Source organism: Paenibacillus sp. FSL R10-2782 (assembly GCF_038592985.1).
In the GTDB taxonomy this organism is placed as follows: Bacteria; Bacillota; Bacilli; order Paenibacillales; family Paenibacillaceae; genus Paenibacillus; species Paenibacillus terrae_C.
The window spans coordinates 2,709,721-2,767,391 of sequence record NZ_CP151951.1; the positions used below are offsets into that span (position 1 = coordinate 2,709,721).

At 45.1% G+C, this 57,671-nt stretch carries 38 protein-coding genes (2 of these 38 only partly in view); 33 read left to right on the forward strand and 5 right to left on the reverse strand.

Annotated elements, in window-relative coordinates:
* From NST83_RS12285 to NST83_RS12340, 12 genes are all read left to right on the forward strand, one after another.
* On the forward strand, nt 1–1,437 hold the 3' portion of the coding sequence (locus NST83_RS12285; RefSeq protein WP_342417789.1) for a carbohydrate-binding protein. 459 nt of this gene lie to the left of the window's left edge; 1,437 of the gene's 1,896 nt are visible here — the last part of the coding sequence; its start codon lies beyond the left edge, outside the window; its stop codon occupies nt 1,435–1,437.
* 47 nt (nt 1,438–1,484) lie between these two features.
* Nucleotides 1,485–3,449, forward strand: coding sequence for a family 43 glycosylhydrolase (locus tag NST83_RS12290; protein ID WP_342417939.1), 1,965 nt, complete (start codon nt 1,485–1,487; stop codon nt 3,447–3,449).
* A 1,108-nt stretch (nt 3,450–4,557) separates the two neighbouring features.
* A complete protein-coding gene (locus NST83_RS12295) occupies nt 4,558–6,033 on the forward strand; it encodes a YdiU family protein (RefSeq protein WP_342417790.1) in 1,476 nt (491 codons plus the stop codon).
* A 736-nt stretch (nt 6,034–6,769) separates the two neighbouring features.
* A complete protein-coding gene (locus NST83_RS12300; protein WP_342417791.1) occupies nt 6,770–6,925 on the forward strand; it encodes a hypothetical protein in 156 nt (51 codons plus the stop codon).
* Nucleotides 6,926–7,075: 150 nt separating this feature from the next.
* The gene (locus NST83_RS12305; RefSeq protein WP_342417792.1) at nt 7,076–8,866 is read left to right on the forward strand and encodes a sensor histidine kinase; all 1,791 of its coding nucleotides are present in this window, start codon (nt 7,076–7,078) and stop codon (nt 8,864–8,866) included.
* Nucleotides 8,867–8,892: 26 nt separating this feature from the next.
* Nucleotides 8,893–10,482 carry a response regulator gene (locus tag NST83_RS12310; protein ID WP_342417793.1) on the forward strand — a complete coding sequence of 530 codons (1,590 nt, stop codon included), beginning with the start codon at nt 8,893–8,895 and terminating at the stop codon, nt 10,480–10,482.
* 249 nt (nt 10,483–10,731) lie between these two features.
* Nucleotides 10,732–12,393, forward strand: a complete 1,662-nt coding sequence (locus NST83_RS12315; protein ID WP_342417794.1) for an extracellular solute-binding protein — start codon at nt 10,732–10,734, stop codon at nt 12,391–12,393.
* 99 nt (nt 12,394–12,492) lie between these two features.
* Nucleotides 12,493–13,452 carry an ABC transporter permease subunit gene (locus tag NST83_RS12320; RefSeq protein WP_342417940.1) on the forward strand — a complete coding sequence of 320 codons (960 nt, stop codon included), beginning with the start codon at nt 12,493–12,495 and terminating at the stop codon, nt 13,450–13,452.
* A 16-nt stretch (nt 13,453–13,468) separates the two neighbouring features.
* Nucleotides 13,469–14,368, forward strand: a complete 900-nt coding sequence (locus NST83_RS12325; protein ID WP_212734500.1) for a carbohydrate ABC transporter permease — start codon at nt 13,469–13,471, stop codon at nt 14,366–14,368.
* Nucleotides 14,365–15,933 (forward strand): glycoside hydrolase family 43 protein, encoded by a 1,569-nt coding sequence (locus NST83_RS12330; protein ID WP_342417795.1) that lies wholly within the window; start codon nt 14,365–14,367, stop codon nt 15,931–15,933. The genes NST83_RS12325 and NST83_RS12330 overlap by 4 nt, the downstream gene beginning before the upstream one ends.
* A 474-nt stretch (nt 15,934–16,407) precedes the next feature.
* The gene (locus NST83_RS12335) at nt 16,408–18,408 is read left to right on the forward strand and encodes a methyl-accepting chemotaxis protein (protein ID WP_342417796.1); all 2,001 of its coding nucleotides are present in this window, start codon (nt 16,408–16,410) and stop codon (nt 18,406–18,408) included.
* Nucleotides 18,409–18,539: 131 nt separating this feature from the next.
* The gene (locus NST83_RS12340) at nt 18,540–21,137 is read left to right on the forward strand and encodes a response regulator (protein WP_342417797.1); all 2,598 of its coding nucleotides are present in this window, start codon (nt 18,540–18,542) and stop codon (nt 21,135–21,137) included.
* Nucleotides 21,138–21,142: 5 nt separating this feature from the next.
* On the opposite strand, the gene NST83_RS12345 is transcribed toward NST83_RS12340, so the two are convergent.
* Nucleotides 21,143–21,835 carry a response regulator transcription factor gene (locus NST83_RS12345; RefSeq protein ID WP_342417798.1) on the reverse strand — a complete coding sequence of 231 codons (693 nt, stop codon included), beginning with the start codon at nt 21,833–21,835 and terminating at the stop codon, nt 21,143–21,145.
* 597 nt (nt 21,836–22,432) lie between these two features.
* Here NST83_RS12345 and ectB point away from each other — a divergent pair.
* Nucleotides 22,433–23,695, forward strand: a complete 1,263-nt coding sequence (gene ectB / locus NST83_RS12350) for a diaminobutyrate--2-oxoglutarate transaminase (RefSeq protein ID WP_342417799.1) — start codon at nt 22,433–22,435, stop codon at nt 23,693–23,695.
* Nucleotides 23,696–23,796: 101 nt separating this feature from the next.
* On the opposite strand, the gene NST83_RS12355 is transcribed toward ectB, so the two are convergent.
* The 3 genes from NST83_RS12355 to NST83_RS12365 form a co-directional block, all read right to left on the reverse strand.
* Complete coding sequence (locus NST83_RS12355; protein WP_342417800.1) at nt 23,797–24,315, reverse strand: NAD(P)H-dependent oxidoreductase; 519 nt, start codon at nt 24,313–24,315, stop codon at nt 23,797–23,799.
* A 170-nt stretch (nt 24,316–24,485) separates the two neighbouring features.
* Nucleotides 24,486–25,607: a GGDEF domain-containing protein gene (locus tag NST83_RS12360; RefSeq protein ID WP_342417801.1), complete on the reverse strand. Its 1,122-nt coding sequence runs from the start codon at nt 25,605–25,607 to the stop codon at nt 24,486–24,488.
* A gap of 94 nt (nt 25,608–25,701) precedes the next feature.
* Complete coding sequence (locus tag NST83_RS12365; protein ID WP_342417802.1) at nt 25,702–28,137, reverse strand: glycosyl transferase; 2,436 nt, start codon at nt 28,135–28,137, stop codon at nt 25,702–25,704.
* Nucleotides 28,138–28,360: 223 nt separating this feature from the next.
* Here NST83_RS12365 and NST83_RS12370 point away from each other — a divergent pair, with 223 nt between their 5' ends.
* Together NST83_RS12370 and NST83_RS12375 are read left to right on the forward strand one after the other, a co-directional pair.
* Nucleotides 28,361–29,095 carry an alpha/beta fold hydrolase gene (locus NST83_RS12370; RefSeq protein ID WP_342417803.1) on the forward strand — a complete coding sequence of 245 codons (735 nt, stop codon included), beginning with the start codon at nt 28,361–28,363 and terminating at the stop codon, nt 29,093–29,095.
* An 18-nt stretch (nt 29,096–29,113) separates the two neighbouring features.
* On the forward strand, nt 29,114–29,971 hold the full coding sequence (locus tag NST83_RS12375; RefSeq protein ID WP_342417804.1) for a sugar phosphate isomerase/epimerase: 858 nt from the start codon (nt 29,114–29,116) through the stop codon (nt 29,969–29,971).
* A gap of 76 nt (nt 29,972–30,047) precedes the next feature.
* Here the strand turns inward: NST83_RS12375 and NST83_RS12380 are convergent, their stop codons facing one another.
* Nucleotides 30,048–30,416, reverse strand: a complete 369-nt coding sequence (locus NST83_RS12380; RefSeq protein WP_342417805.1) for a DUF423 domain-containing protein — start codon at nt 30,414–30,416, stop codon at nt 30,048–30,050.
* A 316-nt stretch (nt 30,417–30,732) separates the two neighbouring features.
* Here NST83_RS12380 and NST83_RS12385 point away from each other — a divergent pair, with 316 nt between their 5' ends.
* From NST83_RS12385 to NST83_RS12470, 18 genes are all read left to right on the forward strand, one after another.
* Entirely contained in the window at nt 30,733–33,681 is a 2,949-nt protein-coding gene (locus NST83_RS12385; protein ID WP_342417941.1) for a glycoside hydrolase family 48 protein, read from the forward strand.
* A gap of 134 nt (nt 33,682–33,815) precedes the next feature.
* On the forward strand, nt 33,816–34,319 hold the full coding sequence (locus NST83_RS12390) for a ferritin (RefSeq protein WP_342417806.1): 504 nt from the start codon (nt 33,816–33,818) through the stop codon (nt 34,317–34,319).
* A gap of 190 nt (nt 34,320–34,509) precedes the next feature.
* Nucleotides 34,510–35,430 (forward strand): NAD(P)/FAD-dependent oxidoreductase, encoded by a 921-nt coding sequence (locus NST83_RS12395; RefSeq protein ID WP_342417807.1) that lies wholly within the window; start codon nt 34,510–34,512, stop codon nt 35,428–35,430.
* Nucleotides 35,431–35,563: 133 nt separating this feature from the next.
* Complete coding sequence (locus NST83_RS12400; protein ID WP_342417808.1) at nt 35,564–36,112, forward strand: GNAT family N-acetyltransferase; 549 nt, start codon at nt 35,564–35,566, stop codon at nt 36,110–36,112.
* 57 nt (nt 36,113–36,169) lie between these two features.
* Nucleotides 36,170–37,288 carry an LLM class flavin-dependent oxidoreductase gene (locus tag NST83_RS12405; protein ID WP_342417809.1) on the forward strand — a complete coding sequence of 373 codons (1,119 nt, stop codon included), beginning with the start codon at nt 36,170–36,172 and terminating at the stop codon, nt 37,286–37,288.
* A 235-nt stretch (nt 37,289–37,523) separates the two neighbouring features.
* Nucleotides 37,524–39,533, forward strand: a complete 2,010-nt coding sequence (locus NST83_RS12410; RefSeq protein ID WP_342417810.1) for a S9 family peptidase — start codon at nt 37,524–37,526, stop codon at nt 39,531–39,533.
* Between the two features lie 632 nt (nt 39,534–40,165).
* Nucleotides 40,166–41,389, forward strand: a complete 1,224-nt coding sequence (gene fabD, locus NST83_RS12415) for an ACP S-malonyltransferase (protein WP_342417811.1) — start codon at nt 40,166–40,168, stop codon at nt 41,387–41,389.
* Nucleotides 41,364–47,465, forward strand: a complete 6,102-nt coding sequence (locus NST83_RS12420) for an aminotransferase class III-fold pyridoxal phosphate-dependent enzyme (RefSeq protein ID WP_342417812.1) — start codon at nt 41,364–41,366, stop codon at nt 47,463–47,465. Before fabD ends, NST83_RS12420 begins: the two co-directional genes overlap by 26 nt.
* A 237-nt stretch (nt 47,466–47,702) precedes the next feature.
* Nucleotides 47,703–48,806, forward strand: a complete 1,104-nt coding sequence (locus NST83_RS12425) for a hypothetical protein (RefSeq protein ID WP_342417813.1) — start codon at nt 47,703–47,705, stop codon at nt 48,804–48,806.
* 178 nt (nt 48,807–48,984) lie between these two features.
* Nucleotides 48,985–50,574, forward strand: coding sequence for an acyl--CoA ligase (locus NST83_RS12430; protein WP_342417814.1), 1,590 nt, complete (start codon nt 48,985–48,987; stop codon nt 50,572–50,574).
* A gap of 46 nt (nt 50,575–50,620) precedes the next feature.
* Nucleotides 50,621–51,853 carry an aminopeptidase gene (locus NST83_RS12435; RefSeq protein ID WP_342417815.1) on the forward strand — a complete coding sequence of 411 codons (1,233 nt, stop codon included), beginning with the start codon at nt 50,621–50,623 and terminating at the stop codon, nt 51,851–51,853.
* A gap of 219 nt (nt 51,854–52,072) precedes the next feature.
* Nucleotides 52,073–52,660: a TetR/AcrR family transcriptional regulator gene (locus tag NST83_RS12440; protein ID WP_342417816.1), complete on the forward strand. Its 588-nt coding sequence runs from the start codon at nt 52,073–52,075 to the stop codon at nt 52,658–52,660.
* Between the two features lie 21 nt (nt 52,661–52,681).
* Nucleotides 52,682–53,308: an HXXEE domain-containing protein gene (locus tag NST83_RS12445; protein ID WP_137063144.1), complete on the forward strand. Its 627-nt coding sequence runs from the start codon at nt 52,682–52,684 to the stop codon at nt 53,306–53,308.
* Nucleotides 53,309–53,428: 120 nt separating this feature from the next.
* On the forward strand, nt 53,429–54,223 hold the full coding sequence (locus NST83_RS12450) for a DUF4309 domain-containing protein (protein ID WP_342417817.1): 795 nt from the start codon (nt 53,429–53,431) through the stop codon (nt 54,221–54,223).
* Between the two features lie 162 nt (nt 54,224–54,385).
* On the forward strand, nt 54,386–54,913 hold the full coding sequence (locus NST83_RS12455) for a TetR/AcrR family transcriptional regulator (RefSeq protein WP_342417818.1): 528 nt from the start codon (nt 54,386–54,388) through the stop codon (nt 54,911–54,913).
* Nucleotides 54,914–55,024: 111 nt separating this feature from the next.
* The gene (locus NST83_RS12460) at nt 55,025–55,981 is read left to right on the forward strand and encodes an SDR family NAD(P)-dependent oxidoreductase (RefSeq protein WP_342417819.1); all 957 of its coding nucleotides are present in this window, start codon (nt 55,025–55,027) and stop codon (nt 55,979–55,981) included.
* 173 nt (nt 55,982–56,154) lie between these two features.
* Nucleotides 56,155–56,742 (forward strand): sulfurtransferase TusA family protein, encoded by a 588-nt coding sequence (locus NST83_RS12465; protein WP_342417820.1) that lies wholly within the window; start codon nt 56,155–56,157, stop codon nt 56,740–56,742.
* Nucleotides 56,739–57,671: the 5' portion of an MBL fold metallo-hydrolase gene (locus NST83_RS12470; protein WP_342417821.1), read on the forward strand. It continues 216 nt past the right edge of the window; only the first 933 of its 1,149 coding nucleotides appear in the window; its start codon is at nt 56,739–56,741; its stop codon lies off the right edge, out of view. The genes NST83_RS12465 and NST83_RS12470 overlap by 4 nt, the downstream gene beginning before the upstream one ends.

Here is a 57,671-nt window from a genome sequence, read left to right on the forward strand (position 1 = left end):
GTGCTAACTGCAGACACTCCGATAGGACCTTGGACAGACCCACTTGGAAAGGCTCTAGTTACACACAGTACAACTGGAATGTCTGGAGTTACATGGCTTTTTGACCCGGCAGTATTGGTGGATGATGATGGTACAGGATATCTGTATGTTGGTGGAGGTATACCCAATACTTCGGACCCAGCTTCAATTGCAAATCCTAAAACAGCCAGAGTTTTAAAACTGGGCGCTGATATGACCAGTATTATTGGAAGTGCAGTAACCATTGATGCTCCTTACATGTTTGAAGACTCAGGAATTCATAAGTATAACGGCAAATATTATTACTCTTATTGTATCAATTTCTCCGGTACACACCCGTCAAATTACCCAGCAGGTGAAATAGGCTACATGGTGAGCAGCAGCCCTATGGGACCCTTTACTTATACAGGACATTTCCTAAAAAATCCACAAGCATTTTTCGGAGTTGGTGGAAATAACCATCATTCGGTGTTTAACTTTAATAACCAATGGTATGTAGTGTACCATTCCCAAACTGTCAGCAAGGCTCTATTGGGAGAAGGGAAAGGATATCGTTCTCCTAATATTAACAAGCTTGTCCATAATACGAATGGAACGATACAAGAGGTTCAGGGAAATATGGCAGGCGTGCCTCAGATAGCCAATCTTAATCCATACAATAGGATTGAGGCTGAAACAATCGGGTGGAATGCAGGGATTACAACCGAGGCGAGTCAAGCATCAGGCGGACCGACAAATAATCTTAATGTAACAAACGTACACAATGGAGATTGGATCGCTGTAGGAAATGCCGACTTTGGTAGCGGCGGAGCCAAGACGTTTAAAGCAAACGTAGCATCCAATGCAGGCGGTAAAATAGAAATACGTCTGGACAGTGCAACGGGTCCTCTGGTTGGAACTCTTAATGTCAGTTCTACTGGAGGAACACAGACCTGGAAGGAAGTCGAAACCACTGTAAGCAATGCAACAGGAGTCCACAAGGTTTTCTTAGTGTTTACCGGAACAGGGACTGGTAACTTATTTAATATTGATTACTGGCAGTTTACACCCAACACTACTGGAACAAGGGTTGAAGCTGAGGATATGACCCTCGGCGGTACTTACGCTGGGAAGATCAGTTCTCCTTTCAATGGGGTCGCTTTATACGCCAATGATGATTATAGTGCATACACTCAGTATTTTGCCAACTCTACTCATAGTATTTCAGTAAGGGGTGCTTCGAATAACTCCAGTACCGCCAGAGTAGACTTGCAAATAGGAGGAAGCACAGCTGGTTCCTTTAATTTTACCGGAACTACTCCGACGGTCCAAACCTTGTCTAATATTACCCATGCAACTGGAAATCAAGAGGTCAGACTGATCGTAACCACCGATAACGGGACATGGGATGCCTATGTGGATTATTTAGAATTTAATTAACTAAAACTAAAAGCTTTTGAACCTATCAAAGATTAGGGGCGATTCTAATTACTTTTACAAATCCGTTTATAAATGCTGATTCTCCAGACAACGATGTTATCAGGGTAGGTAATACTTTTTATATGACTAGCACGACCATGCACATGAATCCTGGAGTTCCGATCATGAAATCTTATGATCTCGTCAATTGGGAAATCGTAAATTATGTTTACGATACGTATGCCAACAATGACGCACAAAATCTTAACAACGGGCAGAACGAATATGGAAGAGGCTCGTGGGCAAGCAGCCTTAGATATTATAACGGCATCTACTATGTGTCCTTTGGCTCCAATTCTACCGGCAAAACATACATTTATCAAACCAGCAATATAGAAACTGGTCCATGGACATCATCAGTGCTTGGCAGCTATTATCATGACGCATCGCTGCTGTTTGATAATGGACGTGTATTCTTGGTTTATGGCAGTGATAATATCAGCATTATTGAGCTTACTGCAGATGCAAAGGCTATCAAGCCAGGGGGACTTAATCAGGTGATTATTTCCGCTGCCAGTAATATTGCCGGTTCGAGCTTCATAGTCAAGGCTGAAGGCGCGCACATACAAAAGATCAAGGGAATGTACTATATATTTCTTATATGCTGGCCATCGGGAGGCAATCGCACACAACTAACCTATCGTGCAAGTAGCTTGACAGGACCCTATACAGGTCAGGTGTCATTGAATGATTCAGGCATTGCACAGGGGGGGATTGTTGATACTCCTTCTGGCTCCTGGTATGCTATGCTGTTTAAAGACAGCGGAGCAATTGGACGTATGCCGTATCTTGTTCCGGTTACATGGTCAAATAATTGGCCGGTATTTGGTGTTAACGGTAAGGCTCCTCTTACGATGGATGTTCCTGTTGAAGGTTATCCCGAAAAGAAGGTTTATGCGTCTGATGAGTTTTCATCTTCTCAAGCATCCAGTCAACTTATTGCAAACGGTGGATTTGAAAATGCCACCATAAGCCCGTGGACGAATAATAACACTGCAATTGTTGCAGCAACCACTACAGACTATTACAGCGGCTCAAAAAGCTTGTTTGTCAGCGGCAGACAACAAACAGCTGCTGGTCCAAAACAAGTAATAACCGGAAAAGTAACAGCCGGCGGAATGTATCATTTTTCTGCAAAGGTTAAATACACTGAAGGTCCTGCCACTAAGCAATTTAATTTCGGTATTCAGAATGGTCCAAGTTACACAGGTATATCGATTCTTGGGTCCACCACGCTAACCAAGGGCCAATGGGGCACGATTCAAGGAACATATACACTTCCGGCAGGTGCCGACCTCTCACAAACTTTTATTTTCATTGAGACTCCCTACAGTTCAACCCCAGACCCAACAAATGATTTGATGAATTTCTATGTGGACGATGTTTCGTTTACAGGAACCGCGTCTTCAGAAGCGACTCTTAAAAAGGAGTGGCAATGGAACCACAATCCTGACAATACTCATTGGTCCCTTACACAGCGTCCTGGATTTATGAGAATGACTACAGGGAAAGTGAGTAAAAGTATTCTGGATGCCAGAAATACGCTTACCCAAAGGACATTTGGACCGAAAAGTACAGGAATCATTGCAATGGAAACAAGCGGGATGAAGGACGGAGACTATTCCGGTATTGCAGCTTTTCAGGCTAATTATGGATTTGTAGGCATAAAGATGAACGGGACCTCTAAATCCATTGTTATGGTGAATGCCAGCTCTGGAGCAATGACTGAAGTGGCAAGTGTCCCTTTCACCCAGAACAGAGTATATCTTAAGCTTATCTGTGATTTTACAAACCAGACGGATAAAGCATATTTCTACTACAGTCTTGACGACAAAAATTGGACGGCTATAGGCAACACACTTCAGATGTCATATACAATCCCTCACTTTATGGGATACCGTTTTGCTTTGTTCAATTATGCTACTAAATCAACGGGTGGCTTTGTTGATTTTGATTATTTAAACTTGCAGTGACAAACAAGAGGTTTTGAAGCTGTGGATTTAACTCCCTGGATCTGTCAGATGTTAAATCAAGGAAAGCGAGGACCAATAGACATCTAAGTTCGTTTCTTGCGCTCCTTCAAGGTTCTTCGGTTCGAAAATCTAACCATGCTAGGCCACATGAATTGAAAAGCTCAGAGAAAATTACGGACTTCTCCATTGAGATAACAGGGGAAAATGAATGGACTAAACCGACTCCATAATTGGAGTCGGTTTTTACTTGTTGACTGGATAACAACAATTGAAGCTATCTTCTGGCATACCCATTTTCAATACATCTAAGCCAAATGTTAAAAGCTACTAGCTAAAATCTGACTTGTATAAAAGTTAATACGAGAGGAGTGAAGCTTTGATTGACATGTCATTAATAAGCTTCAGGATTTTAAGTAAAGATCATTCTTGAGGAAATTAGTTGTTATAGCTATTATAGATAAAGCTAATAATTTTTAGAGGAAGAATTACTATGGTGAAGTTGTCCCTACAAGAGAAGTTTGCATTTAAGTTTATCTTTAATGAAAAGAATGTGTATCACAGATGATACGGAAGGTTCTTGTCTTTCGGAATTGCCCAAACAGGCTATATTTGGAGGATATCTGGTAGCCCGAGCTGCAGCAATTAATGATAAACTTGTGGCTTGTGTTGTTAATAGGGGCTCATACGCTCCCTCAAAACACTGTCCTTCTTGCCACACTTTACCAATGCATTTTCTGCTTTGACTTATAAAAGTTATTACAATGATAACGGACTGGTTTACAGAAGTATTAATTTTCGTAGGTTGCAATTTTCCGAATTGTCCACGAACTAGTATTTATCAAGCAAGTGAGCGGGATTTTAAAGTTGTAATGGTAGAAGATGCCGTTTCTAGAGTTTATCGCAAAGGATTAGATGAAATAATGAACATTGGTGTAACCGTGTATGCAAAAAATTAGTTCATGCAACAAATTAGTTCATGCAAAAATTAGAGGGCAGTCCCCGTAATAGCAACTTACGTAAAGAACAGTAGCCTGATATCAACGGCAAGTCCAACAATGCAATAGTTTGTTTGTATTTGTCAAATACGATAAAAGAAAAAGGAGATATTATGACGGATAAAAAACAAATAGAAGATACAGGGTGGAACTTCGACAACAGTTATGCTCGTCTGCCGGAAATATTGTATACAAGGCTCAAGCCAACTCCTGTACGCTTACCGAAACTGGTCATACTTAATGATCCGTTAGCAAACTCTCTTGGACTGAACGGGGCAACGCTGCGAAGCAATAATAGCGCTGCGGTTCTTGCAGGTAACGAGGTTCCCAAAGGTGCTGTGCCTCTTGCTCAAGCGTATGCAGGCCATCAATTCGGGCATTTAAACATGTTAGGAGATGGCCGGGCAGTGCTGCTTGGCGAACAGATCACTCCCCTGGGCGAACGGGTGGATATTCAGCTTAAGGGCTCAGGCAGAACGCCATACTCCCGCCGGGGCGATGGCCGGGCGGGACTTGGGCCGATGCTGCGAGAATATATCATCAGTGAGGCTATGCATGCGCTTGGCATTGCTACCACTCGCAGCTTGGCGGTGGTAACAACCGGTGAGTCATTAATCCGGGAAACCGAGCAGCCGGGTGCCGTTCTGACCCGTGTGGCGGCCAGTCATCTGCGCGTCGGAACCTTTCAATACATCGCAGCATTGGGCAATGCCCAGGATCTCCGAGCCCTGGCAGATTACACATTGCAAAGACATTATCCAGAGGCTTACGGTGGAGAGAACCGCTATCTTTTCCTGCTACAAGAAGTGATCAAACGTCAGGCAGAGCTGATTGCCCAATGGCAGCTCGTCGGCTTTATTCACGGGGTGATGAACACCGACAATATGTCCCTTAGCGGAGAAACGATTGATTATGGTCCCTGCGCCTACCTAGATATCTATGATCCTGAGACGGTATTCAGTTCCATTGACGTTCAGGGCCGTTATGCCTATGGAAATCAGCCCAGTATTGCCGCTTGGAATCTGGCGAGATTTGCTGAGACCCTCCTGCCGCTGCTGCATGACAACGAGTCGCAGGCTTTAAAACTGGCCGAGGATGCAATTTCAGATTTTACCGAGATATATCACCGTAATTGGCTCATGGGAATGAGGGCGAAGCTGGGTGTTTTTAATAAAGAGTTACAGGATCTATCTCTTATTGAAGGCCTTCTCAGTATCATGCAAAAACATCGTGCGGACTACACCAATACCTTCCGTGCTTTAACTTTGGGCAAGCTTGAAGATGCAGAACTGTATGGCACTGAGGAATTTGTCCAGTGGCATGAACAGTGGCAGGCAAGACTGGGTAGACAGCAGGAAACGAAAGCCTCTTCGCAACAACTGATGCGCAGCAGTAATCCTGCGTTAATCCCACGCAACCATCGGGTAGAAGAAGCACTGGAAGCTGCGGTGAAACAAGAAGACTACAGTGTGATGGAGCGGCTTCTTGAAGTTCTTGCGAATCCTTACGCGTATTCTCCCGAACAGGCTGATTACTCAACACTGCCAGAGGAATCCCCGCTTCCTTATCGAACCTTTTGCGGTACCTGATTTGGAAACTTTAAAAGGGCGTGTATTAAAGCCCTTTTTTCTTTTGGGTATTTTTAAAGGGCGTCGAGAACTGGAAGAATTTAAAACCGATAGGGCCAGCCCCCATCCATTTTTGACCATGATCCTTCCCATTCAACGGAGATAAAAACATTCAGCCAACGGTTACACATGAATCAATCAATGAAATTGTTTAGACTTGTCCGGAAGGTTGGTAGTCTGTATGTCACCTTTTTAAATAATCAATCTCAGATGCCTTTGAAAGCGAAAGACTGGATCATTTGCAAGATGATATTCAAAAAGCAGTTGAAAATAAAAAACAAATATCCAATTTTATAGATCTGTGCGATGTGTTCCACCGTGAACTACCTATGCTAAAATTGATATATCTCTTGGTCCGAAGAAGCTTTTGAAATCGCCAAGCGCGAAAACCAGACCGTCTTCTTATCTATTGAATACAGCTATTTATTGACCCACACGCACCTGTCATTGATGGGATGTACGTGTGAATATTTTTTTTGTAATATATTCCATATTTCTTGGCAATAGCTTTTTTTCTTAAAAATGGGTTAAATAATCGTCATAATTTTCCATCTCATAGTATAATAAGATTACAGTTCATTGCTATCGCACCGCAGGACCCAGTGGCCAAACGCAGTGGTTTATATATTTTGTATGATTCGTTGATCGAAGCGACGATTTCGGAACTGCGGATATAAAGGTGGATGGGCAGCATATAATGGCCGCCGATCCGCATGAAGTGAATTGGACACACTGCAATGCCGTTATTTTGTTCAACGAGCGGGAGTCCAGGGAGCATACGCTGGAAATCCGAATGGCAGCCAGCCACGAGGATAAGCGGTTTACTATCCTGGGATTCGGCTACGTGCCATAAGGCAGCGGGAAGGAGAAGAACCGCATATGTAAGGAATGCATCATGCCCCGAATCCGGCATCAAGAAGTTTGTGTAAAAGGTAACGGTATCTCATTGGGTGAAAGCTTTTGGATACATAAGAATGGAGTATGTGGAGGTTGAAACAGGTTTATGATTATTACGCTAAGAAATCTTTGTAAGCGGATACGCGCCTTGGATAATTGGAGACTGAAGACTAAGCTATACGTTTTATTTGTTTTTTGTGTATTAATCCCTGTGATTGCAACGAATTTATTATTTTATCAGAGTATTAAAGGGAGTATAGAGCAGAAGGAATATACCAACTCTAATCAATCTCTGCAAAGGATAAAATTTAATTTACGCAATAACATTGATAACAGCTTATATGTGTCAAACTTTCTTTATACGGATGAAATTTTGAACCGATTCATGGATTCTGTGTATCACAATGAAGAGGATTATTATCAGGCATACTATAATATGCTGAGTAATAACAACATATTTCGATATTATTACAGTTATCAAAATGTGAATCAAATCACCTTTTACGTGGATAATGAAACGATTGTCAATGGGGGAAACTTTATAAAACTGGATGATACCATCCGTAAGACCGAATGGTACCAAGCGCTAACCAATACAAAAGATCATATTATGATTTATTCTTATTTTGACAAGCAGCAGGCTCAGATGTCACAAAGTCAAGGCGGACGCAAGGTAAGCATTATTCGAAAATTTGATTATTTTGGGGACAATCAAGTTGAAAAAATCCTTAAGGTCGATTTGGATTATAATTTTATCAATAAGTCCTTAAGAAATGAGAGCATGGATGGAAAGATGTATGTCGTAGCGAATGATAAGGTCATTTTCTCTAATGATCAGAAAATAAATAACAATCAAAAATCTTTTTACAGCATTGCCAATTGTGACATTTTTCCGGTTCAAAGGACTGAAGTGATCTCGATGGTATCCGAAGATTGGAAAATTATTGTAAGTATGGAGAGATTGAATATTTTATCCGAGGTACTGAATTCCAAAGTGAATTTTGTGATAATGATTGTTTTAAATTTATTGTTGCCGACGATGCTTATTTGGATGATCTCTCGCTCTCTCATTACTCGGGTAGAAATGATATCTAAGCATTTGGATAAAGTGAAGCAAGAGAAATTTGAAGTGATTGTCTGCCCTGAGGGGAAGGATGAAATCGGTAATTTGATCCGGAGCTACAATATGATGGTGACCAAGATCAAAGACTTGATCCTAATTGTATATAAAGATCAAGTGGAAAAACAAGCTCTGGAGCTCTCCAAGAAACAGGCTGAACTTAAAGCCCTCCAAAGTCAGGTTAATCCGCATTTTATGTTCAATACACTGGAAACCATCCGAATGCGGAGTTTGATCAAAAATGAAATCGAAACCTCCGAAATCATTAAGAAGCTTTCCTTACTATTAAGAAAAACAATTAATTGGGGAGATGATCTGATCTCTATCCGTGAAGAAATTAAATTTGTTGAGAGTTATTTAAACATTCAACAATATCGCTTTGGAGACAAGCTGCAGTATGAGATTCAGGTACTGGATGAGCAATTATTGGATTTGCAAATTCCGAAGTTAACGATATTAACCTTTGTTGAGAATGCTTGTATTCATGGCATTGAGAGTACCTCGCAAGACGGCAGCGTGACTGTCAAATTTGATGTTATGAATAAACATCTCTACATGACGATTCAAGACACAGGTGCGGGAATGGATGAACGAAAGCTAGAATATATTAGAAATATAATGCGCAATCCAAGCATTGATCGAATGAGTGAGCTTGATAGCATAGGTATGTTAAATGCATATATTCGGCTGCGCATATATTTTGATGAACGAGTGAATATTCGAATTTCTAGTGAAATGGGCAAGGGAACAGTAATAGAAATCAGAGTGCCTCTTTAACCACCACAGGAATAAGGAGCATAGATATGATCAAAGTGTTGATTGTAGATGATGAACCGTTTATTCGACAAGGATTGCAATTATTGATTGACTGGGAGTCATACGGCTTTGAGATCTGCGGTCAAGCCTCAAATGGCTTGCAAGCGCTTCAAATCATCAAAACACTGCGCCCCAATCTTGTCATCGCTGACATTAAGATGCCGGAAATGAACGGAATCGAACTTGCCGAATCTGTATTCGAACAATATGGTGATGAAATTAAAATTATTATTTTAAGCGGGTTCTATGACTTTGAGTATGCTAAGAAAGCGATTAAGTATCATGTAAATGACTATATCCTCAAGCCAATTGTTCAAACAGATCTTATCCAAGTGTTAGCGGAATTCAAAACGAAACATGAACAACTGAAGGAAAAGAGACAGAACCAAGTGAAGAATAATAAAATCATCCTGGATCAGCATATGCAGGCGATTTTGTGGGGGATGTTTGAAAAGGAAACGATTGATTATGTACTGCCTTTTTATCAGAAGTCCGGTAAATTTCGTTATGTGCTGATTGAGATGGATAAATTGAAAGGTTCATTATTTGAATTGTATCCTTGGGCGCGCAGCATGGTAGGCGAGCATTTTGAAATACAAATCATGAAGCAGTGTACAGGGGAGAAGAATGCCATTTGTATCATCGTTACTGATGAATTGCTTCAAGCCGATCATTCCACATTAGATGAATATATCAATCAATTATTTTCTGATTTAAGTCAACGTGAGGGAGTAGCCTTTTCAATCTATATTGGCAAGGAAGTTAGAAGCCTGTCGGCACTTCATGAATCGTATCAATCCTGTAGAAAGATGAAAAGCATGCTTTTTTTCACTAATAATAGACCGATTTATTATTATGAGAAAATGGACATGGAGATATTTAACATTCAGCGCAGTAATCTTGAAAAAAACGTATTCGATAATTTGATCAAGTCAATTGAAGACCAGCGTATAGAGGTGCTTCAAACACATGTTGAAGCGATTTTTAAATATTTTAAAGACGAGCGCATAGATCCTAATATTATAAGGCTAAATTTGAATTATTTATCATATTATTTATTGGAATTAATAACGAGCTTGAAAGGGAGCATGGACCTCGATTTGATAAAATCAGAGTTTCTTAAAGGGAATTATACAACCCTATCTATGGAGAAAAATATTCAAAATCTGTATGCATTTTCTTTGAAATGTGTAGAGAAGTTGAAGGAACAGCACAGATTAAATTCAATGGGAGTCTTGGCCAAAATAGAAGCTTACATTCTCGAACATTACAAGGAGAATATAAGCCTTAAGTCATTGGGGGAACAATTTTATATCAATAGTGCCTATCTGGGGCAGATTTTCAAAAAGCACTATAACTTATCATTCAATGATTATTTGAATCAATTACGTATCAGGAAGGCGGCAAAGTTACTGCGTAGAACAGATAAGAAGGTTTATGAAATAGCAGTTGCAGTCGGATATAGAGACTCGGATTATTTTATAAGCCGCTTTGAGAAAATGATGGGGGAGACCCCCCTGCAATATCGGAAAAAAACTATGCCTGTCGTTTCACTAACTCATGTGGAGAAAACCTAATCACAAGGGAATGAAAGGTAAAAGTAGAGGGGGTTCAAGTGCGTCAACTAAAAACTGGATTTTTTTACGCAACTCCTTCGCAGAAAAGCACAGGATTTTTTTTGTTTCAATCCTTAATGAACTGGAATAATTAATGTTTTGACTATAATTTGCCCCGTTGAGGCGCTATATCGCACATGATACTTTGAATATAGCATCTAGAAAGCGCTTTCTTATGCTGGGATAAAAAATAATAATGGAGGGGTCCTTTTGAAAAAGTCTCTTGGAAGAACTACCACGCTGTTTATTTTGACGTGCTTGGTATTTACAGTTGTGCTCGCCGGATGCGGATCCAATCTACAAAGCAAGACGAAAGATGGGAAGGAGCTTAAAGAATTTTCGGCATTTTTTGCCGTACCGGGAAAGCTTGCGCCTGAAGACAACCGTATTTTGAAAGCGATTGAAGAAAAGACGGGTGTAAGTGTCACTATGGATTGGCTTACCGGTCAAACCGCCAAAGAACGTATTGGTGTGCTTATTGCCGGCGGGGAATATCCTGACTTTATTGATGGCAGCGATGGGACACAGCAACTGGTAGCGGCAGGAGCATTGGTTCCATTAGACGATTACATTGACAAATACCCGAATATTAAAAATTATTTAGGTAGCGATTGGAAGAAAATGAAAAACTCAAAAGATGGACATATATATTTCATTCCGCAGTTCGGCAATATTCAAGGTAAGCAAATGAATGTTACTCATAATGGAGAGGCATTTTGGATACAAAAAGCAGTGCTGGAGTGGGGCGGTTATCCAACTATTAAAACTCTTGATCAGTATTTTGATTTGATTGAGCGTTATAAGGCCGCACATCCGACAATTGATGGTCAACCGACCATCGGATTTGAAATTATCTCCTATGACTGGCGTTACTTCGCTTTAGAAAATCCCCCGCTGTTCTTGGCAGGCTATCCAAATGAAGGTGCCGCAATTGTAGATAAAAAAACATTAACGGCATTAAATTATAATACGATACCAGAAGCCAAGGCATATTTTAAGAAAATAAATGAAGTTTACCATAAAGGATTAGTTGATAAAGAAACCTTTACTGCGAATTATGATCAGTATATTTCCAAATTGTCGACTGGACGCGTACTTGGTATGGTCGATCAAGGCTGGCAGTTTTTAGACGCTGAGGCATCGCTCGTAAAACAAAAATTATCTGAAAGAACGTACGTTCCTTTATCCATCACACTTTCAGAGGAAGTAAAAGGCCGTTATCAACACAATCCAATTCTGAACGTAAATGGAGGCCTGGCGATTACGAAAAGTTGTGATGACGTTGAAGGAGCTCTGCAATACATTAATGATCTGTTGGATCCTGAAATAGAAATCTTGAGAACTTGGGGACAAGAAGGAATTGATTACCAGGTTGATAAGAACGGCGTTTTCTATCGGAATGAAGAACAACGCGCAAATGCTAAAGACCCGGATTGGGTTCTGGCGAATACAGGAAGTCCTTTAGTTTATTTCCCGCATCATGAAGGCATGACCGCTAAAGGGAAAAATACGATGGATCCTAAGGAACAACCTGACGAGTACATTGCAACTTTAAACGAGATTGACAAAAAAGTATTGAAAGCTTACGGATATAAGAAATTCACGGATTTTCTTGAGCCTGCAGAAGAAAATGAACCATGGTTCCCTATCTATACTTATAATTTTGCACCGAACGCACCAGAAACGATAGCGAAACAAAAGATGGATGACGTGAAGAGAAAATGGCTTCCCAAGGTTATCATGACGCCACCGTCCGAATTTGACAAAGCATGGGAAGAGTATCAAAGCACTCTTAAGCAGAATGTGGATATTAAAGCCTACGAAGATGCGCTAACCAAGGAAGTTCGAAGACGTGTTGATTTGTGGGGATAATGCCCAAGTGCAGTTTAAGGGTTATGGGAGTACTCTCCCATAACCTTTATTTAACGGGTAAATTGTAATCAAGGAGAGAAAAGGATGAGAAGAACAGAGATGCGATCCTCCGAAATAATACTTGATGACAAGCAAGAGAAAAGTTGGCTCAAATATAATCTGCGCAGAATGAGAAGTCAGCAGCAATTACTATGGATGTCAATTCCATTTGTTATTTTTATTTGTATTTTTGCTTATGGCCCGCTTTGGGGCTGGTTGATGGCATTTCAAAATTATAAGCCAGGTGTCAGTTTCTTCGAGCAAGAATGGGTTGGACTGGATCAGTTTAAAATGTTGTTTACAGATCCTGACTTCCTTCGCGTTATCCGCAATACATTGGCTATGAGCTTAATTTGCCTAATTCTTGGCTTTGTAGGCTCTATCGGGTTAGCTCTCCTACTAAACGAATTAAAGAATGTATTGTTCAAGCGTATTGTACAGACGGTATCTTACCTGCCGCACTTTCTTTCGTGGATTATTGTTACAGGCATTGTAGCCGACGTATTGTCGACCGAGACAGGAATTGTCAATGTTTTGTTGACCAAGCTTCATTTGATCAGTGAACCGATTAATTTTTTTGCGGATCCAAAATACTTTTGGGGTATAGTTGGATTTTCTAGTTTGTGGAAAGAAATCGGCTGGGGGACGATTATTTACTTGGCCGCAATGACATCTATTAATCCCAGCTTGTATGAAGCGGCATCTATTGATGGGGCTGGACGATTTAGAAGAATGTTCAGCGTGACTCTTCCCGGCATTAAATCAACGATTACTATTCTGCTTATAATCAACATTGGTAATATTTTAAACGCAGGGTTCGAGGTTCAATATCTGCTTGGCAACGGATTGGTACAGGATGTATCCGAGACGATTGATATTTTTGTATTGAAATACGGGATTAATTTAGGAAACTATTCTTTTGCCACGGCAGCCGGAATTTTCAAGAGTGTAATTAGTCTTGTGCTCATATTTATGGCCAACGGATTTGCAAAATCTATTGGCGAAGAACGCCTGATATGACAGGAGGGGCATAATAGTGAAAGTATTATTGAGAAAACAAACGCTCGGAGATATTACATTCTCGATTATTAACGGGCTTGTTATGCTATTGGTGGTGGTAGCCACATTATATCCGTTTCTTAATACCATCGCCGTATCTTTTAATAACGGGATCGATACAATTCGAGGGGGGGTTTATCTCTGGCCACGGGAATGGACGCTTCAGAACTATGTTTCGGTGTTCAAAAATCCGCATTTAGGACAAGCTGCGTTTATTTCCGTGGCAAGAACGGTCATTGGTACGATCATCCAATTGTTTTGTACTGCGATGCTTGCTTATGTTTTAAGCCGTAAGGAATACATGTTTAATAAATTTGTAACGACATTGTTTGTGATTACCATGTACTTCAGCGGCGGTCTTATTCCGGGGTATATGCTGATTAAGCAGTTGGGTCTGTTGAACAATTTCTGGGTATACATCATTCCCGGCCTGATTGGCGTGTTTAATATGATTGTGATTCGTACTTTTATCCAAGGGCTGTCAGAAGAATTAATTGAATCGGCGAAAATAGATGGAGCGGGAGATTTTAAAATATTTTTTCGCATCATATTGCCGTTATCCAAGCCAGTTCTGGCAACAATTGCTTTGTTTATCGCTGTGGGACAATGGAACTCCTGGTTTGATTCTATGTTGTATGCAGCCGGTAATCGAAATTTAACCACATTGCAATATGAGCTTATGAAATTATTGTCGTCTGCTACTTCTCAGGGTGGAAGCGTCAATTTGGACCAATATAAGAATGTAACCAATCTTGTTACGCCTGTATCTATTCGGGCTGCTATAACGATTGTTACGGCGATGCCAATAGTTTTGTTATATCCGTTCTTACAAAAATATTTTGTGACCGGATTTATGATTGGAGGAGTGAAAGAATGACAACGCTTAAACACAATTCAGTTATGTATAATAATCCGATTATGCCTGGTTTCTATCCAGACCCCTCGGTATGCCGTGTTGGGGAAGATTATTATTTGGTGACATCGACATTTGCTTATTTCCCTGGTGTGCCGATTTTCCATAGCCGTGATCTTGTGAATTGGAAGCAGATTGGTAATGTACTTGACCGTCCTTCACAATTGAACTTACAGGGAGCAGGGCATTCACAGGGAATTTTTGCTCCAACCATACGTTATCATGAAGGTATTTTTTATATGATTACGACCAATGTAACGCATGGTGGAAATTTCGTTGTTACAGCAACCAATCCTGCTGGGCCATGGTCTGACCCTTATTTTATTCAAGGAGCGGTTGGTATTGATCCCACGATTTTCTTTGATGATGACGGGCAAACCTATTATTTGGGGACACGCCCTAACTCATCGGGAGTACGTTATGACGGCAATTGGGAAGTATGGATTCAGAGATTGAACATTGAGACCATGCAGCTTGTGGGTGAAAGCTTTGTACTTTGGAAAGGCGCCATGGTAGAAGTGATTTGGCCTGAAGGACCGCATTTGTATAAGAAAGATGGCTACTATTATTTAATGATCGCAGAAGGAGGAACAGGGCCGAATCACGCGGTGACAATTGCACGTAGCAAGAAGCTGACAGAAGGTTATGTTGGGAATACGAATAACCCGATTATCACTCATCGTCATCTGGGCAAGCGCTATCCGGTTATTAATGTGGGGCATGCGGATTTGGTGCAGGCTTCGGATGGTCAATGGTTTATGGTGATGCTCGCTTCACGTCCTTATGGAGGCGGCTATAGTAATTTGGGGCGGGAGACGTTCCTTGCTTCAGTGAATTGGGAGGATGGATGGCCTGTAGTCAATGAGGGCCGAGGAATGCTGGAGGAGCAGGACGTCATGAGGTTGACACCGGTCCCGGTGGAGCCGCAATTGCGCTGTGATCATTTTGACAGTGATAAGCTGGCACTTAAATGGATGTTCTTAAGGAATCCGCAAACGGATTTGTATTCTTTGACTGAACGTAAAGGATATTTGCGGCTAAAGCTAAAGCCTCAAACGTTTAAGGATAAAGATAATCTCAGCTTTATCTGTTTGCGCCAGCAGCATTTTAATTATACGGCCGCGGCTGCGATGGAGTTTAAGCCGCGTAGTATCCATGAATCTGCAGGTTTGGTTGTCATTCAAAATGATATGTATCATATCCGATTTGAGTGCGTGATACTTGATGGTCGGCAAGTATTGAGTGTTGTGACCTGCATAAATGGCCAGGAGACGAACGTTGCGCAGGCAGATGTTGATGCTCAGCGGTTGTATTTAAAAATGGCTGCGAGGGGGCAGGAGCTTAGCTTCTATTACAGTACCGACGGAGATCAATATTATTTGATAGCAGAACAGGTGGATACGAGCAGTTTGAGTACCGAGGTTTCGGGCGGATTTGTTGGCTGCTGCATTGGAATGTTTTGCACGAGTAACGGTACAGCCTCTGACAATGCGGCTGATTTTGATTGGTTTGAATATGGCATGTACTAGAGCGTGTACGCAAATCTAAGCTAGCCAAACCATAATAGAAACCAGCGCGGCTCGCTTTAAAATATCGTTCTCCATTCTGAGGCGTTGATTTTCTTTGTGCAAGGTAATAAGCTTTGAACTTAAGGCTTTACTGAATTGATTAAATTAAAAACAAACTTGATCCCCTTAGGGTGGTAACAAGCATATGGTGATTTTTGAAAAATGACCTCATGTATGCCAACCTCAAGGGGATTATTTCATGTTTAGAGGTAGGTATAGTGAGTTAAAACTAATATTTCCTTAACATGTTCAGTGCATTTTTTTTAATAATTTTTAGGTATATTACATTAAGGAATCGGTTCCAAGGAGCCTTGCTGCATTAAAAAATAAGTACATATACCTATTTGTTGTCGTTTTTATATCCTTTTTGTGTCGAGCGTTTTAGCGGTTCACAATATGCAAGCAATCCAGATGATGAATTGGAGATGTTGACTAATGAAGAATTTTGCAGGAAAACCATGGGATGTAAGAAGGATGCTCAGCAATAATTTTAAAACGAAGCTGATGGTCGCTTTTATTGCTTTTTTGATCATACCATCTATGATTGTTGGGGCTTTGTCGTTTGTGAGCGCCAGCAAGGAGATTCGAAACCAGATTGAGTATAGCGCCGAGCAGGCCATTGTCCGCACTAATTATGTTATTGACAGTGCTGTTTCACCTAAGGTACACGACGCAGAATATTTTGCTGAGAGGCTAAAAGGCAATCGAGTAGAGACAGAGGAAAAGGCAGCAGAGCTGGAGGGATTTTTCAAGCAATATATTATACTCCATCCTGAAACAGAATCCATTTATTATGGTTCAAAGGATGGTAAATTTACAACCTATCCACAGAAGCAATTACCCGATAACTATGACCCTCGAGTTAGACCTTGGTATGAGGAAGCCATGAAGGAACAAGCAAAAACAGTGATTAGTTCGCCCTATCTCTCCTCTTCCTCCAAGCAAATGACAGTCTCAGTGTCCAGAGCCACGACGGATGGGTCGGGTGTTATTGGCATTGATCTGAAGATTAGCGGTATTAAGGAGACGCTGAACAATATTAAAGTAGGCCATGAGGGTTATGCCATATTGCTGGACAGCAATCGTACTTACATTGTTCATCCGACGAAGGCACCAGGCACCCAAATAGCAGATATTGAATCACGCATGTATGAGAGCGACGCTGGTGAATACGAGTATCAGTATGAAGGTCAGTCCAAATATATGAACTATGCGACCAATAAGCTGACAGGCTGGAAAATAGGTGGAACGCTGTATTTATCTGAAGTGGATGAAGCAGCACGACCCATTTTGATCAGCACCTTGCTTACGGTCGTCGGGTGTCTTGTGGTGGGGATAATCATTGTTTATTTCCTGATCCGTTCCATCATTAAACCTATTTTAAAATTGAAGGAACAAGCGGTTAATGTGAGCGCAGGGGATCTGACGCAGGACATTCAAGTGAAAAGTGAAGATGAGATTGGACAATTGGGACTGGCTTTCCGAAACATGCAGAATAACTTGCGATCTGTCATTCAGAACGTAGGAGATAGTGCAGGTCATGTCGCCCGATCCTCAAGCGAGCTAACAGTAAGCGCAGAACAAACCAGTGCTGCAAGTGAGCAGGTATCTCAGGCTGTACAGGAAATTGCCAGCGGAGCGGAGAAGCAGACTACAGGCCTGGAAAATAACTCAGTAGCCCTTGATGAAATTGCACAGGGGGTCACACAAATTGCGGAACGCTCAATCTTGGTAGCCGATTTGGCCAGACGATCCTCTTTACAAGCAGAGGAAGGACGGAAATCCGTTGAGCAAACAGGCGAACAAATGAATTCGATTCACCATTCGGTAGAGCAATCCAACCGAATGATTCAAGCCTTGCAAGTCCGCTCTCAGGAAATCGGTGAAATTACCAAGGTTATTGGTGAACTATCCAATCAGACGAATCTGCTGGCCTTGAATGCAGCGATTGAGGCGGCCAGAGCAGGGGATCATGGCAAGGGCTTTGCCATCGTTGCTGATGAGGTGCGCAAGCTGGCAGAGCAATCGCAGGCATCTGCAACACAGATAGCCACATTGATTGCCGAAATTCAGCATGAAACGGAAACCACGGTTCAGACGATGAACCGTGTTACGACTGAGGTTCAGGATGGGCTGCAGATTTCCAAAGCAACCATTGTCAAGCTGGGATACGCGATGGAAGGCATTCGGGAGACCACACCTCAGGTAGAGGAGGTCGCTGCGATTGCACAACAGATATCAGCGAGTGTACAAGAGATTGCAGCGACAGCCAATGAACTGGCGACAATTGCAACCGGTAATGCTGCTACATCTGAGGAAGTCACCGCTTCCTCGCAAGAGCAGCTGGCTTCCATGGAGGAGATATCAGCCTCTGCTCAACTGCTATCAACAATGGCTGCTGAGTTGAGGTCTATGATTAGTCGTTTCAAGTATTAAAACGAACTTGAACCCTATGGAATCTATAGTACAATGAATGCTCGGGACAGTTCTTTAAGCCTTATGGCATAAGGAATCTGTCCTGAGTTTTTTTATATTTTCATTCTTGCAGATTACAGGAGGGAGAACATTTGGTTCGAGATTTAGTGCTATATGTTATCGTGATATTATTAATAGTTTTGACTTTTCAGCCATCTATTACATTTGAACGCCCCAATCTGATTTCTCAGCTCATTAGGCAGACGATCACGCGTGTTTTTTATGGAGTGGCCGGAATTCTGTTTTTATATTTTGGTATCAGTGATAGAGCAAGGATGACTTTTGTGTTGGAGCTAGGGATTGGTTTGATGTTCATCGCTTTGTTTGTACGCGTTTGGAACGTTAAATATACATATGAACAACGTTTGCTGGGCCAAAACCGTGACCTCCTAAATGTGCTTCGGGTTCAACCTGGTTTTACCTTCAGGCTGGAGAAAAGCGGCGACGAATTTTATTATACACTGCTCGAAGGTGGCTTGCTGGAGCTCATGGGTCTGAATATGCAGGTCAGCTATAATCGAAGGGAGCATGTGGAGAAACTAGGGGACATTTTTGAGTTATCCTCTGAAACTCTGGAGCAGCTTTGTGAATATTACAAACAGGCATGGTTCGGTGACCGGACGGTATTTGAGCTGGAGTTTTGGGAGTACTCGGCTTTAATTACCTTACATCCGGTCAGGGAGGATGGGATCACCAAGCATGTCATCGGTCATGTAATGGATATTACGGAGTATAAAGCTTCCGAGCAGAAAAGAAAGAAGATAGACGAGGCTAACCATGCAAAAAGCGTTTTTTTGGCTCATATGAGCCACGAAATTCGCACGCCGCTAAATGGGATCATCGGTCTGTCCAAGTTGTTGAACAAGACAGAATTGACTGCTGTCCAAAAAGACTACCTTGACAAGCTGCTCGCCTCCTCACGAACCCTCTCATCCATGCTCAATAACGTACTGGACTTTTCCAAAATGGAAGCAGGCAGTTTGGAACTGGAAAGGCTGGAGTTTGAGCCGGAGAAGATGCTTCGGCATCTTGCAGATACGGTGAGTACTTTGCTGGAACACAAAGAAATAGAGATCATTTTTATAACGGACCCCAAATTACCCAAAAGTGTTAAAGGTGATCCATTGCGGATGGAACAGGTGCTTTTAAACCTTCTGACTAATGCCGTCAAATTTACGGATCAGGGACATGTGTTGTTAGAGGTGAACATGCTAAGCCAGCAGACCGGACGGGTAGCGTTGTCCTTTATGGTGGAGGATACAGGCATAGGTATTTCCGAGGTGGGTGTGAACAAGCTGTTTGTCCCTTTTACCCAAGCGGATACATCAACCAGCCGCCGATATGGGGGCTCCGGGCTGGGTTTGGCCATTAGCAAGCATTTGGCTGAAGCCATGGGCGGGAATGTAGAGGTTGAAAGCCGATTGGGGGAATACAGTCGGTTTTACTTTAATGTTGAACTGGATATCGGGGATCTACATCCGGCAGGCACACAGATAGAAAAACAAATAAACGGCAAAGCCTTAATTGTTGTACGGCATGAGCTGTTGAGATATAGTCTGAACGAATTACTGCAAGGCACAGGATTAGAAACCTACAACATTTCTTCCTATCAGGAATGTGTGGAGGCTTTTGAAAATGGTGAGCATTTTGATTTAGTTATGGTCGACATGAGCATGGGTGGCTTTCGGGAACTGGGGACCCGGAGACAGTGGCTTCAATTGCTGGATAGACAGATGACTCAGGTCATTGGACTTACAACAGTGTACCAGATGGAAGGGATGGCGACTGGGGAGGAGGATAGCAGGGTGGATGCCTTTTTGTCCAAGCCCGTAACTCAGAACGCTCTATTGGAGTCTATCCGATGGTTGCTGGAAAAGGAAAAGGCAGTTTCTGTAGATGTTAATACTCTGGATACATATACGATGATGAGTCCTCGTTATAAAGGAGAGACTACAGCGCAGAAGTATCAAATTCTCATAGCAGAGGACAATGAGATTAACCAGGTGGTGATTACCGAGTTCCTGGAAGAACGAGGTTTTGAAGTAACTATGGCTGCAAATGGAAGAGAGCTGCTAGAGTCACTGGAGCTGCGTTCATGGGATATGGTAATGCTTGATCTGCATATGCCAGAGATGGATGGTTTTGAGACGGCCAGACATATTCGCAGAAACAAAGCTTTTAACAGACTTCCAATTATCGCCTTTACGGCCGATGCTGCGCAGCATGAACAGGAGGTTTGCCTTCGTTCAGGCATTAATGCTGTGCTGCTCAAGCCTGTCCATGAACTGAATGCTGTAAGAGTGTTAAACAACTGGATTCATTTAGCATGGCTGCAAGAATTACATGGTGTTCACGCGGAGCAGGCGATAGCCGGTATGGATGGAAAGGTATATATTTTCCAATTTGCCCTTTACAAATGGATTCAGGAATACCAGCATCTCGATAAAAGATTGACGAGGAAAATGGACAACGGACAGTTATCTGCCGCTCTCCGATTAATCCACTCGCTTAAGGGAGGAGCAGGAAACCTCTTTGCGTCTGGGCTGCTGGCAAAGGTCATAGAGCTGGAAAAGGGATTGAAGCGTAGCCATGAAACCTCAGCGGGGGAGCTGTATCCAGACTGGAGAGAGCAATTGAGCTTGGTTCAAAAGGAGATTAACGAAATCAAGTCATCGGTTCCCTGGAGCTGATCGTGCTACTGCATAAATTTATAACCAATTCCCCAGATGGTCCTGATCAATTTTGGCTTTTTAGGGTCTTTTTCGATTTTCCTGCGCAAATGGTTGATATGTACGTCTACAGCCCTCTCATTAATAAAGGAGTCTGTTCCACGGAGAGCCTGAATCAAGGCATATCGGCTGAATACAATTCCCCGGTTCAAATAAAAAAGCTTCATAAGCTCAAATTCCGAAAATGTCATCTCCACAAGCTGCCCATCAACGGTAATCATTCTTCGCGCCAGATCCAAAACAATGTCTGTTTCAGGCGTGGCCTCAGGAGCAAGGCCTCTTGCCTGTAACCGTGTAATTTCAATACGACGGAAAAGAGCCTCGATTCGTGCCTTTAGCTCCTGCATACTAAAAGGTTTGCAAATGTAATCGTCTGCTCCCAGCGTAAGTGTACGAATGCGCTCTGAGATATCATTTTCTGAAGAAACCACGATGATTGGCACATCCGTATGCTTGCGTATCAGTGGGCAGGGATTGACACCGTCCAAATCTGGAAGCAGCAGATCTAGCAAAATAATATCAGGCTGCACCATACCCAGCCGGGCAATTCCCTCAGCCGCTTGTTCAACCCGGGTAACGTTGTAGCCTTCTCCAGTCAAATACAAGGAAAGGGTATCTCCCAGCATATTGTCATCTTCAATAATCAAAACATTAGACATGATGATATTTCCCTTATCTTTCTATCGAATTCGAGCCAAATGGTTAAGATAGTTTCAATGCATACAACAAGTTTTTGTCAGGTTCTTTTGATAGAGTAACCGCCTTTGGACAGTCTGTCAAAAGATCAGGGGATCGGAGCAAATCAAAAGCCGAGCAGAACGAATTTATATCTTTTTGATATGGATATGCTCTATTTCTGAGATTTTTAGTTCTATTCCGACATTTTTCGTGGAGAATTAACAAAATGCATCAAGCCTCCGACACTCAATTACAAAAATTTAACAAAACATATCAGAAACATGCATTGACTTCAAAAAAAGTTATGGTATTTTATTACATAGGAGTGACATACACTGATAGGCCCCTTAGAAAACCCCACCATTTAATCTTCTAGAATTTAATTCACGCTCCATAGACTATTCAGCATTTATTTATTCGTACTCTAATCGTTCCCGTGATCGTACTCATGATTCTTTGGTGTGGCTACCCCATCGAGATTCAGGCTGTCTTCTTATTTTAGCTTACATATTTACACTTTTTTGCTTTCCATGCTTGTATTTTTTCCAAATCAGGTCTAGCGGGAGGACGAGAAATTAATGAACACATTCGAAGCACTGGAGTCCAATGTAAGATCCTATTGCAGAAGCTTTCCGGTTGTTTTCAACAAAGCGAAAAACGATGTGCTGTACACGGAGGCAGGAGAGGCATATATCGACTTTTTTGCCGGAGCAGGTGCCTTGAACTACGGGCATAACAACGATTTTATGAAAAATCGGATTTTGGATTACTTGACCTCTGATCGGATCATGCACGGTCTGGATATGTACACAACGGCGAAACAGGAGTTTATTGAGTCTTTCTCCGAGCATATTCTCCAGCCCAAGGACTTGAATTATAAGCTGCAATTTTGCGGACCAACGGGAACCAATGCGGTAGAGGCAGCGCTGAAGCTTGCACGCAAAGTCAAAAAAAGAAATGGGATTTTTGCTTTTATGGGCGCATTTCATGGCATGTCTCTAGGAAGTTTGTCCGTTACCAGTAACAACTCCATGAGAGAGAGTGCCGGTGTATCCCTAAATAACGTTACCTTCATCCCCTTTAACAGTACGTTTAACGGCTTGGATACCATTTTGTATATGGAGCAGCTTTTAACAGATACCCATTCCGGGGTGGAAAAGCCAGCGGCCATCATTCTGGAAACGGTACAGGCTGAAGGTGGTATTAACATTGCCGATACTGAATGGCTGCGTGACTTGAGACAACTGTGCGATGATCATGATATTTTGCTGATTGTTGACGATATTCAGGTCGGCTGCGGCCGGGTCGGTTCGTTCTTCTCGTTTGAGCGCGCGGGTATCGTTCCTGATATGGTCGTTTTGTCCAAGTCGATCAGTGGTTATGGTTTGCCGATGTCTCTACTGCTGCTCAAGCCGGAGCTGGATATTTGGAGCCCTGGTGAGCACAATGGTACCTTCCGGGGGAACCAGCTTGCTTTTGTCGCCGCCAAGGCTGCGCTGGAGTTCAGGGATACGGTGGGGCTGGAAGCACAGGTAAAAGAGAAAGAAGCTTTTGTTAAGCAATTTTTGTATGAACATATTCAAACGATTGATCCTCTCATTGACATTCGCGGCTTGGGACTGATCTGGGGCATTGATGTGTCCCCTCTGGGAGAAACCTTTGCCAAAGAAGTAGCTGCTCTTTGCTTTAGCAGAGGCCTCATTATTGAACGAGCCGGACGTAACGATACGGTGATTAAAATCATGCCTGCGCTAACGATCAGCTTGGAAAACCTGCGTGAAGGCTGCAACATCATTAAAGAAAGCATGGTTCAGGTGTCCAGCACACTGGTTACTTTGTAATCTTCCAAAATCAAAAATCCCCTTGGTCGGTGACTGCCACGTTCTGCTTCACAGCAAGCGGCAGCTCCAAGCAAGGGGATTTTTGCAAAATCCTCATTCAATTAAGAAGTAACGGTTTGCGCATATTTTTGCGCGGATTGCTCCAACTGCTCATCGGTCAGTACAGAAGCACCATATTGTACAAAATAAGGAAGCAACCTGGTGCCAACCATATGGCCTGTAGCTTCCAGAGGTCTCAACAACTCTTCAATCGTATATCTGTTCCCTCCGTTATGTTGATAGTTTTCCTCAACGCTGCCAGCAGACAAGGCGATCAACAACTCTTTACCCTCCAATTTGCCACCTTCGCTTCCAAAAGCCCAACCGTAAGTCAGAACCTCATCTTCCCATTTTTTCAGCAGGGAAGGGGTGCTATACCAGTAAAAAGGGAACTGCAGTACAATGCGGTCATGCTGCTCCAGCAGTTCCTGCTCTTGAGCTACATTGATTTTCTCATCAGGGTATACTTCATACAGGTTGTGAATAGTCACGCCGGATTGCTTCTTGAGCTCTTGCACCCATCTTTTGTTAATACGGGACTCCGCAAGATTAGGATGGACAACAATAACGAGTGTTGACATGGCGAAAAACATCTCCTTTAACTTAGTTTATGTAAGTAAATTACCAATACACATGTAACCATTTTAGTTTCAACTAATAAGATTGTCAACTCCTTAAATTTTTAAGCTCTGCATACAAAAAAACTCCGGCAAGCTTATGCAGGAGTCTCATCAAATGAAATATTTTTACTTCAAGCGATATGGTTAAGCTCAGCAACAATTTTATTTTTTCCAGAACGCTTGGCTTTATACAGATAGTCATCTGCTCCCTGGAAGAATGTATCTTTGTTCATTTCTTCCGAATAGCTTTTTAATCCGATGCTTACGGTCACAGAAACTATTTGCAATTTCTCTTCAAAGGTCATTTTCTCTACTTCACGCCGGATGTTCTCGACAATCTGATAAGCTTCCTCAAAAGTATGCTCGAACATCAGAATAGCAAATTCCTCACCGCCATATCGGGCTGCAATGTCATTGGTTGTAATCTGTTCCATAATGATTTGCGAGATGCTCTCCAAAATTTTATCTCCAAACTGGTGTCCGTATGTGTCATTAATTTTCTTGAAATTATCAATATCTACTACCGCTAAATGGATGATGGCACCTTGCTTGGCATATTCGAGCGCTTTCTCATAAAAAGTTTGGAACGATAAATGATTGTAAAGCTTTGTTAGTCCATCGGTCATTGACATTTTGCTTATAATCGCGTTGCTGATCATAAGTTCCTGCTGGGCGTGCTGTGTTTTATACAAATCTAGTAGCAGATCACGACCGCTGGCCTGAATGATAAGTGCAATAAAGGTGGACATAATCAAAAATGTCGGAATGGATACAATGTCAAAATCCGACAAGTAGGTACGGAACGAGCCGTCAATGGCCAGTAAGGAGAAAAAGACTCCAATTTGTAAGACAAAGGAAAGCCATATCAGCCGACGATTGAAAAACAGGATGGATGAGAAAATAGGCAACAAACACAATGCTGTAATAATCCTGATATCATAGTTTAAACGAATAATCATCCAGCAAATAACTGTACTTGCCATAAACAGGATTACGAAAGAAAACCTGTAGCATTTGTGATGAGCCAGTTCTGCAAGTAAGTTGGAGCAGCACATGATTAGCGTGGGAACAATAAGGGTTCCAACGTAAAATTCATAAGGTGTAGCAGAATAATCGAGAAATAAATAACTGCCTAGCTGGACAATAAAATGTACTGCTATAATCATCCAGTAAAGCAATAGCATCTTGCGTACCCAGCGACCTTGCTTTGTATTATAATCCAATGTTTGAGTATCCCGTATTGTTCTATTCATGATGTCACCACACTTAATGTATCTTTAGCCATTCTCGTATTATAAGATACTATGTGATGAAGTTGAAGATAAATTTTTAGAGGGTGAGCACTTGTCAGCCCAGCAACACGTGTACCTGATGGATTGCACCATCTCCTACAATCGGCAGAACATTGTCCGGGAGAGGGGTACCATTTAGTGTGACTGTTGCCACACCCTTGGATATATGTTGTGGATTCGTGATTTGGATCACGTAGGTATCGCCACGGAAGACACGAGTGATTGTAAATTCATCCCAAGCTTTAGGAATGCACGGATCAATGCGCAGACCATCCCATTCCGGCTGGATACCGAGAATAGATTGGGTAATGGCAATAAAGTTCCATGCCGCTGTGCCAGTCAGCCAGGAATTTTTGGCTTCGCCTTCACGAACGGCATCCTTGCCTGCAATCATTTGTGCATATACATACGGCTCGGTGCGGTGAATGTCGCTGATGTCCTCCAGATACGCTGGAGCAATTTTGCTATACAGCTCAAATGCACGATCCCCACGGCCAATCACGGCCTCCGCCATCATAATCCACGGGTTATTGTGACAGAAGATGCCCGCATTTTCCTTGTACCCTGGAGGATAAGAGGATATTTCACCCAGATTGATGTAATAGCGGGAATAAGGCGGATTTTGCAGCACAATGCCATAGGGGGTCTCCAGCCGATCCCGTGTTGAGTCGAGCGCTTTTTGAGCCAGCCCTTCTTCAACGCCGATTCCCGCCATTACACAAAAACCCTGCGGCTCAATAAAAATTTGGCCTTCCTCACAAGCCTTGCTGCCGACCTTGTTCCCATAGTGGTCGTAGGCTCGCAGAAACCACTCCCCATCAAAGCCATGCTCTAACGTGGCTGCTCGCATCCGATCCACATGGGCTTGCGCCGTGGCTGCTTCCTCATCTAATCCTCTGCGCTTGCACAGCTCGATAAAATCCGGTCCTGTATATACGAAGAGTCCGGCGATGAATACCGATTCCGCTGTGCGGCCCTCCAAATTTTGAGTGGTCTGATAGGGCTCATCAGGTGTGGCGGAAAAACAGTTCAGATTCAAACAGTCGTTCCAATCTGCCCGGCCAATCAGTGGAAGACCATGCGGGCCAAGATTATTAACCACATGATAAAAGGATCGCTTCAAATGCTCAAACAGGGTAGCTGTATGCTCTTCATTCCCATCGAAGGGCACCTGTTCGTCTAATATGGCGAAGTCTCCCGTTTCCTTGATATACGCAGCGGTGCCGACGATAAGCCACAGCGGATCATCGTTGAAACCGCCGCCGACCTCGTGGTTTCCTTTTTTGGTTAAAGGCTGGTATTGATGATAAGCCCCGCCGTTATCAAATTGTGTGGAGGCAATGTCGATAATTCGTTCCCGCGCCCGCTCCGGTATTTGGTGGACAAAACCAAGCAAATCCTGATTCGAATCCCGAAAACCCATTCCACGTCCGATGCCGGATTCGAAATACGAAGCGGAACGCGACATATTGAACGTAACCATACATTGATACGGGTTCCATATATTCACCATCCGGTTCAGCTTATCGTCGTGGCTCTGAATGGTATACTTGGAGAGCAGATTGTTCCAATAGGCCTGCAGCTCACTTAAGGCTCGTTCAACATCGGCTTCCTCCGCGAATTGAGCAATCATGGCCTGAGCCTGTTTTTTGTTAATCACACCGGGAGATTCCCATTTTTCATTCTCCGGATTTTCCACATAACCAAGTACAAAGTGAAGACTCGTTTCTTCACCTGGCTCCAAGGTTACTTCGATGCAATGCGACCCTACGGGCGACCATCCGCTGGCCACAGAGTTCGAAGCTTGCCCGGCGGTGACGGTTTGCGGCTGATCCAGCCCGTTGTATAGTCCCAGAAAAGCTTCACGGTCTGTATCGAATCCTGCCAGCTGGCGATTGACTGAGAAGAAAGCATAGTGGTTGCGACGCTCACGATATTCCGTTTTATGATAGATGACGGAGTCCTGTATTTCGACCTCGCCCGTGTTCAGGTTGCGTTGAAAATTGGTCATATCGTCATAGGCGTTCCACAGGCAAAATTCCACGAAAGAGAAGAGCTTGATCCTTTTAGTCTGTGCAGAAGTGTTCTGAAGCTTGACCTGATGTACTTCGCCATCAAAGGACAGCGGTACAAAAGCCAACTGCGTGGCCCGAATACCGTTACGTTCACCCATAATTGACGTATAGCCAAGCCCATGTCGGCACTCATACAGATCCAGCTCCCGTTTGACCGGCATCCAGCCTGGAGTCCAGTAATCCCCTTCATCATAAATATAAAAATAGCGTCCGCCGTTATCGACAGGAATATTGTTGTATCGGTATCGTGTTAGGCGACGTAAGCGCGCATCCCGGTAAAATGCATAGCCGCCGCCTGTATTGGAGATCAGTCCAAAAAATCGTTCGTTGCCTAAATAATTGATCCAGGGATATGGGGTTTGAGGGGTGTGTATGACATATTCTTGTTTAGCATCATCGAAGAAACCGTACTTCATGGCGCAGAACTCCTCTCGAATTTACAGAAATAAGGCCAAACACATTATTATATTCAAACATGAAGCTGTTCTTCCTAAAAGAAGCGGTTTCCTGCCTGATGCAAAAGATGCTTGATTTCCCCGACCTTGTTTCTTGAATTTGCAAAATATTTGAAATGGGTAAATATACCTTTTTATGCTAAAATGAAAGAGTTAGCACTCAGCATGGCAGGAGGTTGTAAGGATGGCACCCATCACATTGTTTTTCATTCCATATGCAGGTGGATCGGCATCGGTCAGCTTCAAATGGAAAAAGCTGCTGCTTCCGCAGATTAAGCTTGTCCCACTGGAGCTGGCGGGCAGAGGTATTCGTTCCGGGGAACCGCTAAAAGACAGCATCGAGGAAATGAGCGAGGATTTACTGCTCAAGATCAGTCAAGAGATAGCCCCTGGCGATCCTTATGCAATATACGGTCACAGCATGGGAACGATGATCGCTTTCGAGCTGTATTACAAGCTGGTGGCTGGCGGTTATGGCAAACCTGCTCATCTGTTCGTATCTGGTGGACGGGCACCGCATGTCCCGAGAGACTTCCCGTGGGCCCATGATCTGCCCGCAGAGCAGTTCAGAACGCATTTGCTGCGATATGGTCAGCTTTCGGAGGCTATTTTTGACAACCGCGAATTGTATGACTATTTTATCCCGGTGCTAAGAGCGGACTTCAAAGCCGTCGAGACGTATGAGTACACGGCCCCAGCCGTACCTTTGAATTGTTCGGTCACAGCCTTAACAGGGCTGACCGATAACACGATGACCTTGCAGGATGCGAAGGCGTGGGAGCAGCATACGGATCAGAATTTTCGAATTTTCACCTTTGATGGAGGTCACTTTTTTATTCATGACGAGGTGGAAGAGATTACGCAAATCATTAATGAGACCTTGGAACGCAGTGCTGTAACAAGTAAAATGCAACATTAAAAAGAAGAGGTGATTTCAGTGACTGTAGGTGTACTGGCTCATTTATTTGGCAAGTTGCCTTATCGCGAGTTGGCTGCAAAGGTAGGCGCAGCGGGCTTTACTCATGTTCAACTGGCTCCGTGGAGAGCGATCAGTGATGTGGACTTTAACAAACCGGGCAAGTTCAGCCCGGGATTGGCGCTGTCGATCGCGGAGGCATTCCGCAAGCACGGAGTATCCATATCGGTTCTTGGGTGCTATTTGCATTTTTTTGAACAGGATGAGGAGCTGCTGCGTGAAAATGTAGAACGCTTTAAAGAGCTGATTCGATATGCGAGCCTGTTAGGGGCACCAATGGTGGCTGCCGAAGTCGGACGTAATGAAGATGGAAGCGCATATACGGAACGAGACTGGAAGGTTGTAAAGGAAGTCGTGCGTGAATTAGCCGATGAGGCTGGAAAATGGGGCGTATTCGTAGGATTGGAGGCCGCTAACGATCATTTGGTCGGAACGGCGGTAGAGCTTGCTACCTTGCTGGAGGAAGTACCGTCATCCCAGATCGGCGTAGTGATAGATCCGGGCAATCTGCTGAAAACGGAAAATCTGGCACGGCAGGATGAGGTTATCCGCGAAGCGTTCCAATTGCTAGGACCTCGAATTATCGCGGCCCATGCCAAAGACCGGCGTTTGTCATCGACAGGTGAGATCGAGACCGTACCGCCGGGTTTTGGTGACATGAATTACGGCCTATACATGGAACTACTGGAACAGTACAAGCCGGGGGTTCACATCATTATGGAAGCCGCGCAGGAGAACCAGATGGCTGAATCCAAACGTTACATTGAGGGTCATCGCTTAGCGGCTCAGAAGGTGCAAGAAGTGCAGACGAAATCATAGTATTCTTTCAGATTCGGGAATTGCTCAGGAGACTTGGAAGCGTCTACTTTTCCAAGTCTCTTGTCTTTAGCTTTGTTTAACCCTGCACTACCGCCACAATCACAAGTACCCAACTTGCTAAAAAAGCCACCCCGCCAATCGGGGTAATCGCTCCGAGCTTCTTCAGACCGGACAAGCTAAGGGCATACAAACTGCCGGAGAACAGGAGAATACCTGCTAGCATTACCCAGCCTGCGGTAACAATCAGAGAAGAATGGACCAGATTTACTGCAACTACTCCGAGCAGAATCAAGCCCAAGCCATGAGCAATATGATATTGGATACCTGTCTGGAATATGCTCATCATGTCTGCGGAAAGTCTTTTTTTCAAAGCATGTGCTCCGAATGCTCCCAGAACTACAGCTAAAAACATCATTATACAACCAAGCAATAGCAAAACTTTCATGTTTTAACGCCTCCCTGTAAAATAGTACCGATTCCAATGGGATTCGTCAATTTTCGTTGTGAAGCTCTAAATATATAGAATTTTTCGACTCTCATTTGATATCTAATGTGGTATATTTTTTCCAGGGCCAATGCGAAGCATTTGGAGCTATAGACAGCGTGTCCTCCACCTTTTTTATGGGAAAGCGAGGTGATGATGCTGTCTTTTTGTGTTGTCGTTTCTCGTAATAAAATCTTATGTAAAGTCAAAATTGATAATGGAGAGGGTGAATGCAAAAGTGATTAGTAAAAAATCCGTGTTCAGGAAATCTGTCTCTATGGTCATGTCAGCCATTTTGGTGCTTCCGCTAACTTTGGGCATATTTCAAGCCGAACCCGACCGTGCTTCAGCCGCAACACCTGAATCCACACGTTTTCTTCAATTGTACAAACAACTGAAGGACCCGGCCAGTGGATATTTTTCCAAAGAAGGGATACCCTACCATTCTGTTGAAACCCTGATGAGTGAGGCTCCAGACTACGGACACTTAACGACCTCGGAAGCGTATAGCTACTGGATGTGGCTGGAAGTGCTGTATGGTCATTATACCGGGGATTGGGGAAATTTGGAATCCGCTTGGGACAATATGGAGAAATACATCATTCCTGTTAATGAAGGGGATGGCAAGGAAGAACAGCCTACTATGAGTAACTACAACCCTAACAGCCCAGCTACCTATGCAGCAGAGTACCCGCAGCCGGATCAATATCCAAGCCGTCTGAGTGGTCAGTATAGTGGTGGCAAGGACCCGCTGGATGCAGAGCTAAAGGCAACCTATGGCAACAATCAGACCTATCTGATGCATTGGCTGCTGGACGTGGATAATTGGTACGGTTTTGGCAATCTGCTGAATCCGTCGCATACAGCAGCCTATGTGAACACCTTCCAACGCGGGGAGCAGGAATCGGTTTGGGAATCCGTCCCGCATCCATCACAGGATAATCAAAAATTTGGTAAAGCGAATGAAGGCTTTATGAGCCTGTTTACCAAGGAAAATAATGCTCCTTCACAGCAATGGCGCTACACGAATGCCACCGATGCGGACGCACGGGCGGTTCAAGCCATGTACTGGGCGAAAGAACTGGGATATGACAACCCGGTATATCTGGATAAAGCGAAAAAGATGGGCGACTACTTGCGTTACGGTATGTACGATAAATACTTTCAAAAAATCGGAAGCGCTTCCAATGGGACTCCGACCGCTGGTTCCGGCAAGGATGCCAGCCATTATCTGATGGCATGGTATACGGCATGGGGTGGCGGACTGGGTCAAAGCGGCAACTGGGCTTGGCGGATTGGCGCCAGCCATGCGCATCAAGGCTACCAAAATGTCGTTGCGGCTTACGCGTTATCCGATCAGGATGGCGGATTAATACCAAATTCACCAACGGCGGGACAGGATTGGGCGACCTCGCTGAAGCGCCAACTGGAATTTTATACGTGGCTGCAATCTGACGAGGGGGCCATTGCAGGTGGAGCAACGAATAGCTGGGACGGTGCCTACAAAGCGTATCCGTCTGGCACAAGCACCTTCTATGGAATGGCTTATACAGGCGCTCCTGTATACCAAGATCCACCGTCCAACAATTGGTTCGGAATGCAGGCTTGGCCCGTCGAGCGGGTTGCCGAACTGTATTACATTTTAGCTAAGAAGGGCGATACTTCGTCCGAGCAGTTTAAAATGGCCAAGCAAGTAACGGAAAACTGGGTAGCGTGGTCCAAGAGCTATGCATTCGCCAACGAACGTCCTGTGACAGACGCGCAGGGATACTATTTGGACGCTCAAGGCAAGCGCATTCTGGGTGGTAAAAATCCGAAGGTAGCCACTACAGCAGCTAAAGGCGAGTTCTGGGTGCCAGGCAATTTGGAATGGAGCGGGAAGCCAGAAACCTGGACCGGCTTTGCCAATCATAAAGGGAATGCCAATTTGCATGTGGTAACGAAGAACCCAGGGCAAGATGCGGGAGTGCTGGGCAGTTATGCTAAAGCGCTTACTTTCTTTGCTGCCGGAACGAAGGCCGAAAAAGGAGATTACACCGCATTAGGCAAGGAAGCCAAAGATCTGTCTAAAGCTTTGCTTGATGCTGCATGGGGTTACAACGACGGTGTAGGCATTACCACAAAGGAAGCACGTGAGGATTATTATCGTTATTTTACGAAAGAAGTGTATATCCCTAACGGCTGGACTGGTAAAACTGGGCAAGGCAACACCATTCCTGGTGCAAACGCTACCGCCTCTGATCCGTCCAAGGGTGGTAATGGTACGTATTCCAGCTATACTGATATTCGGCCTAACATCACCAAAGATCCGCAATGGTCTTATCTCAAGGACAAATACACGACCTCTTGGAATAATCAAACAAAAAAATGGGACAAAGGCGCTCCAGAATTTACGTATCACCGTTTTTGGTCACAAGTTGATATGGCGACAGCTTATGCCGAATATGACCGTCTCATCAACGGTAGTGGTACAACCGAGCCGACAGCTCCTAAAGCTCCGGCAAATGTGAAAGCAAATGCCGGGGATGCTCAGGTTACACTGACCTGGAGCAAAGCGACAGGGGCCGACAGCTATACCATCAAGCGCTCCACAACCAGTGGAGGACCTTATACCACGGTAGCAACGGTAACGGATAGCACTTACAAGGATACAGGTGTGGTGAATGAAACCACCTATTATTATGTAGCGAGTGCGACCAACTCCTTGGGAACCAGCCCGGATTCTGCCGAGGTCAGCGCCAAGCCGACGGCAGCACCGATGCCGGCTATGGGAGATGTGGTTGCCCAATACCGTGTGGGCGACACGAACCCGGGAGATAATCAGATCCGTCCGCTTTTCCGTGTTGTAAACAAAGGGAAAGAGGCTGTCGATCTGAAGACTGTCAAGCTGCGGTATTACTTTACAGTGGATGGCGATAAACCGCAGGAATTTCATTGTGACTATGCGCAAGTGGGTAGCAGCAACGTTCAGGGACGCTTTGTGAAACTGGATAAGGCGGTTACGGGTGCAGATTACTATCTGGAAATCTCCTTTGGAGCTGGTGCGGGAAGTCTGGCAGCAGGAGCCAACACGGGAGATATTCAGGTTCGCTTGAACAAGACGGACTGGAGCAATTATAACGAAAGTGATGATTTTTCTTATGATGCGACCAAAACGTCTTATACAGATTGGAACAAAACGCCTCTGTATGTGAACGACCAGCGTGTATGGGGACTGGAGCCTTGATTGTAAAATAAACTTAGTGTGAGGCGAGCGCAATGAGAGGGTGTAAAACTCACATTGCGCTCGTTTTTATGATTGGTTTCGTGGTACACTAAGATCGCTACATCAACACATACATGACCGAGGTGACCTGAGACATGAAAGACAATTTGGCACAGGCTCTGAATGAGCAAATGAATTTTGAATTTTACTCCGCTCACGTATATCTGGCAATGGCTGCTTATTGCTCCGGCGAAAGTCTGGATGGGTTCGCAAACTTTTTCTTGGTACAAGCTGAAGAAGAACGGTTTCATGCCATGAAGCTGTACAAATATATTAATGATCGCAGAGGACGCGCTACATTGGCTGCATTGCCTGAGCCTAAAAACAGCTACGATTCCATGCTCGATGTGTTCAAGCACGGCTACAAGCACGAGCAGCAAAATACGCAGAAGTTTTATCATTTGGCTGACCTGGCCCTGGACGCACGTGAGCATGCGACGATCCATTTTCTGAAATGGTTTATTGATGAACAAGTCGAAGAGGAAGCTCTGTTCGACAATGTGATCCAGAAGCTCAAGCGTATTGAAAGAGATAGCAACGCTTTTTATATGCTGGACAGTGAATTTGCCCAACGCAGCTTCACACCCCCTGCGGAATAAAGCAACATGCACTTTTCGTCTGAATGCTAAGGATATGGCTGGCATGTTATGAGACGAGGAATTAGAAAAGCCCGGTTTTCGGGCTTTTTTTGCTTTTTTTTATGATCAGGTGCAGCTTGACACATCAGCAAATTCGAGTATATTATAGATATAATGAGTCTTTAATATCTTTTTTAAGGAGATGAGCATCATGATTTACGATTGTGCTATTATTGGCGGAGGCCCCGCCGGATTGAATGCAGCCCTTGTGCTTGGCCGGGCAAGACGAAGTGTGAATTTGATCGACAACAACCAGCCCAGAAATGCCGTTACGCATGCATCGCACGGCTTTATTACAAGAGACGGCGTAACGCCGTCCGAGTTCCGTCGCGTTGCTTATGAGGAAGTACTGCGCTATCCGTCTGTCGATCATCTGCAAGCCGAGGTTGTTTCAATTGAAAAAACTGAACCCGGATTTGAGGTGCTTGATTCGTCAGGCCTTCGCGTTCAAGCGCGAAAACTGATTTTGGCGACGGGCGTAAAGGAGATATTTCCCGAGATCGAAGGCTTTTATCCACTATACGGAAAAAGCTTGTTTAATTGCCCCTATTGCGACGGCTGGGAGCTACGGGATCAACCGCTTGTCGTTGTGTCCGAATCTCCGGGCATCTATCATACGGCCAAATTACTCCTGAATTGGAGCAAGGATATAATCGCCTGCACGAACGGCCATGCTTCCCTGACATTCGAGCAAAAAAAATGGCTTCAATCGAAGGGAATTGTGGTGATAGAGCAGCCTGTTGCAGCCTTCATCGGACAAAATGGACAGCTTGAGCATGTTCAATTTACGGATGGAACTCAAGTCTCAAGGACTGGCGGGTTCGTGTCTCCCAAATTTGTACAAAGTACACCGTTTGCAGAACGCTTGGGCTGTGAAAAGCTGGAGTCGGGCGGGATCAAGACGGATGAATCAGGAAGAACCTCTATACCTGGTGTATACGCCGCCGGGGATTCTTCATACTTCATGCCTTCCCAATTGATTTTTGCCGCAGCCGACGGCAGCCGAACTGGTATGTTCGTTAACATGGATTTGACAGAGGAAGATTTTGCAATTCGGGGTCACTTTCGCTAGGTTATCGTTATTTTAAATATACCTATAGAAAAAATTTATTTGTCGCTGGATTGTGAGCATGCTACAGTTATTTTATCTTTTATTCCTGATTAAGTAGATAGGATTAATATTTTTTATGGAGAGGCGGGTTAACATGAGCGAAATCTATCGTCTGGCACAACAGGAAGATGCGGAAAGATTGCAGTACGTGACCTATGAGGCGTACGAAACGATTCGGCAGTTGGAGCTTAAATGGCCTGCCGCTCAGGCGGACATTCCTATCATTCAGGAGAATATTAAAAATAATGACTGCTACGTGCTGGAGGTCGATGGTGTAATTGAGGCTACAGTTAGTCATCTCAAAAATAGAGCTCTTAATTTTATAACGGATCTCCCCTTTGTCATGTGGTTTGCCGTCAATCCGGCTGCTCAGGGCAAGGGCTACGGACGCAAGCTGCTCAACTGGGTAGAGCAGACTATAATCCGTGATCAGCTGGGAGCTCCTGCCGTTACGCTGGCAACAGCCGAAAAGCATCCCTATCTGCTGTCTATGTATGAGCGTTGGGGGTATGAGCGTATTCATGCATTTGACCATGGTACAGGAGACGGAACGATGCATTTATTGCGTAAAGTTGTGAATCCGGAATTATTTAAAACGTATATTCGTGAAACAAACGAAGCCGAGACTGCTAACCGTAATTAGAGCCGATACCTGGGATGGGACGAAGCGGATTCATTCTCCGAAAGGGGTTTTCATGAAATGAAGTTTGCGTTATTCAGTCTGATGGCTAATCTGCCTAATGCGATTACCGGGGAAGCCTGGAGCTCGCAGCAAAAATTCCAAAATGTAATCAAGCAGGCTGTTCTCGCAGAGGAACTTGGTTTTGATGCATACGGTGTGGGGGAGAGGCACGGTGCGCCATTTCTGTCATCCTCACCCCCGCTCGTGCTGACCGCTATTGCGGCGAAAACCGAACGGATTCGTCTGCTGACTATGGTGACGGTGCTTAGCGTGCTGGACCCGGTGCGCGTGGCAGAAGACTATGCGACGTTGGATCATTTATCGGGTGGAAGATTAGAGATTATTATTGGGAAAGGTAATGATCCGCGCCATTATCCGTTATTTGGAATTACAGAGGAAGAACAGTGGGACTCGCTTGCCGAGCGCTATCGTTTGCTCAAACGATTGTGGAGTGAGGAAGAGGTGACGTGGGAAGGAAGCTATCGTCCACCGTTGCATCAAGTCACGACACAGCCGCGGCCGTATCAGCAGCAGATTCCCATCTGGCATGGCAGTGCTTCCAGTACACGATCGACCGAACTGGCCGCGCAATACGGGGAGCCGATATTTTCCTCAAATTCTTTCCACCCGCAGGCCAAGTATAAAGCGCTCATTGATCATTACCGGGAACGACTGGCTTATTACGGGCATGATCCGTCACAGGCTGTGATTGGTGCCGGAGCAGGGAGTCTGTATCTGGCAGATACGGATGAGGAAGCGATTCGACGGTATCGTCCTTATTATGATGCCTACCACTCGACAGCGGCAGCTCAGCACAATCAGTCGCCCTTCACGAGTCTGGAGGATAATATTCGTAACGGTCCTGTTCTGATAGGCTCTGCGGAGAGCGTTCTTGAAAAAATACGGAACTATCATACCGCGTTTGGTCACCAGGTACTCAGCATCAGCGTAGACGGGCTGGATGAGCAGGAGCAGCTCGAACAGCTACATCGCTTTAGCGAGAATATCATACCGGTGCTGCGGCGGGAAATTCCGAGCACGATTTGGGAGCATGGGCCGAATTTGGATGATGGAAGCAGGTCGATTATCCCTGTAAAAAATGATGCGCCACCCATACCTCCTATTTTTCAACTATAGTTGTTGACTGTTCAATCACCTTATTTCATAAAAAGCCTCCGAGTTTAGGAGGTTTTCAGGTCCGTTGCGACCAGAGAGATAAGGTTTTTTTGTATTGGAAATACATGAAGAAGCAAATTGACAGAAACAAGTAAAAAGAGTAACGTGAATTTTATATCATTTAAATCTTACATATTTCATCGGATTAATATATTTCGAATCTTATAGAGATCTGATGATTGGAGGAGGAATTGTTTTGAGCGACCCGCAAACCAGTATAGCTAAACGACATATAACAGCAGAGGATTTATATCAACTTCGGTGGGTCAGCGATCCTGCTGTGCATCCAGGTAACGGTGCAGTCGCTTACGTCGAGCAGTATATTAATGAAGACCGGATAGACTATAATTCTGACATTTGGCTTTTGCCATCAGAAAACTCCGAGCCGTTGCCCTTCACATATGGGCCGAAAGACGAATCACCTGTCTGGTCACCTGATGGATCACAGCTTGCTTTTCTCCGTACGCTGGAAGGTAAGCGTCAGGTATGGATCATTCCAGCTAGCGGAGGAGAGGCTCGGCAGCTTACATGGGCAGAGAAAGACGTTCATTCATTGGCTTGGTCACCGGACGGAGCATACATATCCTTTGTTGCAAAAACCACAGAGAGTCTATCATCCCCGACATCAGTGCAGCCGAAAGGACAGGTCGTTAACCGAACAAAAGCCAAGTCAGATGGCTACGGGCTATGGGATGATACACGTAATCACTTATATGTGACTGATGTAAATTCAGGGGAAATTGTCCAACTGACGTTCGGCGCGTATGACGTCGCGGAACCTGTCTGGTCGCCGGATGGCAAGCTTATTTTATTCGTGGCCAGAATAGCGGAGCATACAGAAGAGGATATGGATTTACGTAAGCAAAATGATTTGTTTACGATAGCTCCTACTATTTCAAAAGGAAATGCGGAAGCACCGCGAAAGCTAACCTTCTCCGAACTGCAAATCGAGAGTGCTGAATACTCTCCCGATGGTTCAACGATTGCCTTTTACGGACATGATCGACATGCTAAAGACGCGACCCAGACCCGATTATACATCCTCCCTTCGAGTGGTGGCTTGGCAGTATGCATTAGTGAAACGCTGGACGCACACCTCGGTAACGCGGGTATGAGCGATATGCGCTCACACCTTCATGTAGGGCCACCACGTTTTAGTATGGACGGTCAATCCCTATATACGCTTGTAACCCGTGAAGGGAATGTGCATATATATCAGTTTGCACTTGATGGAAGCTTTACAGTTTTGACGCAGGGAGACAGAGAAATTTATCAGTTCACGCTCACCCCGGATGAGCAGCATATCATTGCAGCTTCAACTCATGTGACATTGCCGGGCGATTTGTTTCGAATTGCGATCTCTTCCGGGACAGAGGAACGACTGACGCAGGTGAATGACTTGCTGCTGGAAGAGATCGGGTTAAGTGTGCCCGAGAGCTTCTGGACTGAGGTCGAGGATGGTCGGAGGGTCCAGGGATGGGTGATGAAGCCAGTCGGTTTTGGGGAGGGAGTTACCTATCCCGCCATTTTGGAAATCCATGGCGGTCCCCATGCGATGTATTCCCACTCTTTTTTTCATGAATTCCAGTTGCTAGCAGCGCAGGGATATGCGGTCATTTACACAAATCCGGGGGGAAGCAGGGGGTATGGCCAGTCTTTTACCAATGTTGTTCTTGGCGAGTACGGCGGACGAGATTACACGGACTTGCTGAGTGCGGTCGATGAGGCCATTCGGCAGTTTCCATTCATTCATCCAGAACGACTAGGTGTTACGGGGGGGAGCTACGGAGGCTTTATGACTAACTGGATTGTCGGTCACACAGACCGTTTCCGTGCAGCCGTGACCCAGCGCTCCATATCCAACTGGCTATCCATGTATGGCGTGAGCGACATTGGCTACTCATTTACAGAAGACGAGGTCGGCGGCAATCCTTGGGACGATTTCGAGGTCTTATGGAGACAATCTCCACTGGCGTATGTTAAGCAAATAAATACACCACTGCTTATTTTGCACGGGGAGCAGGATCTTCGTTGTCCCATTGAGCAGGGAGAGCAGCTATTTACAGCACTACGGCGATTGGGTAAATCCACGCAATTTGTTCGTTTTCCAGCCTCAAGCCATGAGCTTTCACGAAAAGGGCATCCGCAGCTTCGTGTGGAACGACTGCAACGCATTTCAAATTGGTTTGTCAAGCACCAGATATAACACGTCATCCGTTTCTTGCACTTACGACACAGAAATTTTTACAAAAATTCATTAAAAAAATTACAAACAATGCCTGATTTTCATACAAAAGAGGGTATTGTTTGTATGTATAATATACTTATACATTATAAATTTATGCTTTAATTTACTTTTGTGTTTATAAAATACTATTAATCTCTATTTATTTATTTTTTTCCCATTAAAGGAATTTGAAAAAATATTGACTTTTTTCGAGTCCATATTTATTATATAATTAAAATATTTCACAATTAAACCTTGCTTTTGGAATGAAATTGCGTTGTTTTCGGTATTTTTTCGACACACTCATCTATGATACTAGATTCTTAGGTCCCAACCTAAGTCTTTAGTCCACTCCGAGCTTTTCACACTTCTAAGCTTTTCACACACATCTGAATTTATATCCAATTACACTACGTTTGGCAATTTAATCACCAAATTAAATCTTAAATTGTCGCTTATTTCTTTTCTTGTCAACCTTACAACCTTGCTTTGTCATGGTTTGTTGTATCCATCTCCATATTTTCACATTTCCATACATATGTACATTAACACCTGAATCGTAAAAACATTTTTGTTTTGCCACATCTTTGTGGGGAGGAAAGGGGTTTGGTATGAATCGAATGGCTTTGGTTTTTCCAGGACAAGGATCTCAGTATACAGGAATGGGAGCCGCATGGCATAGCGATTTTACAGAAGCGGATCGCTTGTTTGAAGAGGCCGCTGATATTTTGGGATATGATCTGAAAGCTTTATGCATGGCAGGTCCGATCACCCAATTATCCAGGACATTCTATACTCAGCCCGCACTTCTTACGATCAGCGTCATTGCATTCCGACGTTATATGCACGAAATCGGGATTATTCCGGAATTTTCAGCAGGTCATAGCCTGGGTGAATACTCAGCTCTGGTAAGTAGCGGTGTTCTATCCTTTGGCGACGCTTTACGACTGGTACAAGAGCGGGGACGCTTCATGGAAGAAACCGCTGAGGCAGGGCTGGGCAGCATGATTGCCATTCGTGGAGCGGAGCTGAACGTCGTGGAAGAATTCTGTCGTCTGCATTCCACAGTCGATCAGCCTGCTGTCATTGCCTGTTACAATTCGCCCAATCAGTATGTCGTCTCTGGTCATCATATTTCGGTAGCTGTGGTTGCTGGCAAGTTAGAACAGCGGGGGGCCCAAATTACTCGCTTGCAGGTCAGCGGTCCTTTTCATAGTCCGCTTATGCAGCATGCTGCGGACAGGCTGACCATCGAGCTGCAAAAATACACCTTCCATGAAGCGCGGTGGCCCGTGATCTCCAATATGACCGCCCAGCCATACCCTGATGTAGACAGCATTCGTCAAGGATTGATTTTGCAAATGACTCACCCGGTTCGATGGATACAAACCATGCAGTATATGGCGAATCATGGCGTGAAGCAGAGCATCGAGTTAGGCCCGCGAACGGTGCTGAAAAATTTGGCGAAGGAAATAAACACTACCATCGAAGTGCTGTCTCTGGACAGAGACTTGGATCGCGTTGAACTGGAACGCCGTTTCTCGATCCGTGATTGGGTTGCCCGTTCCCTTTCACTGGCAGTGTCTACCCCCAATGCCAATTGGAATGAAGATGAGTATCTAAAGGGTGTTATTTCACCTGTCCGGAGACTGGAAGAAATATTGCGGAACTCAGAATCAGGCAGTAGTCGACCACCAGCTTTTGAGCAAAGACAGGAAATACTGGGGTGTATTCGCATGGTGTTGCAAACCAAACGGGTCTCCGAAGGAGAGCAGAAAGTAATGCTAGAGCAATTAAGGAGGGATCAGGATGGAGCAGTTTCAAACTTTAATTGAAATCATTCAAGACCGTGCACGCCGGGATGAGAACGGGATCACCTTTATTTCCGGTGATAAGCAAGAGGAATATGTGTCCTACAGTAAACTTCTGGAGCAAGCATCACAGGTGCTTCATGTATTACAGGAAAAAGGGATACAACCTGGCGATGAGCTGATCATGCAGATCGACGACAATCATACCTTTGTGAATGTATTTTGGGGCTGCCTGCTCGGTGGAATCGTTCCTGTTCCTGTAAGCATCGGGAATAATGATGAGCATAAAATGAAACTGTTTAAAATCTGGAATACGCTCTCCCGCCCTTATATGGTTGCAGATGACAAGGTTTTGGAGCAACTGGAAAAGTACGCGCATCAGCACGAACTGCTGAATTCCTTTGAGCCTGTTAAAAAAGCAACTTTTTCAAGCCATACATTCGACTATTCCGGTCTGAATAAAGGTGTAGTTCATGTATCCAAACCGGAGGATTTGGCTTTTATCCAATTTTCCTCAGGCTCTACAGGTGATCCTAAAGGGGTCATGCTGACACATGAAAATCTGGTTTACAATATTCGGGATGTCGCAAATCAAACGGGCATGAGCTCCAAGGATGCTTATTTGGGTTGGATGCCGCTTACGCATGACCTGGGATTGATCGCCTTTCATTTAACCTGTGTAATCGCTAATGCCAAGCAACTGATTATGCCGACGGCACTTTTTATCCGCCGCCCGTCTTTATGGCTAAAAAAAGTATCGGAGCATAAGGTGACTCAAATATGCTCTCCCAATTTCGGATATAAATTTTTTCTCGATCAGTACAAGCCTGAAACAGCAACTAACTGGGATTTATCAAGCATACGCATGATTTTAAATGGAGCTGAGCCGATATCTGTAGAGCTTTGCCATGTGTTTATGGATGCGATGAGTGTTCACGGCTTGAATAAACATGCGATGTATCCAGTCTATGGATTGGCAGAGGCGAGCGTAGGTGTTTCCACTCCCCCTCTGGACCAAGATACCTTTATTCCGTTTCATTTGAATCGGCAGCAGCTACACGTAGGTGAACCGATAGAAGAAGTAGACAAGTCTGACAAGCGGTGTCTTACTTTTGTGGATTTGGGGAATCCGTTGGCCAGTACCTCTGTCCGCATTTGCGATGAACATAATCGGGTGTTGGAAGATGGGATGATTGGACACACACAGATCCGCGGCAAAAATGTGACAGCTGGATACTACAACAATCCCGAGGCTACCGCGAAGGTTAAAACAGAGGATGGATGGCTCATCACCGGAGATTTAGGGTTTATGAGAAATGGCCGCCTGGTTATTACTGGTAGAGCCAAGGATATCATTTTCGTGAACGGACAGAACGTTTATCCGCATGACATCGAGAGAACTGCCGAGGAACTGGATGGCGTGGATCTAGGGAAAGTAGCGGTGTGTGGTGTTCATGATGGGCAAACCAGGCAGGATCGTATTGTTGCTTTTGTGATGCACACGAAAAAGATAGAGCAATTTGTGCCGCTTGTCCAAAAACTGAAAAGTCATCTGAATTACCGGGGCGGTTGGCATATTCAGGATGTAGTTCCGATCCGGCGTATCCCTAAAACAACCAGCGGGAAGGTTCAGCGCTTTAAATTAGCCCAAAGTTATGAGCAGGGCGAATTCGATGAAATACTGACATCACTGGCCGAGGCTACTCAAATCGCGCAAGCGGCTGAGCGTACAGTCTTGCCTCAAGGGGAAATAGAACAAAAGCTGATTGGAATCTGCCAGGATATTTTAAATGTAAAGTCGATTGGAACGGATGATAGCTACTTTGATATCGGAGTCACTTCCTTGCAGCTCGTTCAAATTGTGGACCAGTTGGAGGACCAATTAGGGATTCATATTGAGGTGACGGACTTCTTTTCCTATCCGACCATCGCCAAGCTGGCTTCGTATATCTCCAGTCAAAGCCTAAGCAGCGACGCGACTGCAACAACACAGCCCGAGGCCAAGGAGGAAGCGAATGACCGGGATATCGCCATCATCGGCATGTCCGGCAAGTTTCCTCAAGCGGATACACTAGAGCAGTTTTGGGCGAATGTGTCATCAGGGGCAGACAATATCGGTCCGTACAGCGATGAAAGAAGAAAAGATGCCGAAGCTTTCATGTCCCGTCTGAATACGGAAGGACGGAATATGCAAATCGCAGAAGGTGGCTATTTGGACGAAGTAGACAAGTTCGATTACTCCTTCTTTAAGCTGACACCACGGGAAGCTTCGCTAATGGACCCGAATCAACGGTTATTTCTACAAACCGCCTGGAGCACGATTGAGGATGCGGGGTATGGTGGCAAGCAGCTGGCAGGCCAAAAGGTTGGCGTGTATGTTGGCTTCTCCAAAACCAGCTTCGAATATGAGCGTTTGTTGTCCGAGGTGGAACCAGGCGCGCTGCCGAACTTTGCCATTGGTAATTTATCGTCCATTATTTCCAGCCGGATTGCGTATTTACTCGATCTAAAAGGCCCGGCCTTAACGATTGATACAGCATGCTCTTCCTCACTCGTGGCGGTGCATCTGGCCTGCAAGTCCATCCTCAATGGAGACTGCGATATGGCACTGGCAGGTGGAGTGAAGACGATTTTGCTGCCGTTGAAAGCGGGTATAGGCATGGAATCCTCCGATGATCGGGCACGAGCCTTCGATGACCAGTCGGACGGAACGGGCTGGGGCGAAGGCGTTGGAGCCGTTTTCCTGAAGCCGCTGCGCAAGGCAGAACAAGACGGTGACAACATTTTGGCCGTGATCAAGGGAAGTGCCATCAATCAGGACGGCAGCACGATTGGCATTTCCGCACCGAATGCGCTCGCTCAGGCGGAAGTGATTTCGGAGGCGTGGCGCGATGCACAGATTGATCCAGAAACGGTGAGCTATATCGAAGCGCATGGCACCGGAACTAAGCTGGGTGATCCGATCGAGATTGACGGCATTACCAAGGCTTTCCGCAAGCGTACACAGCGCAAGCAATTTGTGGCGATCAGCACAGTCAAAACGAATATCGGCCATTTATACGAAGCCGCCGGAATTGCGGGCTTGATCAAATCCGTACTGTCCATGAAGCATCAACAGATTGCGCCACTCGTTCATTTTCGCACGCCAAACCAGAAGATCCATTTCGAGGAATCTCCGGTATATGCCAATACGAAGCTGAGGGAATGGAAGACGGACGGCTTCCCGAGAAGAAGCGGGCTGAGTTCCTTTGGATTCAGTGGGACAAACTGCCATGTGGTGCTGGAGGAATATATAGCAAAGACGGAATCGGATAAATCCTCCACGGGCAGCAGCAATGGGTCATCACCGCTGCTGCTGACCCTGTCAGCGCGGAGTGAATCCGCTTTGCGCGAGTTGGTCGGGCGGTACGCAGAACGGTTCAAACGGGCGGAAGAACTCGTGATGCAGAATGTATGCTATACGGCTAACACGGGCAGAAGCCACCTGAATCACCGGATTGCGGTGACTGCCGCAGGAGCGGATGCGCTGAAAGCAAAGGTGCTTCAGTTGCACGAACAAGGCAGAGCTGTCGAAGGTGTATACACCGGGAAAGCGGATAGCACAGGTGGCGCAGAGACGGTCACTGGAAGCTTGGACACGCTGCAATCACTGGAGCAACTGGCTGCCAAGTATGTGCAGGGAGCGCAGATCAATTGGAGTGCCCTATATGCAGGTAAGCACTACAAAAAGGTTTCTCTGCCTACGTATCCATTCGAACGGAAAAGATGCTGGATTAACGTGCCCGAGCAGGTTCGAAAGGAGCAGAAGGCACCCGTTCATGAAAACTCAACAGTAAGGGAGACTGGAATTATGGGGAACGAGTACTCGGTGTCAGCATCGGCTACTGATCAGCACAAATCTTCTATCCTTGAAAGATTAGCGAAAATGATCAGTAACGTGTCCCAGCTCAGTCTGGAGGAGCTGGAGCCACAAATACATTTTCTGGAGCTTGGGCTGGATTCCATTAATTTGTCCCAGGTTCGCCACAGTATCAAGGATACCTTCGGACTAGACGTTCCAATGAACGAATTTTTCGAATCGTTGACCACACTGGAGCTGTTAACCAGCTACGTAGCCGAGCGGGTGAGCATTTCCACGTCTGCTGAAACCCCGGTTCAGTCTGTGGGAAATCGTCCGGAAACAGCTCTGAATCAGGCTGATCATGCAGCTTCTCCGTTAACCCAACTGTCTCATGAATCCGGCGTTCCGGCTGGGCAAACACGGGCTCAAAGCTTCCCAATCGCTACAGCTCCGGGTGTAGAGCGAATTTTGGAGCAACAGCTACATCTGATGTCACAGCAGCTTGATGTTCTCCGGCATCAGCCATCTGCATCCGTAATAGCTTCTGAGCCATTTAACACGGAATCCGGCGTTTTGCCATCAGCAAGTAGAGGAAGCGCGGAGATTATCCGTACCGAATCCAAGCAGGAAGTTGCGGCCGCATTAGCACCCGCTCCATCCGTACAGGCTATTCCCAAGCAGACAGGCAATGAAGCCAAGCCGTTTACACCTTATAAAAAGCTGGATGTCAAAGCACGTGAATTGCTTTCTCTCCGTCAGGAACAACATCTGCAAGAGCTGATTGAACGCTACACGGCCCGTACGCGTAGCACCAAACAGTACACCCAGCAGTACCGCTCCGTATACGCCAATAACCGTAATGTGGCTGGTTTTCGGCCAGTTTTGAAGGAAATGGTGTACCAAATCGTTTCTCAGCGTGCAGACGGGTCTAAAATTTGGGATCTGGACGGCAATGAATATGTCGATTTGACGATGGGCTTTGGCGTAAATCTGTTCGGACACAATCCGGCCTTTATTCGTGAAAAAATGGAGGAAGAGCTGAAGAACGGCATGTGTGTCGGCCCGATGTCCAACATGGCTGGACAAGTCGCCGAGAAAATTTGCAAGATGACCGGCGTGGAACGGATTGCACTGTACAATTCCGGCACGGAGGCCGTCATGGTCGCGCTCCGTTTGGCACGTGCTGCTACGGGACGGGCTAAAGTTGTCATTTTTGCCGGCTCGTATCACGGTACATTTGACGGGGTGCTGGCGCTGGGGAGCGCGAGTGACAACAAAGAGCATTCGACACCTCTCGCTCCAGGTATTTTGCAGCATATGGTGGACGATATCGTCGTGCTTCATTATGGAGCGGACAATTCCCTGGATTACATCCGCACCCATGCGCATGAGCTGGCCGCGGTTGTCGTGGAGCCGGTGCAAAGCCGTCGACCAGATTTTCAGCCTCAAGCCTTTTTGCAGGACATTCGCCAGATTACGGAACAGTCGGGTACTGCCTTCATTTTTGATGAAGTCATAACAGGCTTCAGGATTCACCCGGGAGGGGCACAAGCGTGGTTTGGGGTGCAAGCTGACCTTGTGACCTACGGTAAAATCATTGGCGGCGGTATGCCCATCGGTATCGTAGCCGGGAAAGCCGCCTTTATGAACGGGATCGACGGAGGTACGTGGAGCTTCGGAGACGATTCCTATCCACAACATGAGCAGCAGCGGACCTTTGTCGCAGGAACCTTCTGCCATCATCCGCTGGCAATGGCTGCATCCTTAGCGGTGCTGGATCATTTGGAGCACAATGGCGAGCAGCTGCAAAATCGCTTGAACAGCCGCACCTCGGCGTTAGCAGCCGAGATGAACAGCTATTTCACGGACGAACACGTACCTATGAAAGTTGTTAACTTTGGCTCCCTGTTCCGCTTCGTGCTCAAAGGCGATCTGGAATTATTCTTTTATCACATGCTGGACAAAGGCATCTATATTTGGGAGGGACGAAACTGCTTCTTGTCCACGGCTCATACCGAGGAAGATATTGCGCGAATCGTGCAAGCGGTCAAGGATAGCGTGAACGAGCTGCGTAAAGGAGGATTTTTACCAGACCCGCCACCGAATGGAAACGGCCCTGGGCCGGGTAAGCAACCTGTACCTGTAACCATACCTGCAGAGGCTGAAGCAGTGGGCGCTCCAGAAACCGTTATTGCGCTGACTCCAGATCAAAAACAGCTCTGGTTTGCCTCTGTCTCGGAACGAAGTGACTCTCAATGAATAAGATCACCAAAGAACTGAATGAGAAACTTTTCACCCTGGGAGAGCTTTCCCGCAATTCGTAAGCCACGCATGCCAAATGTCAGGCCTTATCATAGGGCCTGGCATTTTTAGTATGTCTGGCTTCGCCACGTCGAGGCAGATCATTTTGGTGCTGGTGTTGGAGCGTCGTTTATGGTTATCATAGACGAAGGTATGAATCTATCGTTTATATTCAGACACAAAAGGAGATACAAGATGGCTGAACCTTTAAAAAATATGTACACTGAGGATTTTCTTCGCCTGTTCGGCGAAAGAGTACAAACTGCTTATAGCTCGTTTGATACCCAGGGATTTATCCATCAAGTCATGGACGAGACGTGGAATGAGCTGGAGCTAAAAGCCCGGATGCGGCGGATTTCGCTAACATTGGGAACATTCTTGCCAAGTCGTTATGAAGAAGCCTTGGCTGTCCTTTTTGCCATAGACGAGCATTGCAGCGGTTTCCCGTACCTATTCTTTCCGGATTTTGTGGAGGTGTATGGACAGGGAGAGGAACACTGGACGCTTTCCATGGAAGCGCTGGAGCGTTTCACTAGGAAGTCATCTGCGGAGTTTGCCGTGAGACCCTTCCTCCTGCGTGAACCGGAACGGATGATGCGCCAGATGACGGTCTGGGCGGGACATTCGAGCGAGCACGTTCGCCGTCTTGCCAGCGAAGGCTGTCGTCCACGTCTGCCGTGGGGGCAGGCGTTGCCCATATTTAAGCGCGATCCCGCTCCGGTATTGGCCGTGCTGGAACTGTTGAAAACCGATCCCTCACTCTATGTACGTAAAAGTGTAGCCAACAACCTGAACGACATCGCCAAGGACCATCCCGAAACGGTCATTGCAACAGCTCTACGATGGAAAGGTACGCATCCTGACACCGACTGGATCGTACGTCACGGCTGCAGGACCCTGATTCGCAAGTCCAGCCCCGAGGTGATGGCACTGTTCGGCTATGCCGAAGAAACAAACGGGTCCCCGTTAGTCACGGAAGCGTCTTTTACCGCCGATCCTGCTGTGTTGAAGCTCGGGGATAGCTGTGAACTGAGCTACGCGCTTCAACTTCGGGAAGGCGACCCGGTGCGAGTCCGCATCGAATATGGCATCGACTTTGTGAAGGCGAGAGGACAAGTCTCGCGTAAATTGTTTCTGCTTTCTGACAAAACCGTCCCCGGAGGAACCCGTCTTACAGGTATGCGGACCCACCGTTTTGCAGACCTGACGACCCGCCGCCATTATCCAGGAGCACACCGTATTATACTGCTGGTAAACGGACAGGAAGCTGCATCTACGGAAGTCGAACTCCAGTTTTAAAAGCTTTATAGCAGCAGAGAGAAAGAGTCTGAAACCAGGCTCTTTCTTTTTGTCGTTCGCTTTTACGGACATTATTTTTCCCAAAAAAATAATGTTGGGTTTAGAACCTGGTACTAGGACGTGTTATAATAAGATTATATCGTAGCTTTCATCTTATGTATAAAGGGGAATGTACAATTTGACAGATCAACAGCAATGGCTTGCGCCTGAATATTACAATATGACTGCGGAAATGGAGCACCATGACGCTGGCAAAGCAGCAATCAAGTGGTTAAGCGACACAGGAGACTACGAGGAGATTACCTACGGGGAGCTGCTCAAAAAGGCTAATCGACTGGCAGGAGGACTCGCAGGGCTGGGATTTAACAAAGGAGACCGGGTTCTGGTCATAGTACCGCGTCGCATTATTGCGTATGTGATTTACCTGGCATGCTTAAAGCTGGGACTTGCCGTCATTCCTTCTTCCGAAATGCTGCGGGCCAAGGATATTGCCTATCGGCTTCGCCATTCGGAAGCACGCGGGGTGATTGCCTGGACCGGAGTAACTGGTGAGGTGAACAAAGTAGACGGGGATTTGCCTTCCCTGGATTACCGTATCGCGGTTTCCAGCGACGACACGGTAGCTGAACCCGGCTGGCTTGCGCTGAATGAGCTGATGGCAGGACAGGAAGATACCTTTGAAGCTGTGAAAACGCACCGGGATGACATGGCAATTCTTGCCTATACCTCCGGTACCACGGGAAATCCTAAAGGTGTCGTACATAGCCACGGCTGGGGGTATGCCCATCTTCGGATTACATCCCCTTGGCTGGATATCCAAGCCTCCGATACGGTATGGGCTACAGCTGCGCCAGGATGGCAAAAATGGATTTGGAGTCCGTTTTTATCCGTACTGGGTAATGGAGCGACTGGATTCGTATATCATGGTTCGTTTCGTCCGGGTCGATATTTACAGCTCATGCAGCAGTACGGAATTCAAGTGTTGTGCTGTACCCCGACGGAATACCGGATTATGGCGAAAGCAGACGGTCTGGATCAATATGATCTGTCCCAATTGCGCAGTGCGGTTTCTGCTGGAGAGCCTCTTAATCAGGAGGTCATTAACAAGTTTCAGGAGCAGTTCAACATTACGATTCGTGACGGCTACGGTCAGACGGAAAGCACTTTGATTATTGGTAATTTGAAGGACGCGCCATTGCGCACAGGTTCAATGGGTAAATCTATTGCGCCGGGACTGGTTGAGATCGTAGACGAGGACGGTGTTCCGTTGACTCCAGGTCAGGTGGGAGATATTGCAGTACGTGCTGATCTGCCGGCATTATTCCATACGTATTATCTTGACCCAGAGCGCAAAGAATTCAGCATCCATGGAGACTATTTTGTTACAGGAGATCGGGCGCGCAAGGACGAGGATGGATATTTTTGGTTCGAAGGACGCGGTGACGATATCATTATCAGCTCCGGTTATACCATCGGCCCCTTTGAAGTGGAGGAAGCACTCATGAAGCATGACTCCGTACAGGAGTGTGCTGTCGTAGCCAGTCCTGACGAAATCCGTGGGCATGTCGTAAAAGCTTACGTTGTGCTCAAAGCCGGAATAGAAGAATCTCCAGAGTTGGTGAAGGAACTGCAACATCATGTGAAAGCATGGACAGCACCTTACAAGTATCCACGAAAAATAGAGTTTATTCAGGAGCTTCCCAAAACCAGCTCGGGTAAGATAAGAAGAGTAGAGCTACGTGAACTGGAGAAGCAGTCTGTACTGTAATTGTAGATTGTAAATATCATGAAAAGCGGAACAGGAGCGTGGGAAAATGAGTTCATTTGAAGCATTGCAGGAGCAATATGCAGAGCTTGTTGTAAAAGTAGGTGTCAACATCCAGCCCGGACAGGTGTTTTTGGTCACCGCACCACTGGAAACTGTCGAATTTACGCGGCTGATCGTTAACAAAGCCTATGAAGCAGGAGCCAAATATGTGCAGGTGGAGTTCGAGGACGATCAGATTACGCGCAGCCGTTTTGAGCATGGTGACGAAGCCAGCTTTGATTACTATCCAGCTTGGAAGGCAGAAATGATGGAGAAATTCGCCGAAGAGGGTGGAGCCACGCTAATGATTAAGGTGCCGAATCCGGATTTATATCAAGGTATTGATCCGCAACATGTTTCTCGTGCGACAAAGGCGGCGGCTACGGCGAGAGAAGGCTATGCTCACTATACGCGGAATGCTAAGATTAGCTGGTGTTTGATTAAAGCACCGACGAAGGCTTGGGCCGATAAAGTATTTGCCGATGTAGCAGAGAAGGACCGCATTCGAGTCATGTGGGATACAATTTTCCAAATGAATCGTGTAGACGGCTCTGATCCTATTCAGAATTGGCAGGGCCATCTAAATAATCTTGAACAGCTACAAAATAAGCTGAATCATAAAAACTATAAAAGTCTACACTATCGCGCACCCGGAACAGATTTGAGAATCGAACTGGCCGAAAGACACATTTGGCGCGGCGGCGGCGGTGAAAACGCCCAAGGAATTTATACCGTGGCAAATATGCCGACAGAAGAAGTTTTCACAATGCCTAAACGTACAGGTGTAAATGGTTATGTTACCAGCACGATGCCGTTAAATTTGAACGGACAGCTGGTGGATCGCATTACATTTACCTTTAAGGATGGCAAAGTCACCAAATATACAGCGGAATCCGGTGAGCAGCATTTGACGAATTTGTTGGCTACGGATGAAGGGGCCAGCTATTTGGGTGAAGTTGCGCTGGTGCCGCACGATTCACCGATTTCCAATCTCAATCGCATCTTTTACAACACAGGGATTGATGAAAATGCCTCCTGTCACTTGGCACTGGGGAGTGCATACCCTTTTAACCTCGAAAAAGGAACACAAATGAACCGAGAGGAGCTGCTTCGGAACGGTGCCAATGTCAGCCTGACCCATGTTGACTTTATGATCGGCTCCGCTGAACTGGATATTGACGGCGAGCTGCAAGACGGAAGTACAGAGGCCGTGTTCCGTCATGGGAACTGGGCGATTTAAAACCTTTTCTCAATCTCAATGCATAGCAACCCGCAAGCGATCTTATTCGTTTGCGGGTTTTTGTATATGCTAAATATCAAACTGCGCTTGTATTGCGAAATATAAAGTGCTAAACTGAGTTCAAACATAAATTTAAACAGTGTTTTAAATTGTGTTTAACTTATAGAATTCTGGTCTATTCAATTCCCTCTGATTGGACCAGGTAAGAGGAGGAGAAGTATGAATCACGTAGACAAGAAACAGCAAACCAAAGAAAAAATATTACACGCTGCGCTTGAATTCATTAAAAAGGAAGGCTTCGAGGCGGTTACAATCCGAAAAATTGCCGATCTGTCGACCACCAATATTTCTTTGGTTAATTATTATTTTGGCTCTAAGGAAAATCTGCTCAGTGAAGCCATTGAGGTCATATTAAGTGGCTTTCAGCACACCTTTTCTATTTTGGACAATACATCGATTTCGCCCCAAGATCGGCTGAAACAATTTTTGTTTGATTACTTGCAGGTCATTCGCCAATACCCGGAACTTCTCTCCCGAATCATTGTCATGGGCAGCACGCCCTTTACCTCCCAACAGGAATACGGAAGGTTTTTAAACATGATGGGATTCCCCAAAGTGCAAAGTACGATCAAGGAGCTGACAGGTGAGCAACGGCCAGAGCGATTGTTAGCGATGATGCTGCAAATATTTGGGGCTATTTTTCTTCCCGCATTGATGAGCCCGATTCTTGAATCCGGAGCGGGTGTGGAAATGCCTTCAATCGAGGAGCAATTAAACCTGTTGTTTGATAGATATTTTGATAAATAATAAATGACTGGAGTGAATACTATGAATCTTCTGAGAAAATACTGGCAGGACGCAGGGGCTATCATCGGTGTGATCGTATGTATTGGTTTACTTATGAACAGAACCATTTTTTCCGATATAACAGGAATTTTATGGTTGAGCTTTGTAGCCATCCTTTTTCATCAATTTGAGGAGTATCGCTGGCCTGGATATTTTGCCGGTTTGTTTAACAACGTCATGTTTAAAAGTGAAACCCCGGATCGCTATCCTTTAAACACTCAATCAGCCATGATTATTAATGTTGTGATTGCCTATGTGTTTTATTTACTCCCGATATTATTTCCACACGTGATATGGCTTGGACTCGCACCTGTTTTTATGGGTTTCTTCCAGGTAGTCTGGCACGGCATTGTGGTGAATATAAAAGCAAAAACCTTATATAATCCTGGCTTGTTTACGGCAGTACTCGTGCATGTTCCGGTCGGAATCTGGTACATTCACGATATTGTGAAGTACAATGCACCGACCCTAACAGACTGGATTTGGGGGACGATCTACTTTGCTTTTGCTGTATATATCTTCATCATAAAAGGGAATATGTGGTTGAAAAACAGCAATTCTCCCTATCCTTTTTCTAAGCAACAGTTAGGATCGTATTATCGAAAATAGTGTATGTTGGATGATCTTCAATGTCCTTGTTTACAAGTTGGAAACAAGTAGAGGTATTCTGGAAATGTGGTTCGGTTACACTTGCTTTGTACCTCATTGAAACAAGGAAAGAGTGATCGCATGATAAAACATTCACATCAACCACATGAACCAAAAAAGCTTCCCTATAAGCTAGTGACAGCTACCGCTTTGATGGCTATAAGTTTCGCTGCCATCACCGGATGCGGCAATAGCGGAGAAACAAAATCAACTGCTCCAATTACGGAAGGCGCGGTTGCACCATCTACCGATTCTTCAGCTCAGAAAACGGACAATAATAGTAAGAGTGCAGATACGAGCAAGCAAGGTTCGGATGAAGACCAGCAAAGTCCAAGTGCGGCAGATTCCAAAGAAACCGGAAAGACATCTGAGCAAGGCTCATCCTCGGCCCATCAGTCACCTGCTAGCAGTAGGGCGCCATCTAATGTGCTAACTAATAACAAACACAGTTTCCCAGCAACCATACTCAGCGCAGCCAAGCAGGGGACACTTCCGAATTTGCCCAAAGGTCTTGGTTTGGGAACGGGTAGCGATCTTTTGTTCGAGCTATGGGGAAAATCCGAGTCAGGCTCAACCGGCCATCTACGGAGCTACACCAAGCACCATACGGATATCGTACTGGATGGTAGTGATAAAGTTACAGAGATCACATCATCCGATCCATCGTATACAAAACTGCTCATCAACCAAGTCGTTAAGGAACTGGGTAAGCCGACCGAAACGAATGATACATCCAAAGACGTACCCGGTACAGCAGAAGCCAGTTATACGATCAAAAAAGCTTCCGCGCTGGATCAGTATCTAGTATTTTCTTATCAGACAAAAACACAAAAGGTCAACTATGTCAGATTGTATTTTAACTCCATGACTCCATAAATCTGAGACACAATAAAAGAGTCGCTTCCGTAACCATCCCGGAGGCGACTTATTTTTTCTAAGCGATTACTATTGCATTTTCGCGCAGTGTTGTTTATATTGAATTTAGTGATTGATTAATCACTAATGTGAATCTGTGTTGAACAAAAGGATGGAGATTTCATGACCAAAGCTACGTCAACATCAATAAATCGCCAAAAGGAAATCATATCCGCCGCCATTGAAGTATTTGCAGAGATGGGCTACTATCGTGCGACCACAGCCAAAGTGGCTGAACGGGCCAACATTTCTCAGCCTTATGTTTTCCGTTTTTTCGCTACCAAGGAAGCTTTGCTGATTGAAGCGCTGAAGGTTTCATTTGCACGTATCATCGACTCTTTTCACCGAGTTATTCATTCGGTTTCGTCTGAACGGCTAGAGCAGGAGCTTATTGCAGCATATTCGCAAATTATGGTGGAATACCGCAATGAGATTCTTTTGCAAATGCAGGCGCAAACCATCCACGAGGATGTGGTTGTGAACGTGATGCAGCAGGGATTTCGTGAAATTCATGCGACGGTTTATGATGCTTTCCGCCAAGCAGGTATTGAACAAGCATTGGAAAGAACGATGCTTTTTCTAGCAAGAGGTATGCTTTGTAATATCTCAATGTCCCTGGATCTGCCGGAGCTAATGAAAATAGACGATTAAGTTCGTTTATTTTCATGTTTTGTAATTGATCAATCAATAATAAAATTTATTCCATCACACTTTATTATTGATTGATCACTAAATAATTAATTTATTTAAGGAGTGTTCACAATGAAAAAAGCAATCGTATTAGGTGCAACCGGAGGAACTGGGGCGGCAATTCTACAAGAACTTCTCAACAGAGGCATTGAAACCATCGCCTTCGGACGTTCTTCCAACAAGCTCCAGCAATTACAAGTGTCATTAGGTAAGCCAAAGCATCTGTCTGTTTATAAAGGTGATGTATTCGATGCGAATCAGGTCAGTGACGCAGTTAAGGATGCAGATGTCATTTTTCAATGTGCAGCTGTTCCATACCACGAAATGGAGACACGTCAGCTTCCTTTGGGAGAATCCGTTATGGAGGCAGCCAACCGTTTAGGGAAGAAAATAGTCATCGTTGACGGAATTTATCCGTACGGCAAGGCATTGACCCCTTTAGTGAATGAGGAACATCCCAAAAACCCGCATACCCGCAAGGGAAAGGTCAAGCTGGATTTTGAAAATCTTATATTCAGTTCCCGCTGGGATCATGCACGGCCTATGATTACAAGATTGCCTGATTATTACGGACCTACCGCGAACAAGTCCTCTTATTTAGGATTAACGATGGAGGCTGTGGCTTCTGGAAAACCGGCTATTTTCATAGGAGGATTAAATGTCCCACGCGAATATGTGTATCTGCCCGATGCGGCAGTAATGATCGTGGAATTAGCCAGCCGGGAAGAAGCATACGGTCAAAATTGGAACATACCGGGAGCGGGTGTGATTTCCGGCAAAAAGCTTGTTCAGATTGCACAAAAAGCAAGTGGTAAAATTAAACCTGTCTTTCCACTGCGAAAAACCACACTCCGTCTGATCGGATTATTTAATCCGGTGATTCGTGAAATCGTAGAGATGCTATATCTGACCCAAACACCTGTAGTGCTGGATGGCAGCAAATACGAGCGTGTTGTAGGCCCTATACCCAAGACACCTTTTGAAACAGGCATAACGGATACCATACTGGCATTGAAGAAACGTCAATAATATCTATGATGAGAGGCTATATCAAGTGTACTCATTCGTGCGCCTGTGAGTACCAACTGCTAAATTAGGTTGACAAGGAGCGTACGCTTCGTTATCATCATACCCATAGGGGTATATGTATAATAAAGATTTTAGATTACATGCCCCTCAAAAAATAAGCGGAGGTATGTACAATGTCATCAACTAATATCCAAGCAGATCAAATTCTGGATTGTAAAGGACTTGCTTGCCCCATGCCCATTGTCAAAACGAAAAAAGCCATGAATGAGCTCAATGCCGGGCAGGTTATTGAAATTCAGGCCACGGATAAAGGCTCATTAGCCGATTTACAGAGCTGGGCCCAAAACACCGGACATCAATATTTAGGTACTCTTCAATCGGGAGATGTCATGCAGCATTATTTACGTAAATCCCATCCTGATGAAACGAGGGGAGAACAGACCTTTCCATGGACGATAAGCCACGAAGAATTGCAGACGAAACTATCCGCAAACGAGAAAATAACGTTGCTGGATGTCCGTGAACCCGCGGAATTTGCTTTCAAACGTATCCCTGGCTCAAAATCCATTCCTCTCGGAGAACTGGAAAGCAGACTCGGTGAGCTAAATGTAGATGGAGAGATCGTAGTGATTTGTCGTACTGGAATCCGTAGTGATCTGGCCTGCCAGCAATTAGTAGCCAAAGGCGCCCAAAACGTCAAAAATGTGCTTTTAGGCATATCCGCATGGACAGGTGCGACTGAGGGGAGCAAAACCATATGAATACGACAACAGGAATCAACGCCATGACAGCGCAGGAATTGACTAAAATCATTTTAAATAAAGAACATCTCTTTATTGTAGATGTCCGCAACGAAAGTGATTTTAACAATTGGAAGGTGGAGGGCGAACAGATTGAGATTATCAACCTTCCGTATTTCGATTTGCTGGATGGCGTTGACCATGTACTGGAGCAAATTCCCGATAATGAACCCGTGTTAGTCATCTGCGCCAAGGAAGGTTCTTCTATATTTGTCGCAGAACAGTTGGTTGCAGCCGGCCGGACCCAACTATTTTACCTTCAAGGAGGGATGAAAAGCTGGAGTGAATATTTGGCGCCTGTCAAAGTTGCTGAACTACAGAATGGCGGAGAACTATTTCAATTCGTTCGAATCGGCAAAGGCTGTCTTTCCTACATGATCATTTCCGAAGGAGAAGCGGCTGTCGTGGATACACTGCGGATGACGGATATTTACGAACAATTTGCCCGCGAAAAAGGAGCCCTAATCACACATACGATAGACACTCATCTACATGCAGATCATATCTCGGGAGGCAAAAAGCTGGCGGAGAGCGTAGGGGCAACCTATTGGCTGCCCTCCAAAGACGCTGAAGAGCTGACCTTTGATTATGCCAAGCTGGAAGATGGTCATGCCATTACGGTTGGTAACACAACGATTAACATCCAGCCGATTTACTCTCCTGGTCACACCATCGGCAGCACATCCCTCATTGTGGATCAACAATATCTGCTGACCGGAGACATTTTGTTCATTCAATCCATTGGCCGTCCAGATTTGGCGGGGAAAGCGGAGGATTGGGTTGGCGACCTGCACACCACACTTTATACCCGTTACAAGGATTTGCCGGAGGATTTGATCGTACTTCCTGCGCATTTTGGCAGCATCACGGAGCTGGGTAAAGGGGGTAAA

Excerpts from the sequence above, each read along its gene's own strand:
- NST83_RS12300 (WP_342417791.1), top strand. The coding sequence starts at position 6,770 with ATGGCCGCCGATCCGCATGAAGTGAATTGGACACACTGCAATGCCGTT.
- NST83_RS12370 (WP_342417803.1), top strand. The coding sequence starts at position 28,361 with ATGGCACCCATCACATTGTTTTTCATTCCATATGCAGGTGGATCGGCA.
- NST83_RS12435 (WP_342417815.1), top strand. The coding sequence starts at position 50,621 with ATGAGTTCATTTGAAGCATTGCAGGAGCAATATGCAGAGCTTGTTGTA.
- NST83_RS12355 (WP_342417800.1), bottom strand. The coding sequence starts at position 24,315 with ATGTCAACACTCGTTATTGTTGTCCATCCTAATCTTGCGGAGTCCCGT.
- NST83_RS12295 (WP_342417790.1), top strand. The coding sequence starts at position 4,558 with ATGACGGATAAAAAACAAATAGAAGATACAGGGTGGAACTTCGACAAC.
- NST83_RS12335 (WP_342417796.1), top strand. The coding sequence starts at position 16,408 with ATGAAGAATTTTGCAGGAAAACCATGGGATGTAAGAAGGATGCTCAGC.
- NST83_RS12380 (WP_342417805.1), bottom strand. The coding sequence starts at position 30,416 with ATGAAAGTTTTGCTATTGCTTGGTTGTATAATGATGTTTTTAGCTGTA.
- NST83_RS12440 (WP_342417816.1), top strand. The coding sequence starts at position 52,073 with ATGAATCACGTAGACAAGAAACAGCAAACCAAAGAAAAAATATTACAC.
- NST83_RS12310 (WP_342417793.1), top strand. The coding sequence starts at position 8,893 with ATGATCAAAGTGTTGATTGTAGATGATGAACCGTTTATTCGACAAGGA.
- NST83_RS12405 (WP_342417809.1), top strand. The coding sequence starts at position 36,170 with ATGAAGTTTGCGTTATTCAGTCTGATGGCTAATCTGCCTAATGCGATT.
- fabD (WP_342417811.1), top strand. The coding sequence starts at position 40,166 with ATGAATCGAATGGCTTTGGTTTTTCCAGGACAAGGATCTCAGTATACA.
- ectB (WP_342417799.1), top strand. The coding sequence starts at position 22,433 with ATGAACACATTCGAAGCACTGGAGTCCAATGTAAGATCCTATTGCAGA.
- NST83_RS12320 (WP_342417940.1), top strand. The coding sequence starts at position 12,493 with ATGCGATCCTCCGAAATAATACTTGATGACAAGCAAGAGAAAAGTTGG.
- NST83_RS12305 (WP_342417792.1), top strand. The coding sequence starts at position 7,076 with ATGATTATTACGCTAAGAAATCTTTGTAAGCGGATACGCGCCTTGGAT.
- NST83_RS12345 (WP_342417798.1), bottom strand. The coding sequence starts at position 21,835 with ATGTCTAATGTTTTGATTATTGAAGATGACAATATGCTGGGAGATACC.
- NST83_RS12450 (WP_342417817.1), top strand. The coding sequence starts at position 53,429 with ATGATAAAACATTCACATCAACCACATGAACCAAAAAAGCTTCCCTAT.
- NST83_RS12365 (WP_342417802.1), bottom strand. The coding sequence starts at position 28,137 with ATGAAGTACGGTTTCTTCGATGATGCTAAACAAGAATATGTCATACAC.
- NST83_RS12455 (WP_342417818.1), top strand. The coding sequence starts at position 54,386 with ATGACCAAAGCTACGTCAACATCAATAAATCGCCAAAAGGAAATCATA.
- NST83_RS12425 (WP_342417813.1), top strand. The coding sequence starts at position 47,703 with ATGGCTGAACCTTTAAAAAATATGTACACTGAGGATTTTCTTCGCCTG.
- NST83_RS12360 (WP_342417801.1), bottom strand. The coding sequence starts at position 25,607 with ATGAATAGAACAATACGGGATACTCAAACATTGGATTATAATACAAAG.
- NST83_RS12395 (WP_342417807.1), top strand. The coding sequence starts at position 34,510 with ATGATTTACGATTGTGCTATTATTGGCGGAGGCCCCGCCGGATTGAAT.
- NST83_RS12420 (WP_342417812.1), top strand. The coding sequence starts at position 41,364 with ATGGAGCAGTTTCAAACTTTAATTGAAATCATTCAAGACCGTGCACGC.
- NST83_RS12385 (WP_342417941.1), top strand. The coding sequence starts at position 30,733 with ATGGTCATGTCAGCCATTTTGGTGCTTCCGCTAACTTTGGGCATATTT.
- NST83_RS12330 (WP_342417795.1), top strand. The coding sequence starts at position 14,365 with ATGACAACGCTTAAACACAATTCAGTTATGTATAATAATCCGATTATG.
- NST83_RS12460 (WP_342417819.1), top strand. The coding sequence starts at position 55,025 with ATGAAAAAAGCAATCGTATTAGGTGCAACCGGAGGAACTGGGGCGGCA.
- NST83_RS12445 (WP_137063144.1), top strand. The coding sequence starts at position 52,682 with ATGAATCTTCTGAGAAAATACTGGCAGGACGCAGGGGCTATCATCGGT.
- NST83_RS12390 (WP_342417806.1), top strand. The coding sequence starts at position 33,816 with ATGAAAGACAATTTGGCACAGGCTCTGAATGAGCAAATGAATTTTGAA.
- NST83_RS12400 (WP_342417808.1), top strand. The coding sequence starts at position 35,564 with ATGAGCGAAATCTATCGTCTGGCACAACAGGAAGATGCGGAAAGATTG.
- NST83_RS12465 (WP_342417820.1), top strand. The coding sequence starts at position 56,155 with ATGTCATCAACTAATATCCAAGCAGATCAAATTCTGGATTGTAAAGGA.